This is a genomic window from Microcoleus sp. bin48.metabat.b7b8b9.023 (assembly GCF_013299185.1).
Lineage (GTDB): Bacteria > Cyanobacteriota > Cyanobacteriia > Cyanobacteriales > Microcoleaceae > Microcoleus.
In genome coordinates this window covers 230,687-288,357 of record NZ_JAAFKG010000001.1, presented here as the reverse complement: position 1 = coordinate 288,357, position 57,671 = coordinate 230,687, and the positions used below count along the sequence as shown (strand labels likewise).

Below are 57,671 nucleotides of genomic sequence, written 5' to 3'. Positions count from 1 at the left end.
CACTCCTGTCCCCCCCGACCTAAGGGGGGTTAGGGGGGATCGGCTCGATCTCAACCCTAAACCCGCCCCAACCCGGTGCTGACGGCACCCGATCCAAGTTTTTTGTGTACGAACGTACACAATTCATTCCTAGAATAAAAACTATTCAGGTCTGGTGGCTGGCGAAAACTGCAATTTTGACACCAATTGGTGACAAAACTGCGAAGTACCAAGCCACCATAACTTACATAAAAACCCGGTGTTGCAGCGATGGCATCTGGCGGCGGACTTGTTCTAGCCGATCGGGATTAATCTCTGCCACCGCCACACCCGGTTCCTCTCCGGCATCCGCCAAAACCGCACCCCAAGGGTCTACAATCATGGCGTGACCGTGTGTTTGACGGCGACCGTAGTGGTGTCCAGTCTGTGCCGGGGCGATCGCATAACAAGTATTCTCGATCGCCCTAGCTTGCAACAAAACCTTCCAATGATCCTTGCCAGTGTAAGCAGTAAACGCCGCCGGCACGAACAAAACATCAGCACCCTTCTGCGACAAATGCCTGTACACTTCCGGGAACCGCACGTCATAGCACACCGAAAGTCCCAGCGTCCCCAACTCCGGCGACACATAAACCGGCGGCAAATCTTCACCAGCTTTCACCGTGTTTGATTCCCTGTAAGTAATCCCGTCTGGCACATTCACATCAAACAAATGTACTTTTTTGTACCTTGCCACTTCGCTACCGTTTGGGTCTACTAGCAAGCAAGTATTGTATACCTTCCCCCCATCCGTCGGCACGGGAAATCCGCCTCCCAGAATCGTCACCTGGAACCGCTGGGCCATGGTTTTGAGGAATTTTTCGCTTTGGAGTCCGATCGCCTCTGCTTGAGCAATCTTCTCCTCCTCTTCTCCCATAAACGAGAAATTTTCTGGTAAGGAAACTAACTCCGCACCCCGACGCACTGCCAGGTCGATTAATTCCTCTGCCTGCACCAAATTTTTTTGCAGGTCAGGCAAGCTAGTCATTTGAATTGCTGCGGCGAGATAAGACTTCATCGATTCACAATATTAGTCATTAGTCAGTTGTCAGTTGTCAGTTGTTAGTTGTTAGTTGTTCTTGGTTCTTGGTTCTTGGTTCTTGGTTCTTGGTTCTTAGTAGCTATGCCCCATGCCCCATGCCCCATGCCCTATTCCCTATTCCCCATGCCCTATTCCCCATGCCCCATGCCCTATTCCCCATGCCCACTTCATGTTACTGAGAAAGTCTATAGAGTTTGAGAGTTCTGATGTTTGAGCTTTAAATTAACCTTTAACTCATCACTCAAAACTCAAAACTCTCAACTTTTTTGCCCTAATTTTTGAGACCTAATTCCGGTCAAATCTTAAGGCATCGGATGGAAAAGCAAGTCAGGGAAAAAGCGGTTAAATTCAATCAAACCCGCAGCTTGAATAGAGAACCAAAGCGCTGCCAATACTGGTGCGGTCGAAAGAAACTTGACAAAATATTGCATGAATTCTGCTCCTGAAAATTCGAGACAGTTGGTAATTGCCGATCGCTCGGTAAGGAGCTAATTGCTAACTTGCAGTTAATTGATTAACTGTTAGCTATTAGCCTTGGCTCCATTTCCCTATTTTAGCGGGGGGAAACAGTAATTTCGTCGTCCTTGGCAAACATTTCACCAGTGGTGATTTCTTTGAGTGCTGCCAGAGGCCACAAAAAGCCACTCAGCATACAGGAGATTGCCACAGGAACGTCGATAATAATCTCTTTTTCCTCTGGAGTTGCAGATTTTTTGGCAATTTGCAGATAAGCGCGGCCTACCCAACCAATCCAACCAGCAATATACAAGAACAGCACGCTAGGAATCAAAAAGTCGCCAGCCTTGTCCAAGCTGCCGTCTACGATTAAGTGCGGGTATCCTTCCGGGCCGCACATAGCTTGAGAATACATCTCGAATCTTGCCTTGGCAGATGCCGGGTCGCCATTGGTAGAACGTGCATTTTTAGCCAGTTCCTTGAATTCGGGAGAGTCCTTGCACGGCACTAAATTGTAAGCCGAAGCAACTGGAACAAAACTGATCCACAGACTAACCACTAAAATTGCAGCAAACAATCGTCGCATGAAATTGTTTCCTTTTGTTACAAAACAATAAGTTTTTGTACAAGCATTTCAACTTGCCGATCCGAATCCAGATTACCGCACTTGCTGACAGTCTAAAGTCTCCATCATAGAGGCGGCAAAGCCCAAAAGAATCAGGGATTCCGGTTTCATAGGTCAGTGCGAGAGCTTAGCAATACCGCTAGGATATTCCGCAGCTTGCATTATAGTTCGATCGCCTCCGGCCCACTCCAACGGCTGGCAAATATCCGCAAGCAATAACCTGAGAACAGATCGAGCCGGGGGACTTGCGCCGAATTCGTTAAGCTAGCAATAGCTAACCTATCAAATAAAATTACCAGTTAATGGCAACCATTTTCGCAATTGAAACAAGTTGTGACGAAACAGCAGCAGCAATTGTTAAGAATCGTCAAGTTTGCAGCAATGTTGTAGCATCACAAATTAAAATCCACGAGCAGTACGGTGGGGTAGTCCCGGAAGTAGCTTCGCGGAGTCACCTAGAAATGCTAAATCAGGTAATTGCCCAGTGTCTGAGTGAAGCCAACTTGAGTTGGTCAGAAATTGACGGCATTGCAGCGACTTGTGCCCCCGGTTTAGTAGGTGCATTGTTAGTCGGGCTGACAGCGGCGAAAAGCTTGGCAATAGTCCACCAAAAACCTTTTTTAGGCGTCCACCACCTCGAAGGGCATATCTACGCTTCTTACCTAATCGAACCCGACTTGCAGCCGCCGTTTTTGTGCTTGTTAGTTTCGGGCGGACACACCAGTTTAATTTATGTTAAAGATTGCGGCGTTTACGAAACAGTCGGACAAACGCGCGACGATGCCGCGGGTGAAGCTTTTGATAAAGTCGCCAGACTGTTGCAGCTAGGATATCCCGGCGGGCCGCTGATGGACAAATTGGCCGCCCTGGGAAATCCCCAAGCATACCCCCTCCCAGAAGGCAGAATTTCGCTCCCCGGTGGCGGCTACCATCCCTACGACAGCAGTTTTAGCGGGTTGAAAACAGCAGTTTTGCAATTAGTGCAGAAACTCAAAAAACTAGATATTAATGCCGGCGGCGAAGGCGTCTTGACTGCCTCTACAATTAATGATATTGCGGCCAGTTTTCAGGAAACAGTAGCGAAGGGTTTAACCAAAAGGGCGATCGACTGTGCGCTAAATTTCGGACTCACTACTATAGTAGTCGGTGGCGGAGTCGCAGCCAACAGCGGACTCCGAAAACATTTACAAGCAGCCGCAGTTAAGCACAACTTGCGAGTATTGTTTCCCCCATTAAAATATTGCACGGACAACGCAGCAATGATCGGCTGTGCGGCGGCAGAACACTTTCAGCGAGGACACACCTCACCCCTGACATTGGGAGCCAATTCGCGGATGGCTGTTAGGGATATCATGGAACTGTATAGCAGTTGACAGTTGACAGTTGACAGTTGACAGTTAATAATTGCAGAATTAATGCAAAAAATTGTTTTACGCGCGAATTATGGCAGTAAGGTGCACATTGCTCACCCTACATATATGACACAAAAAATGGTTTGACGCGTGAATTATGACGGCTATGCAGCACAGTAAAAAATTGGTATAACAGTCAACAGTCAACAGTCAACAGTCAACCAAACGATGAAAATCCGCGACGCAGTAGAAAGCGATTTATCCGCAATTGTCCAAATATACAATGCAGCAATACCGGGGAGAATGGCCACAGCAGATTTAAAACCAGTCTCAGTCGAAAGCCGCCTCGCATGGTACAGAGAACACTCGCCCTATTCTTTGCCGATTTGGGTAATGGAATCAGAAAAAAAAATCGTCGGCTGGCTGAGTTTTCAGCTTTTCTACGGACGCGCCGCCTATCAGCATACCGCAGAAATTAGCATCTACGTCGCGCCCGATCGCCAAAGCTGCGGAATTGGACAAAAATTATTGCAATCGGCAATTACGCAAAGTCCTAAATTGAGACTTAAAACCCTGATGGCAATAATTTTTGCTCACAATCAGCCGAGTTTAGCGTTGTTCCAGAAATTTGGGTTTCAGCAGTGGGGATATATGCCCCAAGTCGCCGAACTTGATGGCGTTGAAAGAGATGTGATAATTCTGGGTTTGCGTTGTTTGTAGGGACACCGCAATGCTTTTTATCGTGTTAACTTAAGATTAAACGTAATCATAGACTGCTGTTTACCGCCGAGACCAGATCCCCCCTAGCCCCCCTTCAAAAGGGGGGGACAAGATTCTTATCAAAGTCTCCCAACAATCAGGGGGACTTCAAACACTTCGGGTTCGCCCCGATTATCCCCGGGACTTTGAATGCTCTTTCTTGTCCCCCTTTTTTAAGGTGGACTTTGAACACTCTTGTCCCCCCCTTTTGAAGGGGGGTTAGGGGGGATCTGGACTCGGCTAGAAGCGAGATTTTCCAAAGCAAAACCTGCCCTAGCGATGTGATGTTTGCTCAATCTGCTAAAATTGTAATTTCATCCAAAGATGCGATCGCCACATCAGCCTTTTCCAAATGACTAACCTGGGCATTCCCCCAACAAATCCCGATGCAGCCCGCCGCACCAGCATCTTTCCCCATCTGAATATCGCCCGCCGAATCTCCCACCATTAAAGTTGCTGCGGGATCTACTCCCAGTCTCTCACAAGCTAACAAAAATAGTTTCGGATCGGGTTTATTCAGATGTACAGAATCTACACCCATTTCTAACTGAATATATTCGCTTAATTGGTGAGCTTTCACAAGTTTTTCTACCGCTTTTGTTGTCGCAGCCGAAAGAATTCCTAGTTTCAAACCAGCTTCAGACAGAGATTTTAATACTTCCAAACTGCCAACAAACAAAGGAGAAGGTGGACTACTTTTTAACATTTGGTCAGCTTCATCAAAAGCGCGTTGAGCAATAGTTAAAGATTCTATCCATCCTCTGCCAGTTTCCGCGATATATCCTGCCGCCACAATTTCGTTTTCCCGGCGACTACCGACTGCTAGCAAGCCCGTGGGGTCGATTTTACCAACTTCGATGCCGAAAGCCATTTGTAATGGCTCTCCAACGCCTGGGATTTGAGCATCTACGAGGCGCGATCGCTTCATCCCTAAATGTCTCAAAAATTCTTGAGAATCCTCTAGAGTGCCGTCTTTGTCAAAGATTACGGCTTGAATATTAGAGAAGCTAATGCCCCGACATTTAATAGTTACCAAGAATCAAAACTCCTTAATTTTTATATTGCCTTCTATCTTCTCATCTTTTCATGTTTTTGGCAATTGGTATCAGAATTATTTATCTCTCTTTTCTCTTCCTCTGCGCTCTCTGCGCTCTCTGTGGTTAAATCATTCCGAAACAATCGCCAACAATGACAATTAAAAATCAAACATTATTCTTGATAACTAAATCCGCAATGATTAATGCGAGTTGAACAGGCTTCACAGGCTTAGCAATATGCTTGTTGAAACCTGCATCGATCGCCTTTTGCCGTTCTCCATCGCTAGCATAAGCAGTAAGCGCAATGGCTGGAATATTTCCACCAGCTTCGGCATCAAGAGATCGCACTTGTTGCATCAAGGAATACCCATCTTCCTCTGGCATTCCAATATCGGAAATTAGCACGTCATAAAGGTTTTTCGTCAAAGCCGCGATCGCCTCTTTTACAGATCCCACCGTTAGCACCTGGGCACCGCAGTCTTCCAGCACAAATTGCAATAACTCACGGGTATCGACATCATCATCTACGCTTAATATTTGCAAGCCCTCAAGGTTTGGTACGGCCTCTTTTGATCTGTTTGGAGGTATGCTTAATACAGTCGGCTCTACATGACTGGGCGGTGTTAATTGTTGGGCAATTGCCACTAGCGGCAACTTCACAGTTATTGTAGTTCCTTGTCCCTCACCCGGACTTTCAGCAAGCACCGTACCGTCGTGAAGTTCGACTAATTGACGGACGATCGACAAACCTAATCCTAGCCCTTGATTAGCCTTGGTGGTGCTGGAATCACCTTGATGGAAACGATCGAAAATATAGGGCAAAAAGTCTGCCCGAATCCCTTTTCCAGTGTCGGTGACTCGAATTTGAGCGTGACAGTCGATCGACTCTAGGGCAATTTCCACTCGTCCGCCCGATGGAGTAAACTTAATGGCGTTAGATAGAATATTCCACAATACTTGTTGTAACCTGTCAGCATCGCCTAAAACCGTCGCAGAAGTCAACTGTGCAACCATTTGGATGTTTTTGGCATCGGCTGATAATTGCACCCCGTCGATCGCACTTTGCGCCACCACAACCAGATCGATCGGACTAATATCGAGATGAATCTTACCACTCGTAATCCGGGAAATATCCAGAATATCTTCAATTAACTGATTTTGGGCGATCGCACACCGCTCGATTACCTCTAGGGCCCGAGTAACGGCTGGTTCCTTCAGCTTGCCAGAGCGCAGCAATTTTGCCCATCCCAGGATCGGAGTCAGGGGGTTGCGGAGCTCGTGGGAGAGATTCGCCAGAAATTCATCTTTGGCACGGTTGCTGATTTCTGCGTCTTGACGGGCTGACTTCTCCTGCATCAATAACTGCGATCGCTCTGTCTCAAACTGCTTGCGATTTGTGATATCCTCGATCGACAACAAAATCATTAAAGCTTGGTCTTCTCGTTGCAGTTTACAAGCATTCAGCAGCATAGTTTTCTGCCCAATCTGCTCAAATACGTGATTTAACTCAAAGTTTAGAAGCTGAACATCACTCACCAGAATATCTTCCAATATCGATCGCAGTTTCGGGATATTCCATTGCCCATTTCCTAATTCAAACAGCGAAAATTGCGCTGTTTCTGGGGCTGAAACCTGAAATGTTTCATAGAACGATCGATTGGCTGTGTTCACTTGTAGATCGGCATCCAGCACGACTAAAGGTGTTTGCACAGTTTCGACGATCGTTTCAGCATAATTTCGGGCTAACTCTAAGGTTTTGGCAGTGCGTTTCATAGCATCAATATCGATCCAAACCATTACCACACCGTCAATCACGTTTTCCGTCGTGCGATAAGGACGAATGCGGAGGTTGTACCAATATCCCGCTAGAGTTTTGATTTCTTGTTCTTTCGTCTGGAGAGTATCAATCACCTCCAAAATCATCGTTTCTAAATCTGGAACATCAAGAGTGGAGCGAATATCGCTAAAAGGTCGTCCAATATCTGTAGGAATCAGATTAAAAAGTTGCTTTGCCATTGGCGTAAAGCGTCTAATCTTTAAATCGTTTGCCAGCATCAAAATCGGGATATTGATACTAGCCAGTAAATTTATTAAGTCGTTATTTATTTGGTGTTGTTCAATATTTCGACTGCGAAGTTCCTCATTAGTGGTAATCAGTTCCTCGTTGGTAGCTTGAATCTCTTCTTTGGCAGTTTCTAATTCCTCGTTGGTGCTTTGCAACTCCTCGTTGCTTGATAGGATTTCTTCGTTGGCAACTTTGATATCTTGGTTGAGACTTTCCTGTTCATGAATTACCGCTTGGAGATGCGCTTGAGCCGAATTTTTTTCTTCATTAGCGGTGGCAAGTGCCTGTCTCAACCGCACAATCTCACGCTCTAAATCACCAGGATCCAAGGTCTCAGCATTGACGGTACTGAGATCGATCGCAGTGGGTAAAGCTTCTTCAAATAGAATCAAAAAGTAGCGTGATTCTACAGTCGCAGGCTGGAAGGGAATCACCTCAAGATTGACTAGACTCGATCGCTCGCCCGCGACCAGTATTACCCCTTCTTTTCTCACAATTACATTCTGCATTTGTGCCTGATAAATTGCCGTGCGTAGCTCGATTATCAAGCCTTCCCTTGCCATTGTCAGCAAATTTAAGGTGGGAATCCCTGGTGTCAGTCTCAAGTAAAGATTAGTGTCTCCCCGCACTTGCAGAATGTTCATCTGCTCGTTGACGACCACACCTGCTGGGGCATAGCGATTCAAAATCAGTTGGTCTGTGTATCGCTGTAAGTCAAAGGAATCTGAAGCGTTTTCATTCATTTGCTCAGATTCATCTACTTTAGCGACGGGGTAAGAACTCGTCGAAAACGAAAATATTGGACTATTTTCAGTCAATCTTTTAGCATAAATTTTGCACTTTGCGTGTACTGAATCAAACAAGGATGAGAATTTTCCGATACTCTCAGAATTGCCTAACAGCAGAAAGCCAGTCGGGTTAAGACTGTAATGAAAAATGGGAATTAGTCGTTTTTGCAACGGCTCTGCCAAGTAAATCAGCACATTTCGACAGCTAATTAGATCTAGATTGGAAAAAGGCGGGTCGCTCCCTAAGTTTTGTCTGGCAAATATACACAGTTCGCGGACTATTTTGTTGATTTTATAGCCTCCTCCTTCGAGCGTGAAGAAGCGAGCCCGGCGCTCTGGTGAAACGTCGATCATCTGGTTTTCCAAGTAGAAGCCAGACCTCGCTTTGCCGATCGCTGCTTCGCTAATATCTGTGGCAAAAATCTGGATCGCTGGGAGAGAAACTCGATCGCCCAAAAACTCTAACAAACAAATGGCGATCGAGTAAACTTCTTCTCCTGTGGAACATCCCGCCACCCAAATCCGGATCGGAATTTTGGCCGATTTATGTTCGGTAATTGTCGGAAAAACTAGCTCTTTTAACTGTTGAAAGGCTTCTGGATCTCGGAAAAAACTGGTGACGTGGATCAGGATTTCTTGATACAGGGCTTGGACTTCAGCCGGATTGTCTCGCAGGTATTGAGCGTAATCTGCCAATCTATCCAGCTTATATAACAGCATCCGTCGCTGAATGCGTCGATCGATTGTGGCGACTTTGTAGTGGGTGAAATCAACGCCTGTAGTCGATCGTAGCATTCCCAAAATAGTTGCCCGCACATCCCTCTCTGGGGGTAATTCTTCAACCGGGATGGTCGATATCGGGCAAGAAAGCAAGGGATTGTCACTGAGATTTGCCAATTCCTCAGCAATTTGTTGAGGGGGCAGAACGAAGTCTACATCACCTGTGGCAACTGCGGTATTCGGCATACTATCGAATTTTGCCGAGGCTTCACATTGAGCAAAGGTCACTCCTCCGGCTGCTTTGATTGCTTTGAGCCCCAGGGAACCGTCTCCGTCTCCCCCCGATAATACTACGGCGATCGCCTTGTGTCCGCGATCGGCTGCCAAGGACACGAAAAACGCATCTCCCGGCATATATTTTCCATAAATTTTCTCGCGGGGTGTGAGTTTCAGCACCCCGGAGGCGAGTGTCATCTTGGTGTTGGGCGGAATTATATATACCTGATTCGGCTCTACAGTCGTCCCGTCTTGCACCTGACTGACAGGCATTTGCGTGGTTCTGGTGAGAATTTCGCTCAACAGACTTTTGTGATTGGGGTCTAAGTGCTGAATCAGCACAAATGCCATGCCCGTATCGGTGGGTAAGTGGCTAAGTAACTCCGTGAATGCTTCTAGCCCTCCGGCAGAGGCGGCAATCCCAACGATGGGAAAGGGGGCATCTACTGTGTTTTGCTCTTCGGGATCGAGCGAGGATGGTGCGATCGATTCCGGTATATTTGCTTCAGAGTTGTTCATCGAAATCTCCGCGAAAACCCCGTATTTGTTAACGGAAAGGATCTCAACCGATTTTCTGTTCATTCTCAGCGTAGCTGAGAATGACAGAAGATCGACTCATAAATATTATATTGATAATAAAAAATAAGCTTAAAAAAAGAGGGTAATCCCTCTTTAACCAATAACACTAATTTCGATATTATTCGACTGTCACCGGAGGTATTTCTTCAGATACCTCTGATGTAGCTTCCGTGACAGGTTCGGGTATAGCTTCCGCGACAGGTTCGGGTGTAGCTTCCGTAACTGGTTCGGGTGTAGCTTCCGCTTCCGTAACTGGTTCGGGTGTAGCTTCCGTAACTGGTTCGGTTGTTTCTTCCGGCAAATCTTCTTCCATTGCTGACGGTACATCTTCGAGTATTTCATCGGAGAGTTCGTCAGAATCAGTTGCATCTACAGGAACTTCAATCCCAGCTTTAGCTTGCTTTTGAGCGAGCATTTTTTCGCGGAACTTAGCAGCCATTTCCTCAGCTTTCTCGTACACCAATTCGCGATTTTTAACCATCGCGCCAGGCTCCGGTTCCAACTGCTTGGTGGAGAGAGAAATCCGGCCTCTCTCAGCATCCAAGTCAATGATCATCACTTTCACTTCGTCGTTGACATTGAAGACGCTATGAGGCGTATCGATGTGATCGTGCGAAATTTCCGAGATGTGCAGCAAGCCGCTGACGCCGCCGATGTCGATAAAAGCACCGTAGGGCTTGATGCCGCGCACTGTACCGATGACCACTTCCCCGACTTCGAGGCGGTTCATCTTGCGCTCGACTAAGGCGCGACGGTGGCTCAACACTAGGCGGTTGCGGTCTTCGTCTACCTCTAAGAATTTTAATGGCAATTCTTCGGCGACTAATTCTTCCTTCGGTTTGCGGGTGCTGATGTGAGAACCGGGAATAAAGCCTCGCAATCCTTCAATTCTTACGAGTGCGCCGCCTCGGTTGGTGGCAAATACTTGCGATCGAACTGTAGCGTCTTCTGCTTGCAGTTGTCGCACTCTTTCCCAGGCGCGCATATACTCAATGCGTCGAATGGACAGGGTTAATTGTCCGTCTTCATTTTCATCGGTGAGGATGAAAAATTCTCTGGTTTCGTTTGATTGCAATACTTCTTCAGGGCTTTCCACTCGATTGATGGACATTTCCTGAATGGGAATGTACGCTGCTGTTTTAGCACCGATATCAATCAGAGCGCCCCTCGGTTCTATACTAAAAACTGTACCCGCTACTACATCGCCGGGGCTAAAGTGATAGTCATATTTATCAAGTAAGGCCGCAAAATCTTCGTGAGTAAAGCCGATGTCTTTGACTGTGGTTTTGGTATTGACCATGCGAATAGTTTCCTAGGATTTCTCTCCTTCATGTTTTTCGTTTGCAGGCAGATACTAGAGATTTTGCTAAAAAAGTGGTTAACTTCTTGCAAAATCTTTTACGAAAGTCAGTTTTTGCCAACTTTTGCCCGGTGCAACCGTACACCGGCGCTTGCCATTGCTCTTAATTCCAACTCTGTGTTAAAGCGTTTGATTTTTAACATTCAGAGTCCAGTGGACTATTTTGACACTCTCAGGTATAAATAAACTGAGATTCTTCATTCAACGAGCCGACTTGCTGGCGACAGGATTACTCCAGTCTAAGTAGAGGTCGGTTTCTCCAGAAGCGTAAATTTCGGTATGCCCTACCGTATTTAAGTTGGTCACCGATCTTTAGTTAGGTTTTGTTCAAATGCGAGCTTTCCTAAACTGCAACACCGTTAGGTGTGACTACGCACTCAACTAATCCAGTTAAGTTTTTACGTTGTCTAGTTATACTCTATTTTAGACCGATGACGATCATATCACACCCAGCACTCTTACTGAGAAAAAAGAACACTCGCTCGAATGAGAGTCTCTTGAGTCGCTATTCCTCCCGGCCTTCCTCGCGACACGGTTTTCAATCTCCCAGAATATTTCTATAAATTAATTTAAGCGAGCTTAGCTGGGAGTAGCATAGGATGCGGGGCTTTCTCGATCGCACGCATCCGAATCCGGCACACCACCGTCAAAATCTGGGTTAGTTCCTGGTTCTTGAGTTTCGCTGAGGGGATTCTGAAGGTGATTTAGGGTATCTACAAAATCTCGGATGCCTCGAAATTGCCGATATACCGAGGCAAAACGGACGTAAGCGACTTCGCTGAGCGGCCGCAGATGTAACAATACTAATTCTCCAATGTCAGAACTGGTGACTTCGCGGAGCGATCGACCTTGGAGTTGAGCTTCGATTTCTTCTGCCAGGGTTTCGAGTTGTCCCGAAGACAAACCTGTTTTTTCGCAGGCCCGAACCAGTCCCCTGACTAATTTTGACCGATCGAAAGATTCGCGCTTCCCGTCCCGCTTAATCACCGTAATCGGCACAAATTCTATGCGTTCGTAAGTTGTGAAGCGGTGCTGACAGCTCAAACATTCGCGCCGCCGACGGATGCTTTGACCAGATTCGGCTGAACGCGATTCGAGAACGCGGCTATTTGTGTGTTGGCAGGAGGAACAGCGCATGATTGCTGATTTTAACAGGTGTTGCCAGCAAATTGCCATTCATCTAACCGCCCGGGGGTCTGATGAATAGCTGGACTAGAAAAATTACTGAGGATACAGTGCTGAGGATGTGTCTCAACTTGAGCTAAAACCTAGTTCTAGACTGCTGTTTGATGACTAGACCCGATCCCCCCTAGCCCCCCTTAGGTCGGGGGGAACCGGAAACTCTCTCAAAGTCCCCCAACTATCAGGGAGGGGACAGGAGTCTTATCAAAGTCCCCCTTCTTAAGGGGGATTTAGGGGGATCTAGACTCTGCTATAAACAAGAGATACAAAGGTTTTGAGGCCATTGTTGACACCCCTTGGCTGCCAGCGTAAGCTAATTATTTGCCAATCCGGGGTGGTTCCCGAAAGGCGATCGCAAAAAATAGTACACCTAAGGCTAAAGCCAGAATCAAAATGTAAGCAACGCTTTCCATGTTAAATTTTCCCTATCTTCCCTTGCCGTATTATTTTATCAGAAAATTGGGTTTAAAACTCCGTCCCGATCGCACGACTTTTTTACATTGTTAAGTAAAATAACAAATCCATCTTCACAAATGAATATGGTAGGATAACTTGATCGCACAAGATGTAAAAACCTACCGCCGGACTGAGGGAAAGTCTACGCCCAAAACATTTTTGAGGAGATATGACTGCGCAGCTAGGCTGCAAATGTAATCAGCCTGGGAACCCACGCTTGCGCGGGATATTTTGACAGAAATGTCTTAAGAATCCCCGTACCTTAAGGTCGGGGAGTGTCAATAACTAAAAAAACCCGGTTTCTTGAAGAAACCGGGTTTTTGTGCACCGGGAAGTTTCCCGGTGTACTCTTCGGCGGCAGAAAACTAGATAGATTCTTCTCTTCTTGTGCTCTTGTCGCCCAGTTTTTGGAACAAGCCCCACTCGACTTGTTCTTCCAGGTCAGCCTCAACTCCAGCAAACACGTCGCGGAAAATAGTCCGAGAACCGTGCCAGATATGGCCGAAGAAGAACAGCAAAGCAAAGCAAACGTGTCCGAAAGTAAACCAACCGCGAGTTGAAGTACGGAAAACACCGTCAGAATTCAAGGTTTCGCGATCGAATTCAAATACTTCACCCTGTTGGGCGGCGCGAGCAAACTTCTTAACATCTAGAGGATTCTTAAAAGTTTGACCGTTCAGTTCGCCACCGTAGAAGCTGACAGTAACTCCGCTTTGTTCAAAACTGTATTTTGATTCAGCACGGCGGAAGGGGATGTCAGCGCGAACGACCCCATCTTTGTCCGTCAAAATTACTGGGAAAGTTTCAAAGAAGTTCGGGAGGCGTCGTACCGACAATACCCGACCTTCGTTGTCAGTAAATACTGCATGGCCCAACCAAGTTTTAGCAATACCGTCGCCGTTGACCATCGCGCCAGCACGGAACAAACCACCTTTAGCAGGAGAGTTGCCTACGTAGTCGTAGAAAGCCAATTTTTCGGGAATTTGCTCGTAAGCTTGTTGGAAGCTTTGACCGACGGCCAAGCTAGCTTGAGCTCTGCGATCGATCTCTTGTTGGAAATAGTTGCCGTCCCACTGATAGCGAGTCGGGCCGAAAAGCTCGATCGGAGTAGCAGCAGAACCGTACCACATCGTACCCGCAACCACGAAAGCTGCAAAGAACACAGCAGCGATGCTGCTAGAAAGTACAGTTTCGATGTTACCCATCCGCAGGGCTTTGTAAAGACGTTCCGGCGGCCGCACAGTTAAGTGGAACAAACCGGCAATTACGCCGACTACGCCCGCTGCAATGTGGTGAGCTACGATGCCACCCGGATTGAACGGATCGAAGCCTTCAGGGCCCCAAGCAGGCGCCACTGGTTGGACGTGACCTGTCAAGCCGTAGGGGTCGGAAACCCACATTCCCGGGCCAAAAAGTCCCGAAAGGTGAAATGCCCCGAAGCCGAAGCAGAGCAAGCCGGAGAGGAACAAGTGAATGCCAAACATTTTTGGCAAGTCGAGGGCTGGTTCGCCGGTGCGAGGATCTCTGAAGAGTTCCAAATCCCAGAATACCCAGTGCCATACTGCTGCTAAGAACAGCAAACCGGAGAGGATGATGTGAGCGACGGCGACGCCTTCAAAAGACCAGAAGCCAGGATCGACGTTACTTTCGCCGGTGATGCTCCAACCGCCCCAAGAGCCGGTGACTCCTAAGCGAGTCATGAAGGGTAGCACGAACATCCCTTGACGCCACATCGGGTTCAGAACTGGATCTGTGGGATCGAAGACTGCTAGTTCGTAAAGGGCCATCGAGCCGGCCCAGCCTGCCACGAGGGCAGTGTGCATTAAGTGTACAGAAATCAATCGACCTGGGTCATTTAAGACGACTGTGTGTACGCGATACCAGGGTAGTCCCATTGACTGCGGTTCTCCAAGGTGTAAGTGATGATGTCTATTTTGACGGAAAAATCAGATTCTCAATGCCGTGCAGTTACCTGCGGGCTGTAAATTCTGCCTTTTACCGAATCCTTTCTACCTTCACAGGTGGAGGCATAAAAATGAAAGTTATTTAAAGAAGTGTATCGAGTGTTAGAACCGATTGCAATATGTTCGGCCTTACATTAATTGCGGGTTCTCGATTTCGCAGCGAGTGGCGATCGTCCCGAGGCGTTCGAGGACTTGCTCGGCATCGATCAGTCTGGTGAGGGTGACGCTGCCGATATTTTTTGCCGGATCTGCGGGATCGGGAGGGGCACAGGGTTTGACTTCTACCATGAGCACGGCGTCTTCTACGCGGTAGAGCCACATTTTTTCGTTGCGATCCAACAGGGAGAGCTTGAGCTGTTGGATGTCTGGCTGGCGCCTCCAGCCGGCTGCTGTCCACTCGCCGCCAACTCCCCAGACGCGCCCCACTTTCCAGCCGTCGGATAAGAAGAAATATTTCACTGGTTGTGTACGGTTGAGATTTTGTTGTTTAGCGTAGCGCAAAACTGCAACAGTACGGAATTCTGGAACCGCGAAGACGCGAAGGACACGAAGGAAGAGTTCAGAAGAAGTAGGCAATCTTCTAAGTAGATAGACCTAAAAAAACAGAATACCCAGAGTTCGCGTTAAAACAGGGATTTAAGCAATTTGCACTCAAATATTCTGCCAAAATGGCAACACAATCACCTGCTTTTGAGCTATAGATAGCGATCGCATCTAGATGACTATGTAAAATTTTGTAAAATTTTTTGCGACATTGATGAGGATGTTCTAGTCTATGTACAAGCATCTACAAGTTCCTAATTTTAATAAAATCTCTGACTCACCTGCGGTTATTATCGATCGCTAAGATTTATGTATTTAAATGAAGTCGATCTGTGAGAGATAGTGCGTAGCCAGAGTAGAGATTGATGTGCGATCGAGGTTATTGAGTTTTGCTGGAAAACATAAGTTTATGGCAAGCTTGAATATCCGTAGCTTTGCTGTGACAGTTGGGCATTTTGATATGCTTTAACTGCGTCATCCATGTTTTCATTGGCTCACAATCATGAAGGGAAAAAGTTATGAAATCTAATTTGTTTGGCAAATTATCGGCGGGAGTAGCTGGAGTAGCGGGGGTAACGTTGGTGGCGATCGGAGTTGGTTCGACTCCCGTTCAGGCAGCTACAATTGCAGTTAGTTTTGAGAGTAAGACTTCATCATCTGGTTTATTTCCCGCTCCCGGTACTTTTGTTGGTCAGTTTTTGTGGCAGGATGAAGAGTGGGGGACTGGTACAGCCAAGGATATTTCTATGTGGTCTTTCCTTGTTGGAGTAGGTAACAACAAGTTTGTTAGTGCCATCACCGACTCCGTGACTGATAGCTTCAACAAAAATTCTACCTTAACTGTGAAGCTTAAATCAAATGAAGTAGAAAAGGCATTATTTCCAGATCTTCCTAATCCTGGTATATCCGTGCTAAGTTTTACCTTTGACAATCTTAAGTACGATAGGTATCACCCGGTGTTTAACGGTCAGACAGCTAAGGGTTATGTCTCCACAAAAAAACCAGACAATTCTGAGGAGAAGTTGAATTTCGATTATACTTATTCTCAAGTGGTTCCCGAACCTTCTACCTACGTTGGCACAATACTAGCTTTTGGTGTATTGGGCGCAGTAAAAGTTCTCAAGCGCAAGCAAAAAAAACAAGAGACTTTCATCCCCTAAATTGCCATTAACTCAATTCGATCGCACAAAAGTTTCAGCCATAGTTGACACATTGGGCAAACTAAACGCAACCAATACTTGACATCGCCAAAAGTGAAACATTTTACCCGGCATTAAAGCGTAACACTTGAATGCTGGGTAAATTTTATCCAAAAAATTATGAGTTATTGTAGGGTGCGTCTTGTAGGGTGCCGGCGGAGTAATGTCACTGTACGGTGTGACTATCAGAATGTGACGATCGCAGGCTCAGAATTTGCCCCCGAAGCACACCTTACAAACTTAGCCGGTGCTTTGTTCGCACCTCACCGACTGACTTACAAAGAAACCGGGTGTCGAGTTTCTCGATCGCAAGTTACCTGTTGTAAAGGAATCTTCACAACGAATTCTGTCCCTTTACCGGGAGCAGAAATACAACTAATTTGACCGCCGTGTTGTTCGACAACAATTTGGTGACTGATAGATAAACCCAATCCCGTGCCACTCCCTACAGGTTTTGTGGTAAAAAACGGGTCAAACATCTTTTTTAGCACTGCTTCACTCATGCCAATACCGTTGTCAGCAATCCGAATCACTGCGAATTGAGTGGGAGAATTTTCGGGAGTAATTGTCGCTGACAACTGATTGTAAGCTCTTGCTGCTTTGCCTTTGCCAACTCCCGAACCTTCTGCTGTTTCCAGCTCAGTATGAATCTCTATTTTGGGGTAAGGCTGAGTTTCTAGTGCATCAATGGCATTATTGAGCAAACTGGCAAACACCTGATTCAACTGACTGCTGTAACAGGGAACTTCCGGCAGGTTGCCGTAGTTTTTTATTACCTCAATCTCTTGAGAAATAATGCTGACTCCACTTTTTTTGCTAATACCTTTACCTCCCGCTCGGTGCTGGACGAATAGTAAAGTGTGATCGAGATTTTGATTGATATCTACTTCTTTGATGCCGGATTCGTCGAGCTTTGTGAAAAACTTTAACGAGTCAACAATTTGTTTGATGCGCGATGCTCCAGACTCGATTGACTGCATTAGCCGCGACCAATCTTTTTGCAAAAAATCTAAATCTATACTCTCAGCGAGTTGTTGTATTTCGACTCCTGGTTCTGGATATTTGTTTTTGTAAAGTTCCAGGAGGTTGTTTAAATCTTGGAAATAGTGGCGGGCTGGATTGATATTGCCCAAAATAAAACTATTGGGATTGTTGATTTCGTGGGCAACTCCTGCTACCATTCTCCCGAGACTTAACATTTTTTCCGTTTGAATCAGTTGGGATTGAGTGCGTCTGAGATTGTCTAATGTTAATTTTAATTGAGTAGCTTTTTCTCGTTCCCGCAGTTCGCTTTTTCGCAGTTCCAGTTCGGCTTGTTTGACAGCGGTGATGTCGCGGCTGACAGATAAGACAGATGCAATTGTCCGATCGCGCTTAAATTCAGGAACCATACAAACTTGATAAAATTTAGTGCCTGATTTTGTGAGAAAATTAAACTCAAAGCACTGTTCGGTGCCGTTAGCGAACACGGCGCACAAAGTTGCTTCCGAGAGCATCACCACTTCCTCGGACATTCCTAACTCTCGATGGGTTTTACCCGTGAATGCTGCGGCGGGGATTCCTGTAGCTAATTCGACTGCTGGATTGACGTAAAGGTGGCGCAGTTGCTTGTCAAATCGGGAAATCATATCCGGGGAATTTTCCGCTAGGGCTCTGAATTCTTGTTCGCGGCGGTATGAGGTTTCTTGTGCAAGCTTTTGCTCGGTAATGTCGTAAGTCATCATCAGAATGCAGTTGGTGTCGCCAATGCTAATGATTTCTGCGGATATGAGGACACACTTGATATTGTCGAACTTGGTACGAAACTGGAATTCTTGTTTGTAAATACTGCCGGATATGTGCAAGATTTCTAAGAAACGATCGCGATCGCCCAAATTCTCCCATAAATTGATTTGGCGATCGGTTTTTCCCAAGATTTCCTCGGGAAAATAGCCGGTGAGGTTGCAAAAGCTCTGGTTGACTTCCGTTAAGTATCCCTTTTCCAGTGTGGCGATTGTCATGGCGGCGGGGCTGCTGCGAAAAGCTTTGGCAAATTTTTCTTCGGAAAAGCGCAGGGCTAACTCGGCTAATTGGCGCGATCGCACTTCCGATCGCAACAGCATATTTTGTTGTTCTAATTGTTTGGTGAGGTTGCGGAGTTGTAGGTGAACGTTGATGCGGGCGATCGCCTCTTCGTGCTCCAGCGGTTTAGTGATGTAGTCTACTGCACCCAAAGTCAACCCTTTCACTTTATCCGCAGCCTCGGAAAGAGCCGTCATAAAAATTACGGGAATGTCCTTAACTTCATCTATTGATTTCAGGCGGCGGCAGGTTTCAAATCCGTCTATTCCCGGCATCATCACATCTAGCAAAATGATATCTGGCAAGATTTTTGTGACTCTATCCAGCGCTTTTTCTCCCGTTGTAGCTACAAAAATCTCAAATCCGTATTCCACTAGGAAATATGATAATATGTTAATATTAGCGGGTTGGTCGTCTACGATTAATACTTTGCTTTTTGGCTGAGTCTGCATATTTTTATGTTTGAAAATCAACAAAATGGATCACATAAAGTAGGTTGATTGGGAGTGTCTTAACCCAACATACAAGAATATGAGAAGGCATTGAATAGAGAAACAGAGTTGCTTGCCACAAACTCAACCTGAAAGCCGAGATATTGCATCGCTGTTACTCGGCTGCTTGAGTTTGGTTGAAGTTGGTGCAACAGATCGGATGTAGGAGATGGATCCCTGATAGAAATCTATTCTACTATTTATTCTTCAAATTTGCTCGCTTATATCAACTTTAGAGTGTGAAAAACTGGGTTTCTGGTGCCGTGACGTACAACTGCCATCAATACCAGCGATCGCGATTGTCGCGCATCCCAAGGCTTACGTTTAACTGGGAATGACTTACTTACGTATTTTCCCTCTCACATACTTACTATTTATACTGCACTATTGATAATGCCAGTTTGCTCGCTGCGAACTATTTTTAGGATTGAGGCTACAACTCGTTGTTAAATCCGATTATGAGGATTGAACTCCTACTAGGAAGCAATTTTAGTCGCCCGGATTTAAGTAAGGCTCAATTAGTTTAATTATCGCGTCATCGTCATAGCGATCGACTAACTGCCAAATTTTCCGAGCAAATAGGGCATAGGTGGGATTTAACTCTTGCAGGCGCTGCGCTTCGTACTTAACCTGCTCGAAATTACCGATTTGAGCGGCTTCGTACAAATAAAGTAACTCTTCGCGGGGAGGCATTTCTACGTCTTCTGAGCCGATCGCCAATTCAGAGAAAGTACGCGCGATGGAGTTATCCCGTAGGGAATCGCCCGAAGCCTCAAAAATCCAAATCAGTCCCAGATAATTCTGTATTTTTGCCAAAAAATCATCGATTATAAAAAATTTACTGATAAAATCAGTGTAGCCTATTTCCTCTTGCTTTTCCAACTCCAACTCGAACAGCCCGCTAGTAGCAATCAAGATAGGCGTCTCCCGAAATATTGGCAAACAACGCAATTGAGCGCAGAGTTCAAAACCGCTGATTCCGGGCATCAACAAGTCAGCAATAATTAAATCCGGTTCCTGGGAAATCGCTATTGCTAAACCTCTTTCACCAGAATCAGCCTCAATTAACTCAAAACCCAGCGGTGCTAAAATATCCACCATCAAAGAGCGATTTTCTGGGCTATCGTCAACAACTAATATTCTACGCCGTTGACCTTGATAACCTGTAATTACGGGTTGCTGTGGTGGTGGCGAAACTGGTACGAGCAAATCTGCAAGTGACAATTCAATCTCAAACCAAAACGTACTCCCAACACCCCAACAACTTTCGACTTTGAGTTCCCCTCCCATCAGCGAAACTAAGGTTTTGGCAATGTTTAATCCCAAACCCGTACCTTCTGTTTTTTGCCCGATTTCGCTCACTTGTTCAAAAGGTAGAAATATTCGTTCTATTGCATCGCTAGTAATTCCGATGCCTGTATCTTTAACTTGAAAGTGGATTTTGGTAATTGGGAAGGCGGGACTTGCATTAAATAGAAAATCTGATTCCTGGCCCGCGCTCAATATTCCTGCAACAGGTTCACTGTTCTCAATTACCTCTACTTTAAAAAGTATGCTACCTTCATCAGTAAATTTAATCGCGTTACTTAATAAATTCAGGAGAATTTGACGCAACCGCTTTTCATCGACAGATACAAAATGCGGAATTTTACCTGCTATTTGGGTGACAAAGACCAGGTTCTTTTCTTCGGCTTTGAACCGAAAAATTTCTAATATGTCATTGAGAAAATCCGACAAACAAACATCGTTAACAGTTAACTCCATCTTTTCAGCTTCAATTTTAGCCAAATCTAAAATATCATTAATTAAAGTCAGCAACTGAGAACCGCACTGCTGGATCGTGCGAATTTGCTCTTTGTCGCGGGGAGAAAAATCTGGCTGTCGGGAAAGTATTTGAGCGTAGCCGAGAATGGCATTGAGGGGAGTCCGCAATTCGTGGCTCATATTGGCAAGAAAGGCACTTTTAGCTCGGTTGGCGACTTCGGCGGCTTCTTTTGCTGCTTGGAGTTCCGCAGTGCGATCGCTCACCTTTTGTTCTAAAGTGCGATTGTAGTCTGCTTGCAACTTTTCGGCTTTTTTGCGATCGGTGATGTCTTGAGAAGCGCCGATCGCGCCGATAATGTTGCCAGCTTCATCAAACAGCGGCGTACTGAAAAATTCTAAGGGAATAGTGCGATCGGGCAAACGAATTTCTATGTCTTCCACTCTCACGGTTTCTCCTTTGAGCGATCGGGCGAGCGGATTTTTGCTTATTGAATATAATTCATCTGTTCCTGCATCGTAAAGTCTAAAAACTTCTGCTATTTGCTCAATAGTAGACTCCGGTATAGTTTGGATATTTACTAATTGCCGCGCTATCTGATTTATGTAAATCAGTTGCCCGGTATAGTCGTGAACTGACACTCCCACCGGCATAGCTTCGAGGATTTGTTTCATGCGGCTTTCACTGTCGGTTAAGGCAGCATTTAAAGATTGGAGCGATTTGAAAGCATATTGCAGTTTGTCTGCCATATAATTGAACGAATTTGCCAATTGCCCGACTTCATCAGCGCGATCGATTTCGACATTTGTATTCCCTTCATTGTTAGCTAGAGCTTTGGCGGCAGTATTTAAGCGTAAAAGTGGCTCTGTTATCCATTTAGCTGTGAAAATGCCGACAACAATTGCTCCGATTAGGGCAGTCGCACATAGTATAATTGTGGTGAAATTGTTGGCGTCAATTTCTGCCATAAAATCAGATTCTGGGATAACGATCGCAATCAACCAATCTAAACCAAAATTATCCCGGTAAGGTACTACTTTGAGTAATTGGGATTGGCCGTCAATTTCAAATTCAAGGTGTTGAACATCATTAATTTGGGAAAAATCGCCAAAGTGATTCGTTAAAAATAGACCCGTGGCGCGGATTGTAGCATTTGGGCTTGCCGTTAATTTTAATCGATTAAACTGCTGGTTCCTCAAAATATAGGGATTGTCGGGCCCGGAATTGGCTACTAACAACCCGCTGCGTTCGACAATAAAAATTTTTGCCGATTTGCTAGTTTTTATGCTGTCGAGAAAAATGGCAATCTTTCTAATGTTGAGGTTTACCGAAAAGACTCCCAGCAGTTCCTTTGTCGCCTCATCATAAATCGGTCGATTGCCGTTAATTACTAAATCTGTATTGTTACCGACTTGAAAAATATTACTCCAGGTGGATTTCCCGGCAGCTTTAGCAGCTTGGTACCAAGGTCTTTTTGTGGCATCAGGTTGTCGAAAAGTTTTGTATAGTTTGGTTCTATTACCTAGCAAGTCTGGAACATACATATTGATGATGCCCCGATCGAACTCATCCGATCGCATAATCAGATCTTGTCCGATAGTGCGATCGCTTCCCACGAAGTCTCCCCGTTTGCTACCAAAAATAATGGTTGTAGGCGAATCGAACTGTTTGAGTTGAAACGAAAGGTAGCGTTCGAGTTGCCGCAAATCTTGTAAATTGATTGTTTTTTGGCGCACCGCATCGGCGTTAATGCGGTTGATCGAATGAGGCGCAGACAGATATGTATCGAGGTAGTGTATGACGCGATCGCCCATTTGTGCTGCTAGCCGATCTGCTAGGTTGTTAACCGCCTTTTGCCCGTTGGTATAGGAAAGATACCCCACCAGCCCCGCAGTCCCGACAATTTGCAGCACAAACGGTACAATCAGCACTGTTCGTAGCGGGATTTTTTTGAGATGGGCAGTTAGGCGATAGACTGTTTTAATCGACATGATAAAACCGTGCTTATCAAAGTGGGGAAAGCGAAGATACTTGTAGGGAAACGGTATTGCCGTGTTCGACTCTTGGAACTCCGACTTTTAATAATTATATAACTCTGGACAGTTTTGTAAACTTTATCTGTGTCTGTTTTTCACATCCTTTTGTCTCTGGCACTATTTTAACCCAACCGTATTGCACTATAAATTAATACCGTTCAGTTAAGGGTTGTCCGAAGATAGGAACGAAGCAATCTTCGTATCTATCTTTGCGGCTGCTTGTTCGGGGGAAATCCCATTAGCAGTCATGTCTCGCCAAATACTCGATGCCAGTAATTTACATCCCTTTAATGTACAGTTGTTTGCGGTAAGGATCGGGACGCGCAATTAAATATTGCCAATTCTCGATTTCTGGTGTACTTTGCAGCGATTGAACGATCGCACTTAGTAACGCAAGGATCTCGCTGACTGAGAGTTGGCTGGCTTTTTCTTTAAGTTATTGCAGAAATATAAAAAAGCACTCCAACAATGGTTGGTATGTGAATTATAGTACATTGGAAGGCGTGGGCGATCGAGTCCAGAGAAATCCGACAGCGACAACTTCCGTAAAGGAGGACAAAAATAAGCTAGGAAATTTAAGTGCGATCGAGTAATGGTAATATTTTTTACCCTAGTCGCCACCGACGGCTAAATTCTGTATTTCTTCTTGTCAATATAATCATCAATATTATTCAGCATATGAGTTAGATATTTAACCAATTTATCTTTGTCATCAACTAACTTGCTCCAAAGTATTTGACTCGAAGCATCACAAAACGAAACATTTCCATGTGCCAAATCGCATCGGATCTTAACGACAAAATTCAGAATGTCATCTATTTCTCTACTCGCAACTCCTAAATTTCCAAAGAAGCCATACATATCTATGAGCTCTTTGATAGTTTTAGCATCCAAATTTCCCGATATGGGAATATTAGATGGATCTAACGAAACCATCTCATCATCCAAAACCGATTTAATTAATTCCTGAAGATTGTCAGCGATCGAATCTTTTTTGATATATGAATCTCTGAAACTTTTACTTCGATCGTTCAGCAACCACAATTTCTTTATTTTGGGGCTTAAATCTTTATAAGTTAATTGCTCGATGAAGATAACATCATGAATGGCAGTTATACCATTTCTAATAGAGGATTCGACAAGATTGTATAATAGCAAATAACAATGAGACTTCAAGATTTTTTGAATTTCGCTATCAACAATATATTCACCTGATGGGAAGATGATTGATTTAGCAGACAATGCACCAACTTGTTCGATTTTATCTACTAATTCAAAATATTTCTGAATTTCTGCCACTCGCCTGTTAAAGTCTCTGATAAACTCTTTCATTGGCTGTGACTTTAAAGTTGGTTTTTAACATCATATGTCTTCAGTTTTATTCAAAAATCTGTCGGTACGCAATTCAATATCTTCTCAAGAGTTGATGCGATAAAACACTTCATTTATTACTCTCTCATCAGCTTTGTCTGAGAGAACGATCGTTCGGAGTGAAGTATTTTTAAACTTTCTTTGGCGTGAGGGTGCGAGATCCTTAAAATAGGAACCATTTAGAGAATTTAATGTTTGAAGACTACTCAACTGGAACTGATTTGTGAGGAAAGCTGCCAGAGTCATCACCCTCTGAGCTCCATCAACAATCGCTATTTTTCCAGTTTCTTCAATTTCTGCGACAATCATGGCAGCAATAGGCACACCAAGAATAATGGATTCAATGAATCGAGATTGATGATTAATATCCCATCTCAAGTTTCTGTGAAATTCAGGGATATAAATTTCACTGAGCCCTCCATCATCTTGTTGCAGGTATTTATCGACTAGGAATTCGATGGTGTATTCTGTGGTATGGTAGTCAATTTTTTGCCTTATTTCGTCAATCTGCTCTTCGGCGATATTGATGAGGTCTTGCCTAACTGCTTGAGACATAAGCACCTGCGTTTATATAACGATGTACAAAGATACTTCAACTTTTGTTGGTATCTATATTATAGTACATTGGAAGGCACGGGCGATCGCGACTATTTGACTGCGGAGAGCTTGAGCGGTAGAGAGAATTTCTTGACGGCGAATCGGGTTGAAACTGCGATCGATCGCCCTTTTACTGATTAGATCGACTGGTTTGCTGAGGATTGCTTCGAGTTCTTCCTGCATTTGGGGGCGATCGAGTACACCAGTTAGCTGTGGGAGCAAAGCAACTAGGATATCAATGTCGCTTTTAAAACTTTACATGAATTTCTGGTTAATAACTCCATTGATTGAGAACCACAAACTGATTTTTCAGGTCATACTCTGCCGTCTCTAAATTATCAATTGCCTTCACTATCGCCTGATAACTCATATTCTTAGAAGCCTCAGAATCTTGGTAAACTGCCAAAATTCCTGAATGTTCTGGGTTCGCTTGATGCAATTGCTGAAAGTCATCACAATTGCGTGTAAGCAGCACTCTCTCATTTTCTCTGGCAGCGTCTAGCACAACTGAATCTGGATGATTCATTAAATCCAATGTATTGACTGTGGCTACATCGTGACCGGCCGCCTGAAGTAGATTGACCAAATATTTTGCTTGAGAATCTTCGTCAAGCAGCATTCTTAGGCTCAACTTGGACTCCTTTTACTTCCAATCGATAGCGTTCCTCGTCTGCTTCTAATTTTAAAAGTTGTTGATTATTCTGACAGTAATCAATCACCTCATAGATAGCAGATAGCGGTAAATCCCAATTTTCGGCAGCTTGTTCCGGTGACATCCTATTGGCAGTCATGTCTCGCCAAATAGTCGATGCCAGTAATTTACGCCCCTTAATGTACAGTTGTTTGCGCCAAGGATGAGGACGTGCAATTAAATATTGCCAATTCTCGATTCCCGGTGTAGTTTGGAGCGATTGAACGATCGCACTTAGCAGGTCAAGGCGATCGCTAACTGAGAGTTGGCAGGCTTTTTCTTTAAGCTCTTGCAGGGACATAAAAAAATACTCCAACAAAGGTTGGTATCTGAATTATAGTACATTAGAAGGCGATCGCCCTCAAATCACTGATTTGCTGCGCGGCAAACTATCTGAGTTTTCGATCGATCGCCTATTCCGGTTTTTAAACGCGCTTGGTAGTGATGTGGAGATTCGGGCGATCGCAAAACCGGAATCTGATGCTATGGCTAAAACAAGGGCGATCGCTATCTAAGCGCAATCCAGCCCAGACAGATGGATTATGGATGACGAAGCGAAATCTAAGCTTCACATTGGGGGAGAGGGGGATTCTATGACCTTGATCCTACGTGGATTGAAGCACAAGTTTATACTTATAGCTAATAAATTGTACTGCCGATAACTTCGCCAATGCTATACTGTAACTAAATTTACTTAAAACACAAGATACAGTCTATGTCTTCAGAACAGTTGTTAGCAGCTATTGACAAAAGCTTAGAATTGCAGTATGAAACTCTGGGTAAGGCAAAGAAGCGCTTAGCAATGACGGATGAAATCTTTGCTAAAATTGCTATCGAACAACGTATCCGAGAAGAACTTCTACCGCAAATTTGCAAAGATCAGTCCGAATACTGGAAACTTTTATCACAATGTGCAAACTCGTATCCAGTTCAAGAATCAGATGCAGAATATGCAATTCATCAGGTTATTCGAGATGTTGAACTTGTTAAGTCTGACGATTATGCAGATAAGTTGATGCGACTATTACAGGAAATTAAAGATAAACTCAACCAGCCAGGAACTTCAGCCGCAGCTAAGGCAAAGTTAGCGCTGCCACTCATTCCAGGAATCTTGAGTTATGAGATAGAACTTGACACTGAAAATAGTTTAAGGCAAATATTTCAGCCACTTAAGCAACTCTTCCGAGGTGAAGCCGAAAAAAAGTAATTGTGGACAGTACAAGAACTTATCTTAATCATCAACTATTTGGATTATTAGTTGTGTTGATAGCTTCAGCTTCTTTGTTTTTGTACTACGGTTTATTGAGACAAGAAGCAACTAATCAGAATGAACCATCTCCAGCCAACACATCACTTCCCCAATTTAGCCCTTCAACTGGAGAAGGTTGGGGACGACAGGTAGTTTCTGGTTCTAATCAGCATGAGGTTGATCAAGAGCTTATTTCTATATGGGAAAATTCTAAATCTGTAAAGATAACTACTTCTGATGCGAATATCCTCATGTCAAACAGTTCACTATGCCTTATTAAGTCCAGAGGTACTGCTGAGATTAATGCAACGGATTGGAGAATTTCCAGTAAAAGAAATGCTCTAGAAAAAGTTGCACAGTTGATCTTGTCTTTCCAGCAAGATAGTATCAAATCAAAAGTAGCATTTATCAACGGCAAGATTATTACTTTGCGATTTAATGAAGGAGATAAATCTGTCGAAATTTCCTTTGAAGCTCATCTATCTTGCTCGTAAAACCTACTTTGCTTGAATAGATGCGAAAAAGTCATCAAGAATTCTTCGAGTTGCACTGACTGTTGTAAAGTCATTTGTTTCTGCTTGACCGAGCCAAATGATTTCACCTTTCTTTACATCGACTACTTTGGCTGAAATCCCTACACTAGCTATCACTCTCGCATCGCTGATATAGGTTTTTTTAAGTTCTGTTTCTAATTCAGACAGAGACAAAATATTTGCAACAGTACGCAAACGCTTGACACGATCTTCTCGCGATATCCAAAACGCTATAGACTTATCAACATAATTTTCCCGATAGTTGTTGTATTCCTTCTCATATTCACTACGATCCTCAGATTTCACCCTAATTGGTAATTGAATAGTCTGGAGCTCAACTTGATATAGAGTGACAGCGCCAAAAACCATATAGTCAGCGGCTTTAAGTTTGCCTAGTCGGCTAGCAACTTCTAAATCACTTAGATCTGTCCTCTGATCTCCGATCAGACTTTGCTCGCGTAAAACTTGATCAATGTTAGTGCGTTCAACAACTTGATAACCCTTTTCTTGGAATAATGAACTAAACATATCACTCACTAGCGCTCCACCCTGCGTTATGTTTGGGGACTGAAAGCTAAAAACGGCAATTTTGTCGCCTTTTTTAAAGAGAGGATTGCGCCTAAGCTTCACTGTATTAGCCTGAATAGGCTTAATAACAATTTCTTGAGCAGTACCATATTCAGTTCTGGGAAGATAGGGCCCTCGCGGCCCTGCAATTTTGAGGAAGCTAGGCACTGCAATCGCAGCAAGAATTCCAATGACAATTATGACAACGAGGAACTCGATTAAAGTAAATCCCTTAATATTGTAGCTAGATTTTCTCATGTCTTTAACTGTATTCTCGTTGGAATAGACATCTGTAAGCATATTATACCGCAGACAATTTTTGTGCGTCAAGCCTACTCCCGATCGCCATCCACCCAAAATTAATTCATCAAATCAGGTTTACTATATTTCCTATTCTTAATATTTATCAATACTTATATAGTGTGAAAGTACGAAAAATCGAGTTCGCCCTTGTCTTGAAAAAGTTTCATCGGAACGACAGACCATATCCATGCAACCGGACAGGATCGAACTAAGCTAAACTAAGCTAGGTAAATAATTTGATATACTCATGACTATTTTTACTCTCCGATCGATCAAAAAAGACTTCGGCATCAAGGAACTCTTGACAGATGCCAGCTTCAGCCTCGATGAAGGCGATAAAGTCGGACTCATCGGCACCAACGGTTCCGGGAAATCAACCCTGCTGAAGATGATTGCGGGCTTGGAGTCGATCGACTCTGGCGATCGCTGGGTGAATCCCGGCGCTACAATTGTCTATCTGCCGCAACAGCCGGATTTAGACGAAAGTCACACGGTTTTAGAGCAAGTATTTGCTGACAGCGGCGAACAAATGGCTTTGGTGCGGGAATATGAAGAAATTTCCGATCAGTTGTCCCACGGTAAAGGCGATACCGATAAGTTGATGGCGCGTCTGTCTAGCGTGTCTGAACGCATTGATGAGGTGGATGCGTGGGATTTGGAAACTAAGGCTAAGTTGATTTTGACAAAGCTGGGGATTGAGGATTTTGATGCCAAAATTGGCGATTTGTCGGGCGGCTACCGCAAGCGAATTGCCTTAGCAACGGCGCTTTTATCTGAACCTGACGTGTTGTTGATGGATGAACCGACAAACCACTTGGATGCGCTGTCTGTGGAGTGGTTGCAGAACTATTTGAATGGTTATCGCGGTGCTTTGTTGCTGATTACGCACGATCGCTATTTTCTCGATCGCGTTACCAATCGCATCCTGGAGATCGATCGCGCCGACCTGTACAATTATGCTGGCAATTACGCTTATTATTTGGAGAAAAAAGCCCTAGCTGAAGAATCTGCCGCCAGCACTCAGCGCAAATTTTCGGGAGTTTTGCGGCGCGAGTTGGAATGGCTCAAGAAGGGGCCGAAAGCTAGAAGTACGAAGCAAAAAGCCCGGATCGATCGCATTAAAGATATGCGCGCAGAGGAGTTCAAAACAGCCAATGGCAAAGTCGAGATTGCTACAGCGGGCCGCCGAATTGGCAAGAAAGTCATTGAGTTGTTGAATATTCGTAAAGCCTATGGCGATCGCACTTTAATCAAAGATTTTACCTACAATTTCACTCCCGAAGACCGGATTGGCATTATTGGCTGCAACGGCGCCGGTAAATCGACGCTGATGGATATCATTACCGGACGCATTCAGCCGGATTCTGGTACTGTGGAAATTGGCACAACCATTCATATCGGTTATTTTGACCAGCATTCAGAAGATTTGACACCGAATGAAGACCAGCGGGTGATTGAATATCTCAAAAGTGTAGCGGAATTGGTGCAAACGGCGGATGGGGAAATCATTACCGCTTCTCAAATGCTGGAAAAGTTTCTGTTTCCGCCCAACCAACAGTATGCACCCATTAACAAGCTTTCAGGCGGCGAAAAGCGCAGGTTATTTCTGCTGAAAGTGCTGATGAGTGCGCCCAACCTGCTGATTCTCGACGAACCCACAAACGATTTGGACGTACAGACTCTGGCGGTTTTGGAGGATTATCTCGAAGACTTTAACGGCTGCGTAATCGTAGTATCGCACGATCGCTATTTTCTCGATCGGACGATCGACATGGTGTTCGCCTTGGAACCGGGCGGCAATTTGCGCTTGTATCCCGGCAATTACTCAGTGTATTTGGACTACAAGAAAGCCGAAGAAGCCAAGGAACTCAAAGGACAAAAAGACAAAGAAAAACTTACACGCACCGCTGAATCTAACAATTCACCAGCCAAAGTTTCTACTTCAAAATCAACCAAAGTTTCCTTCAATGATAAGCGGGAATACGAGCAGTTAGAGACGAAAATTCCGAAGCTGGAAGCTGAGAAACAAGAGATTGAGAAGATTTTGTCCAACAATGCTCCGAGCGGGTTTGCGGAGGTGAAGAAGTTATCGGATCGTTTGGCTCAATTGACGCAGGAAATTGATAGCGCGACTGAAAGGTGGTTGGAATTGGCAGAAAGAATGAGTTAGGGTGAAGTTAAACAGTTGACAGTTGACAGTTGACAGTTGACAGCGAAGTGATAAGAACCGAGATTTAAACTCCGTTCTTATCACAATCCGCCTGAAGGCAGGGGCTTCAAACCCCTGCTATTCGGTGAAGGTATGGGAGCATTTGGTAAGGAACGTACTAATGGGGAAGGTGAAGGTGTCGGAGTATTTTGTTGAGTTCGCACTAAAGATGCAGCAGTTTCTTCCGGTTTTCCCGAGGAGGGAAACACTAAAATACTCTTAATTTGCGGGTTGTTAATCAGTTCTTTTAAGCGATTAAATTGCTTGTCAGAAATTGCAACTCCCGCATAACTTTTAGCATAATCTAGCTCTTGGTTGAAATTAGCATCGTTGTAAATTTGAATGAAAACTCGATCGGCACCCCAATTTTCCCAATCCGCCGCAAAATAACGTTTTCCCCAATAAGGATTGTGATGGCAAATGTCGAAACTAACGCGGGGATTAGCTTGCTTCATGTCAGCTTTCATTTGCCGCACAAAATTAGTCAAGCCAGAAGTGCGATCGACTTTTCCGGGTAAGTCAGCATGATAACCTAAGTAATCATCCCACTGAACTGCATCGATAGTTGGATACTTTTTGACAAACTCTACTGAGATACTTTTGAATAAATTAGCAACCTCTGGAATCTCCACATCTAGTACATAATGATCGATACCGGCGTAGGTTTTATCGACTCCAGGAACAATCCATCGCTTAGCAATTGCCAAGTCAAAAATCGGGCTATTTTTATCGATTTTAATCCCTTTCTCAAAATAGGCGTGAACTTGCATTCCCTGCTTATGCGCCTCATCAATCAACCAATCCAACCATCGCTCTTGAAATTGGTTCGGACAACTTTTGTATCCGAATGTTTGCTGCATAACCTCGCTGTTGTACATCGTACAACCATTCCCCCATACTCCATGAATAATGGTATTAATTCCTTGGCTGCGATAATAGCGAACTCGTTGGCGAATCGTTTGTTCGCTAGCATTATTAGTCGCTTGATAGCGACTTAAATAAATTCCCCTTATTTCCTTGTTCTCCCAAGGGGTTTGAGGTGATGGCGATTGCTTGGGGGTTGCTGAGGCTACAGGTAATGGTGAAATTTGTGGATTGGTTGTTGGTGTCGCTTGTCCGAGAGGAGTATTGCCAAGAGGTGCGCGCTGGACAGGTGCTAGAGGCAAATTATCAGCAGTTGGTTGTTGATTGTTAGAAGTGCTTGTGTTTAGATGAGCGTTTTGTTGCTCGTTTTGTTGATTGTTGGCCAAAAATTTGCTAATACCTAGAATATCTAGATGTTTAAATCCCCAGTAAGCGGCACCTAACAATATTAGGATTAATGAGATTGGAATGCTCGTACATCCACATCCACTGTTTTCTTTTTTAGATGACATTGTATATAAAAATGAAGAGTACTGAGGTGATACATCAAGCTACTACACTTTGCGAGTTCTCAATTCCGCATATAACGATTCTCACCGATATATCGACGATATCGGTAGTCCTAGGGTGCGACGAAGAGCGACAATATTACAAATACACACCTGACAAACTCTCGGTCGTTTCATTCAGTTGACAGTTGAAAGATGAAAGATGACAGTTGAGGGCGAACTCTACCTATAGCCGTTCTCAAAAAAGTGAGGTATGCCCAGCGCAAGCCAATACCCAGCGCAAGCCAATGCCCAGCGCAAGCCAATGCTCTGTTTGCCCTGTTTGCCCTGTTTGCCCTGTTTGCCCATAAGTACCTCATATGAGAGATCGAAAGGCTATAGAAGGAAGAGGATTGGAGTAATGAATCGTCTGATTTTAATTTTTCCCTACAAGGACAGTGAATCACCGGAGGCAGAACTTGAGTCGAAAATTTTGAGAGCACCGACAAAAAGAGTGCGGGGCCTGGTATCGGTTGATTGCGGGTAAAAAGGCGCAAAAACAAGTAAAACAAAAGTCGATCGGGTAAAGCAAATGGCCCAGGACTAAAAATATGGTGATGGGTGAGCTACAATTAACCTGTTCTAAGCCAAGAATTGGTCAACATCACAAGTATCCTGTAGAAATCTGAAGTTGAGAATCTCAGAGTTGTCGAGGAGCGGGAGCCAACAAAAAACTATGCCTCAAAAAGTAATCGCCAAACAGATGTCCTTGGAATCAGCGTCCGATCCGATCGCCGTGGTGGCGACCGTCGAAACAGTGCCATCCGAAACAGTGGCAGTAGAGTCCTACGCCGATCGGTTGATGGACGAACTGTTTGAAGGAGTCGATCGAGCATTCGACGGCAGCGAGGGACTGCCAGCCGAGCAGGTGCCACCAGCAGAATTCGTGGCGCTAAAATCCATCTCGGTACCTCAAATAGTTTTGTCGCAGTTGGCGCCAGAACCTCCGCGAGGCGGGGAACAACAGGTAGCAGCGATCGCCCGCCAAGTCGCCCTAGAAACAACCAAAAAACAGTCCAAACAATCATTTGACCGAATCCTGCTAGGAGCAGCCTGTGGGTCGCTGCTCCTAGTCATGGGATTGTGGCTGGCAAGCAGGTCGGGACTGGTGCGCTTGCCCGCAGCCCCGACCCCGCAGACGCCGGCAGCAAGTGGCAAAATCGCACCAGACACCCAGTTTGTCGAATACGTGCAGCGATCGCTAGTAGCGATCGAACAAAAAAAAGCTCCTCAGGCTAACTCGCAACTTGCCGCAGTTCCGGGAGCCGCAACCCCAGGGACACTCCCGAGCATTTCAATTTCCGGCGCGCCACCGGCAACCGCAGGTCTTTCGACAGCAGTCAACCGCATCGCGAATGCCTTAGAACAAGCCGCCGCCGCGCCGGGAGCACCTGCACCCCAAGTCGTAGTCATCCCTCCCCCCGCTCAGGTGACTGTGGCTCCGGCGGCTCCGACTCAGGTGAATGTGGCGGTTCCGGCAGCTTCTCAAACCGCAGCAGGTTCGCCTTCACCGTCAGCCTCTGCCTCGGGTCGCGCGATCGCCGCCGCTGGCAATCGCGCTCCCCTCGCGGCTTCTGCTTCCCCCTCGGAGTCTGTGCAGCCAAAGATTTTGGCTCGCGAAACTGATTCAGCACCAGCACCAGCACCAGCAACCGCAGCAGGGCAATCCGCGCCAGCGCCCCAGCAATCGGCAGCGGCTGTTACCGGCGCGCCGACTTCCGCCCAGACGCTAGTGGGAATTTTGGAATTGGGCGATCGATCGGCTGCTTTGTTTGAAGTAGACGGTGTAGCCCGCAGAATTTATGTCGGCGAAAGCATCGGCGCTAGCGGTTGGACTCTGGCAGAAATCAAAAATCAAGAAGCAGTTATCCGCAAGGGTGGAGATGTGCGATCGGTTTTTGTCGGACAAAAGTTCTAATCAGTCAGTTGACAGTTGACAGTTGTCCGTTGGTAGGGGCGGCGCCCCCGTGCCCGCCCTCTTAAATTTTCAGTTGTCAGTTGACAGTTGACAGTTGTCAGTTGTCAGTTGTCAGTTGTCAGTTGTCAGTTGCGCTGCCCTGAGCGAAGTCGAAGGGTCAGTTGTTAGTAGCTAATAAATCGATCGCTGGGGAATCTCAACTGCTAAAAACGAATAACAAATAACAAATAACAAATAACCAATAACACAGAATTCATAAAAAATGAGCATATTTGATGATGTCAGCCGCTTTCTAGAAACCCGATTAGAAGAATTTTTGCGTAGCAACCCCCACCTGGAATTGCAGGCAATAGAAGAACAACTCAAGGAACAAGAAGAAGACACCCTGCGACTGATTCTAGAGATTCAGAAACAAGAGAAAACACTGCAAGCAGAAATTCTGTCCGCCGCCCAAGAAATTCAGCGCTGGAACGATCGCGCCAACAAAGCCAAAGCAGCTCAAAGGCTGGATCTAGCTCAAGCCGCCCAAGAGCGACAAGCAGCTTTGCTGCGTCAGGGAAATCAGCGCTGGGGACAAATGCAAGGCTGCAAAGAACGGATAGAAAAAGCCAAAGAATTGTACCGCCAAATTCAATTGCGCCGAAAAGAAGTCCGCGCCAAAGCCGCAGAAGTGAAAACTAAAACTACGACTAAAGCAGATAAAACTGAGCAAAATTGGGATACGAAGGGTTGGAATCAGAGTTCTAATTTTAACAGTTTTAAGGCGGCAGACCATCTCGAACAAAAGTTTCAAAACTGGGAAGCTGAGGAAGAACTCGATCGCATGAAACGCAATATGGGAAAGTAAGCTGCCAAGGGAGAGATTGTCTGCTATGTTCGAGGGATTCGGGGAGAGGATTTGAGGAGTTTCGATCAAAATTGAAATATACAATTTAAATGTGCAACAGCCGATCGAGGCTATCCATCCTTAACAATAATTTTTGTTAATTCTGTAGCCATATAGTCGTAAAGATGTAACCAATCTTAAATCTCCAATCCTATGACTTTGATTTTTGGCAAATCCAGTGCGTGCCTAATAAGATAGAGAAATATCCGCCTTCATGGCATCATAGAAACTTGTCCCTCACATCATTGAAATCGATGACTGCTCAAAAATCCCCCGTTTCCCCCATCACCTGGCTCGACAACCGGGTGCTGCTAATTGACCAAAACCAACTGCCGAAAGAATATAGCACAGTCGAAATTAGTAGCTCTCAAGATATGGCTGAGGCGATTAAAACGATGATCGTGCGAGGTGCTCCGGCGATTGGGGTAGCAGCAGCTTACGGGATGTATTTGGGTGCGAGGGAAATCGAAACGGGCGATCGCACGGAATTTCTGGCTAAACTAGAACAAGTTGGTGAATTATTGCGATCGACTCGTCCCACAGCAGTTAATTTGTTTTGGGCAATATCCCGAATGCTCAAAACAGCAAATCAAACTAGCGGTTCCGTCGAACAAGTACAAAAAACTTTGTTAGAAATGGCTAAAACCATTCAAGCAGAAGACGTACAAACTTGTAAAGATATCGGCGACAAAGGTTTAGAAGTTCTGCCGGCTACACCAGAAAAATTGAACTTACTAACTCACTGCAATGCCGGCGCATTAGCTACAGCGGGCTACGGTACAGCCTTAGGCGTATTTCGTTCGGCTTGGCGAGAAGGCAGACTTGGCAGAGTTTTTGCTGACGAAACTCGCCCCCGCCTCCAAGGCGCCAAACTCACCACCTGGGAATGCGTGCAAGAAGGAATTCCCGTCACCTTAATCGCCGACAATATGGCCGCCCACTGCATGAAACTCGGCATGATTCACGCAGTAGTTGTTGGTGCAGACAGAATCGCTGCTAACGGCGACGCCGCCAATAAAATTGGCACTTACAGCTTAGCAATTGTTGCCAAAGCTCACAACGTCCCCTTCTTTGTCGCCGCCCCTCTGTCAACAATTGATTTTGAACTTTCCGACGGTAGCCAAATCCCCATTGAAGAACGCGATTCAGTTGAAATGTATCAAGTTGGAACTACGCGAATTTGTCCTGAAGGAGTAGAATTTTACAATCCAGCTTTTGATGTAACTCCGGCTGCATTAATCTCGGGAATCATCACCGAACACGGTACCGTTGCTCCTGGAGATTTGAAACAGTTTCAAGCAAAACAATTAGTTTAATTGTATGTTACTCAACCGCTCAGTTAATCAGTCATTTTTGCGAACAATACCGCCTTGGCTAAGTAGGTCGATCGATGAATTTGACGTGAAATATGTAGGCAAAGCCGCACATATAGCGGTTATCAGAAAGATAAGGTATGTAGTTGGGCTTAAGCCCTCTTAATTGAGTGGTTATATAAGCTGTCAGTCATACCTCATCTTTTTGAGAAAGGCTATATGTAAAGACACGGCCGTGCGGTGTCCTACCGCCATTCAATTTTTAAGTAAGGAATGGTAAAAACATGATTTATAGCTCTCGTAACCAGCAGATAAAAATTGCGATCGCAACTCTAATTCTACCAGTTTTGTTTCCTACAGTGGCTCATGCTCAGTTGTCGCCAACCCTTAAAACTCAAGAATCAGCAGCCAAACAATATGTGGTAGAAATGAATAAAGCTCAGCAAGACTACTATCGCAACAATACGGGTTTTACAAGTTCTGTTTCTAATCTAGCTCTCGGCATTAAAGCTGACACAGCTAATTACAAATATTCAATTGATACAGCAAACAAAGCTGTATTTAATTATGCAGTGTCGAATCAATCTAATCTCAAAAGTTTTGTGGGTGGAGTCTTTTTGGCAGGAAATAAGACCCAAACAATCTTATGTCTAAATGTTGCTTCTGGCAAGATTAAACCAGCTAAGCCAACAATGGATACTAAAGGGGTTGTAGCCTGCGGTGCTAATACAGCAAAAGTTGCTCAATAAACCATCTCTAATTGATGTGTAATTTGTCCGATAATTGGATTGTAGGTGCAGATTTAGCCAAGCAATTGCTGGAAAGAGGAGCTACCTTGCTCGATGCTCGCCAACCTATTTTAAAGTGGTTTTGCCGTCTCCCGCCAGCTATTCCCGTAACTTGGCAGGAATTTTCGCGATCGCACTTTCCGCACAAAGGCAAAATTCTCGAAGATGACACAATCTTAACAGAAAAACTGCAAGCACTGGGAATTTGTCAAGACCAACCTGTAATCGCGATCGCCGATTCCGTGAAAGGATGGGGCGAAGACGGGCGGATTGTTTGGATGCTGCGAACTTTGGGACACGAAAAAGCTGTTTTTGTAGGTGGAGGATATCGAGCTTTAGTCAAAGCTGGAATTTCTCATGTAACAGGTGCAAATAATCCACCTCAGCCCGGAGATTTTATCGTATCTCGCCGCTCGACTTGGGAAATCAATCGGGATGATTTAAAAGCTATTTTAGGCAATGATAATTTAGCAGTTATTGACGCCCGAGAGCCGCGAGAATATGCAGGTAAAACACCTTACGGAGAAACTCGCGGGGGCCACATTCCCGGGGCAATTCACCTTTATTACAAACAGTTGATGGACAAGCAGGGACAACTCCTCTCTCGCGGGGAAATTGTCGAAATCTTGCAGCAGAAAGAAGTTTCGCTGTCAACTGAGATTGTCACTTATTGTAGTGGCGGAATTAGGTCTGCGTGGTTGACTTCTGTCTTGACAAATTTCGGATTTAATGCTAAGAATTATCCAGGTTCAATGTGGGAATGGTCGGCTTCGCCTGCTGATAGCTATCCCTTGGAAAAAAAGTCGTAGAATGATCGGGTACGTTGTTGGGCTTTAGCCCTCTGAGTTTAGTCGTAGGGTGCGTCAGCTTATATATTTTTAATTAAAGATGAAATAACCATAGCTGACGCACCCTACAGTTTCTAGTGGTAGGGTGCGTCAGCTTATAGCTTGTCAATTAACGATAAATAAAAGTAGCTGACGCACCCTACTAAGGAATGAGAATTAAATAACTTACAATTTTTATTGTTCTTGTGGGATGGGCGTCCCGCCCGTCTTTTCTGGACGGGCGGGACGCCCATCCCACAAATATGTGTAAATTATTTAATTCGCGAGCCTAAGCTTTGACACTCACCTGCTAATTTATCAGGAATTCAACCTCGATCGACAAACGGGTTTCAACTTGAAGCATCTCAACCGACTTGTTCGATATACTGAGCGAGATCGTCGCGCAGGCGGCTCAATTCGGCTTCGGTGGTGACGCGCAGGCGATCGTCCCTAACCGTAATCAGCACTTTCGCAGCAAAAGGAGTCGCCCAGATATTCGGGTTGCAGAAAACCTCCAAAAATACATCCCCTGCATACCGATATTCCATCGGTTTTTGGGGAGAAGCTTTGCCACCAGCGGTTTTGGCTGCTACGGCTTTCAAGCTGTCCATCAAAGTGGCGATCGCACTTTGCAAATCCCGCGCAGCTTCGGGGGAAAAGCTAAACGAGACAGAACCCTCAACTAAATTCAGTGTCAGCGGAGAAAGAGACATGGGCAATGAAATTTAATATACAATCGTTAATGCTAAAAAATATAGTAACCCAAAAGAAGTACGTTCCAGCTTAATTGGACTGCGAGAATGTTATTAATTAAAACTTCTCTCAACAAGCTTGGCTAAATTAATGAATATAAATCTAGTTGCAAGCTAGATTCTGTAATACTTTTAACCTTTGGTCACTTGATACGCTTTAAACTAGAAGCCAGAAAACTCGATCGCTGATAGAGGAGATTCTATGGTTGCCGATAACCGTTCCGAAGTCCGCAAGGTTTTAATCATTACCTTATTGTTAAACTTGCTAGTGATGGCAATTAAAGCAGGCGTGGGATGGCTGACTGGTTCCCTGAGTTTGCTGGCAGATGCCTTGCACAGCGTCACGGACAGTGCTAATAATATTTTAGGATTGGTAACTAATCATTATGCCAATCCGCAACCCGATCGCGATCATCCCTACGGACACCAGAAATTTGACGCTCTCGGAGCTCTGGGAATTGCTGTTTTTCTGGGAATTGCCTGTTTTGAAATTCTCAGCGGTGCTGTCGAAAGGCTGCTACACGGCGGTAAAGCTGTCAAAATATCCCCAAATGAACTGTGGATTTTGCTGCTGGTACTGGGGATTAATATTTTTGTCACTTTTTACGAGCGCAGAGTTGGCAAACGTCTCGGTAGCGCGATTTTGGTGGCTGACGCCCAGCACACGATGAGCGATGTTTGGGTGACAATTATGGTCATCGGCGGGTTGATCGGTGTTTGGCAAGGTCAGATTTTAAACATACCTCAATTGCAATCCCTGGACGTGTTTTTGTCTTTTCCTGTCGCTCTTTTGGTATTTAGCAGCGGTTGGAAAGTTTTAACGGAAAATTTGCCTTGGTTGGTGGATGAAATGGCGATCGCACCGGAAGTCATCCAAGCAATTGCCATGGATGTGCCCGGAGTTGTTAACTGTCACTCGATCGCCTCTCGCGGGCTGATCGGGCGTCAAGTGTTTATTGATATGCACATGATTGTCAATGCTGTCGATGTAGAAACTGCTCACCGGATTACAGAAGAAGTTGAAGCCCGTTTGGAAGAACGTTTCAGCCCTGTACGCATCTTAATTCACGTTGAGCCGCCGGCTTACCATTCCGACCAAATTAGCTACGAGGCGCAAGAGAGAGAAGAAGGAATCAGCAAAAGGTAAGGATGAAGCAAGAAAGATTTCGGCTGTATTTCCAGCAAAAAGCAGGTTGAGGGATCAAGGAGGAAGGCGAGGAAAGGCGATCGCAATTCCTCCAATTTTTCAAATCCTATCAATCTGGTGAGAGCACTCGCACTTCATTTAGTTGTGGTTTTCCACAGGAAAAAGGGGGTTTTCCACAGAAATATGCAAGTTTTCCACAATAGCTTTAATTATTATCGGGCAAAAGACTATAGGTATAAGTTGCCAGTATTTTGGATTTCTACAGCCATTTTCTCTTGCAAGTCCCAAGGTACCAGAATTTCGACTTGTAAACCCAAAGCTCTCAACCACCTCAGCGGGTAGTAATCTGCTATACAAATACTAGACAAGTCTAGACATTTGTTTCTTACTTCATCGGGAGCATGGGAGCGGTTATCCCTCAGTCAGCTTTCACCGTGAAAGCCAACCGCGACAAATTTATCGCTGCATTCAAATCCCTGTCCATCGAATGACCACAACTTTCGCAATTGTAAACCCTTTCTTTTAGTGGCATATCTTGGATATGCCCACAATTTGAACAGGTCTTGCTTGATGGAAACCAGCGGTCGGCAACCATCACTTCACAACCAAACTTTTTAGCTTTATACTCTAACTGGCATTTGAATTCATGGAATCCACAGTCGGCTATTACCTGAGCTAGTTTGTGATTCTTTAGCATTCCCCCAACATTCAAGTCCTCTACTACTATTGTTGCGTGGTTTTTGCATAAGTAAGTAGTGATTTGATGCAAGGTGTTTTTTCGGAGATTTGCTATTTTTGCGTGATGCTTTGCTAGCCTTTGTTTCGCCTTAAATCTATTGCTAGAGCCTTTTACCTTCCTGGTAAGAATTCTTGACAATCTCTTGAGTTTTGCGAGATGCGCTTTGTAGTGTTTTGGGTTCGGGAATACTACGCCATTTGAAAGCATCGCCAACTCTTTTACTCCCAAATCAACTCCTACAACGTCATGACTTTTGATCGTTGGTTCATGTTCTTGCACGCATCGCAAAAGCGATAAACCAACTGTCGGCAGTGCGTGATATAGTAATTGACTTGCAAGTCGTATGGGGCAGTCCTTCGTGGGTTTTTACCCAACCGATTGTCGGTAGCTTGATGGATGTCCCGCCCACGGGGATAGGTTTACCACCTGCATCAATCGTGAACGAGTCGTGATGTCCCTTCTTTTTGAATCTAGGATATCCGGCTTTTTTTGAGAAAAACCGAGAGAAGGAGTCTCCAAGATTGTCAAAAGCATATTGAGTTATCTTTTGGCAAATTCCCGCTTCTTTGATCCACGTAAACTCGGGCTTCACATGATTGTTGAAGAATTTTTTGAGCAGGTATTTGTTTGGCTTTAGTCCATCTTGATAAAGATTGCTCCAAGTAGCCAATCCCCAGTTATAAGTAAACCGAGCTATGCCAGCGTGTTTGCTCATAACTGTTGCTTGACTCTTGTTTAGCTTTAACTTTGTTTTGATGGATAAAAGCATTGTTCGACCTCAACACTGTATTTCTTTGCTTAAGTCTGACATATCTTGTACGGGCTTGTCAGTCGTCTTCCATATGAGTAGAAGCGATACCCCGACAGAGTGCGTTTGGCCGGTAGCTTCCCTGCAACATCCCAATCCTGGAGTGTTTTTACTGACAATCCAAGCTTTTTAGCGAATTCATAGCGAATTCATGTGGCTTGAACAAAATGGTACATCTGAGACTTGTCTACAAATGTACCACTCTGTCTATTTATTCGCCACCTAGGTACTAGCTCTCAGTCAGTGTTGGCTGCCTTCTGATGTAGTAGCTATCGATCGCACCATTCGCGATCGCTCGGGAATTGAGAATCCACTGCACTGGTATTAAATATTACCTTGAGGGAGAGATGGCGATGATGAATGGGTAGCAATTTATAGGGCATTTTTTGGCCCTTACTAGCCATAGGGGCGATCGACAACCAGAAAAAATTCAGTAATCCAGAACTATAAATGATCCTATAGCCAGCAGTCAAAAATCCTGTAATGTTTGTAGTGGCAATCCCGCTGCGATCGGTATTTCAGATCCTGCGACACCCCCCTAAATACTTGCACAAATCATTGACGCTCGCGATACACCAATACGCTTGGGTTAAGACCGTCATGCAGTCAAAACGATGTTAAAAATAGACCATGGGATTCTTTTCCTAGCCTTTACCGAAGCGATCGCAGAAGAGCGTTTGTCTCTTCCGACAACACCTAAGCGAAGCGTATTGCGTTATACACTACCAATCGCAGATACTGAAAAATTTGGATAATTTTTTATAGTAGAACTTGACAGGACAAACCATATGCGGCATTTTGGGGTTGAATCAGATGTGTGTGGGAGATTTCCCCGTTAAAGATTTAAAGGTAAATCTTCAGTCAGGAACCTCAGCCTAAAGGCGTGAGGCTTGAAGGAGAAATCTAACAAGCCGTTCTGACGGGCCTAAGTCTTAACTGACTACGTTAAAAGAGTCACGACACCAAGAGAATGCGTTGCTAGTTCCTTGCTCTGTCGCTAGTAGTTAAACAGTTCTAAGGTCACTGGGACAGTGCTGCTAGCCTAAAAAGCCCTTTTAACATTGACCGACAAGCTAACTTTACTCGAAAGAGATTGGAGACAACCATATCTCCATGGAGGGGCAACCATACCCCTCCACCCCGAAAGGGGAATGTAAAGCCGATGCTCAAAGCACGAGATTTCTACCCCTTTTTCTGATGAATAAACTAAGGAGAGTATAGAGTGGCAAAGGCACTTGTTACGCTAGCAATAGGCAAGAACTATGAACTCATGTTCGAGAAACATTGTAGGTCTCTATGGCAGCACTATGCTGAAAAATATCAATTTGAAGTTGTTGTTTTGACACAACCGTTAGATAATTCGTCCAAGGCTCAGTCTAGAAATCCATCATGGCAAAAGTGCTTAATTTTGTCAGAACCCAGTCTTCAAAAATACGATCGAGTTGTTTGGGTCGATGCTGATATATTGATTAACCCAAACAGTCCCGATATTACCGAGGGAGTTCCACTAGAGAAGATTGGGGCAGTAGATGATTATGCAACTCCTAGTAGAGCAGATCACGAGATTTGCCTGAAAAGACTTTATGATTTTTGGTCTAAGAATGGTATCGAATACATAGACAACCTTTCTCCTACAGCTTTTTACAAAAGTTTTGGGATAGATGCAGAATTTCAATCCGTTGTACAAGCCGGAGTTATGGTGCTTTCTCCTCGTTATCATAGAGAATTGCTGGAGTATGTTTATCACTCCTATGAAGACAAAGGTTCGGGAGAATGGAACTATGAAATGCGCCCATTGAGCTATGAGATATTGATGCGCCATATTGAGTGCTGGATTTCTCCAAAATTTAATATGCCTTGGCCGTTAATCCAGCAATTTCTGTACCCCTTTCTAAGTTCGAGAGACAACGTAGTACAAAAGGGATTACAAAAAATTGGTTTAAATCCTAAGGCTTCACTAATTTCTAAATGTGTAACAACAGCATTTTTCAATAACTATTTCCTTCATTTTGCTGGAGGAACTACTGGTGACATGAAATATGTTGATACAAAAGTCACTTCAATATTTGACCTTTGATCGAGCTTTCAGAAGTTATATATAGCCTTTCTCAAAAAGATGAGGTACTCATGGGGATAGGGCATAGGGCATAGGGCATAGGGCATAGGGTATAGGGCATAGGGCATAGGGCATAGGGCATAGGGCATAGGGCATAGGGCATACCTCACTACGCTTGAGAACCGCTGTATGTAGCCTTTCGAGGGAAAGATGAGGTATAGCATTTATCAGAAAGATGAGGTGTGACTGACAGCTTATATAACCGCTTAAACAAAGAGTGCCCAAGCCCAAAAACGTCCGCGAACCTATCTGATAGATGCTATATATCTGGTAAGGGGTAATCGATAGTTCCTATAAGGTTTGTGAGGTTTCTCTTCGGTAAAGATGCTCGCCCGCAGTGTGTAATCTCAATCCGATCGTAGCAGAATTTGGCATACCTCATCTTTATGAGAACCGCTATGCGTTTAACTGGTAGGGTGCCCAAGAACTTGATTCTTTCCTGTTTTTATGTTCGCTTCGCACCCTACCTATAACGGTTCTCAAAAAAGTGAGGTATGCCGATGCCCGATGCCCGATGCCCTATGCCCTCTTTCCCCTCTTTGCCCAATGCCCTATCCCCATGAGTACCTCATCTTTTTGAGAAAGGCTATATGTGTGTATTAACTATTTCCTGCTGGTATGCGTACAGTGAAAATAGACCCTTTGCCCTCCTCGCTTTCGACCAAAATCTCGCCGCCCATCATCTGACAGTAGTGGCGGCTAATTGTCAGCCCCAATCCAGTGCCACCGTACTGGCGCGCCGCCGAAGAATCAGCTTGCGCGAAGGCTTCAAACAATTTTTGCTGTTGTTGGGGAGACATTCCAATGCCGGTATCTTTAACTCGAAAGCAAATCCAATCCGATGCTTGAACATTCGCAACTGGACAAGCAATTAAACTCGATTTCGCCTCGCCCGCAACCATTAAATTTTCAACACCCGACAGATGCGCTACATTCGATTCTCCGGTTCCCTCAACACGGCTGACGCTGACTTTCACTATCCCATTTTTGGTGAACTTAGCAGCATTGTTCAGCAGGTGCAGCAGAACTTTTCGCACTTTTGCTAAATCTGCGTGCATGGTGCCAACAGTTTGACTGTCACACTCTATTTCTAAAACATTGCCATTCTGTTGTAAAGACAATTTTACCGCCATTGATATGTGATCGAGCAGGGATTCGATGTCAAACTCTTCGATGTCGAGGTTCATTCCCCCCGTTTGAATTTTTGACAAATCGAGGATGTCGTTAACCAAAGATAGCAGGTGCGTGCCTGCATTCTGAATCTTGTCTAAGTCGGTAACAAAATCTTTGTACCCGGAATCTCTGGCATCTTCTAAAAGTAGTTGACTGTAGCCGATAATCGCATTTAAAGGCGTCCGCAACTCGTGACTCATATTGGCTAAAAAGTGGCTTTTAGCAGTGGTAGCCACTAAAGCATCTTCCTTAGCTTGTGCCAATTCTTTTGTATGTTCGGAAACTCGCTCGATCAGGTGATTGAGAGATACAGCTAACGAGCTTATTTCGTCTTGTCCGCTGACGGGGGCTCGCAAATCAAAATTCGACTCGGCGGCGACTTGTTGAGCCACCTGAGTGACGCTGACGACTGGTTTGGCGATCGCCCTACTGGTGCGGCAGGCCACTATTCCAGCCAGCCCTACCGACAGCAGCATACTAATCATAATTATGCCCTTTTCGATTCCTTGGGCAGCCTGCATCACTGCACCGCCTTGGCGCTCTTGCTGCTGGGCAATATCGAGGATTTTGCTCAATTCCTGAAGGTGTCCCTCAAGCTGTTTTGCACCTTCTCCGCTTTCTGTGGCCAACAATTTTCGGATCGACTCTATCTTCCGAGGCGACAGTTGCGATTGCTGGACTTGCAGCAAAGTTGAGTTGAGAGTATCGGCGTAGGATTCTAAATTTTCCGTGCAATCTTGGAGTAAAGTTTTGAGAGCTTCCGGCTTGGCTGCGAGCCAAGCTGGTTGGCTTTCGGCAAATTTTTCGATACGCAACCGCAGGTTTTTGGCCTTAACAATACTGTTGATAAACTGCTGTTTTTGCAGTTCCAACTTAGGGGAATTGTCTACAAAAGAATCTAGCTGTGCTCCCTGCAATTGTGCCGCCAGTGCTGCATCTTTAAAGTTACCGATCAATTGTGCTTGTATGTGAGCATCATTGAGTTGCCTCAATCCTTTTTCTTGGTGGTATTCAGCGATTGTAAGTCCGCTCAGCGAGCCAACAAATCCGATTCCTATTGCTAGCAAATACCCGCCACTGATTTTTTTGTCTATGGGCAGACAGCCAAGCTTAAAAGACAAGTTTTTGGTAAGTTTCAAGGAGGGTTGTTTTGCCAGATTGTGGAGCGATGATTGTTTGGGTTCGGTTTCTACAGAAGCAAATTGTGCGGAAATAAAGGGCCACATCCGTTTACCTAAATTGCTATTTTCGGGGTTATTTGTTTGCGGTAATACAGCTTTTTCCTGCTGGCTCAATGGTTGCAAATCTGGATTTGCCTCGCCCTTGCGTTGCCAAGCACCAACCGATAAACCTACTTCGTTGCGTGTTTTTTTGAGCAAATTTGTTTTTGACATATGCAACCGCTGTATTCTGTGAAAATTTACCACGCTCGTAAGTTCTCCAAAGGGAAAAGCTTGTGTGTTTTCCTGTAGACATCTGCGAAAAAGTATCTGAAACTCTTGTCGAGTCAGGGCAGAAGCTTAAATTCGGTTGATGTCTAATAGATAATTAGGCTGTTGATGGCTGTTGCCAAATTACTTTTTCGACTGGTAAAAGTCTCCAGCAGGCAAAAAAAGAAAGATTTATCCCGGCAGTGAATTATTGCCACATGAATTTTTACAGGCAGAAAATTCTGTCTGATGCGTTTTGCCTGTGAGTAGCCCAAAGCTGATATTGTCTCTTGACAATGCACCCGATTCCTCAGCTTTGGGGTGTTGCTACCAGCAATGCGACGATTGCTTGACAGTTTTTGTTGCGTATCCGACTAATACATAGCACAGAATGTCACAAATGCGGCAGCCGATCGCGCTTCTGCACCCTGGCGATCGACTTTTGGCATCGCAGCCCCGCAAGTCGTGTAAATCGAGTATAACTTTAGAGCTTACGAAAAGAAACCGGGTTTCTACGGGTTAACTGTTGCAATTGCGAGCTCTCTCTGTGGCGACGGTCAATTCGATCGCTCCTATTAATACCAGTTCAAAAAAATAATGCAACTCTAAGCAAGCTTCAAACTCTTAGAAAATAAGTTATTCGCAAATCTAAAATCGTTCGACGCGATCGCAGCGGTGGAAATCTAAAATCTAAAATCGGATAACTTCCCATTTCTACCCAAAGCTTCATCGGCCAATTGCACAATCCAGCGATTCGGCCTGGCTTGGGCTCTGGCGGCAAGCACCACGGCCCAAGCTTCTTGTTCTTTGCCCCGGCCCAACAGGGCAGCACACACAGTCAAAGCTGCTGCTGTTGAACGGCTGATGCCACTTTGACAGCAGACGAGCAATTTGCCGGGGTGCGCCGATATTTGGCGGGCGAAGTCAATAATTTGGAGTACGTCATCAATTGTAGCCAAGACGCGATCGGGGTCGTCAACGGGGGTTTCGAGGTCGTTAAATTCTAACCGCAATCGGTTAGGGACTTTGTGAAAAGTTTTGGGATCTGGTACGCCCGGAGTGCCGATCGAGATTAAGTATTGGAGATTCCGGCCCGCAGGGCGATCGATAATATATTCAGTGGCTTCTGCTTCCGAAGCAATCTGGATTTGCGACAGTTTTTCACCCGAGACATCCGTAGCAGATTCCTGCTCAAAATAAACTGTTTTTACCTCAGCGCCGACATCCGGCAAATATTGGGCGGCGAGGGCGCGAACGTCAGCAAATTGGCGTTTTAAAGCTGCTTCCAGAGCCAAAAGAGCAGCACGAGAGCCAATTTGACCGAGGGATTTAACAGCCTTTTGGCGCACTCCAGAGGTTTCGTCTTCCAGCAGTCGCACCAAACCTGCTACAGCCTCGTCTGTCCCAATCTGCCCCAAAGCATCAGCAACTCTCCACCGCACATAGGATTCGCTGTCGCCTAGGGCGATCGCCAGTCCCGCAGCCACCATTTTTTGCAAGTTAGCATCTCCGGCTATATTGATGTTCCCGAGTGCAACAGCCGCCCTGCCGCGCACGAAAATGTCTCGATCCGAGAGCGATCGCATTACCGCCACCGCAGCCACCTCGCTGCTGATTTCCCCCAAGGCAGAAACTGCACTGCCGCGCACATCTGAGTCCTCGTGGTTGAGGGCTTGCAGCAGCCCAGCCACAGCCGTTTCCGTCCCGATTTGTCCCAAGGCCTCGGCGGCCCTCAAAGAAACGGCATAGGAGTCGGGTTCGTGAAGCAATTCTACTAAGCGGGGTACTGCGTCGCGATCGCCAATTTTCCCCAAAGCCGCGGCCGCCCTAGCACGGACGAGGTGATTGTCGTCTCTGAGGGCATTCAGCAGCCCCGGAACTACCTCAGCCACCCCGATTTTCCCGCAGTTTACGGCGGCCCGCCAGCGCACCTCTGAGTCTTGATGTTTCAGGGCTTTAATCGTGGTGGGGACGGCTATTTTGGGGTTAATTTTACCCAAGGCCCAAACCGCCCAGGCGCGCACTCCGGCGGCTTTGTGGTTGAGGGCTTCGATCAGTGCTGCGGCTGCTGGTTTCGAGTCAATTTCTCCTAGGGCCCAAGCGGCCCAAGCTTGCGCTTGGGAATCGGCAGATTCGAGCACCCGCGCTAATTCAATTACTGCCGCCCTAGAGCCAATTTTGCCGATCGCCCGAATGCAATGAAGGCTCACGGCACGGTCTTTGTGGTTCAATGTTTTGACAAGCATTGGAATTGCCATATCGGAACTTGTTAGTGCCAGCAGTTGAATTTTGAGCGGCAGCGAAGTTTTAATTTTTACGATTAATCTTACTGTTTTTAGTTGAAACTCCGGCTTGACCATTCCTGCTAGCTTCGAGCCGAGTTTTAAATTTACTTTTAGGGCTAATTTTATTGCGCGCAAAGCCTGGCTTTGCTGTTCTACTTGCGGCAATATTGTCGCCAAGGTGTGCATCCCTTGTTTTTGTTTCAAATATTTTTGGTTGAATTCAGCATCGCTGAGCTCTGGTAGCTGTTGGATGAGGGTTGCTACTGAGTTCATTCATTTATCCTCATATTTTGGCGATCGTTTGAGATTGCTCTTTATTTAACTCGGTTTCTTTAATAAAATACGGCTGCACCCACAAAACTCAACTTATCAAAAAACTTGTACCACTTATAAAATATCTCCGATTAGACTATTTTTACCAGAAAGAATTGGGTGAAAGCCCCAAGTCTTGGATGGAAAAATTAAAATCAGACTATTCATTACTCCCCTACTCGGACTTAAGGGTAGAGGTCACTCTTAAACTGTTAAGAGGGCGGGCACGGGGGCACCGCCCCTACAAACTGTCAACTGTCAACTGTTGAAAACTCCGCAATGATTGACTATCTGTTTTTTGGGCGATCGGCTTAACAATTAGTAACGCTTGCTGCTTGGCATTGATGCACTGTTTGCTAGACTTGGTCTGCGCTATATAATTTTATACCAAGTTGGCTTCAAATATCGACTCCGTTGAACGCAACAAACCGGAAACAGCCCGATTCCGGGAGAGTCTCAACCGTAGGGCCCATTTTTCAAAGCCTCAGCCAAAGCATTATCGTTATCCCGCAAACCTTCGTAAAAAAACAGCACTTCTCCTGGAACGCCGCGAGAACGGTTGCAAGCAATTACTTGCAACAACAGCTCCGGATTCATGCTATAATTGCTCCCTCGATTCGCCAACAGGATACCGGGAGACACACAGGACACTTGCTCGCAGGTAAGTTGTCGATCGATCAGTCGATCGAGCAATTGTTTGTAACCGTTAAAATCGCGGCGATAAAACTGCGGGTGAAGCATATCAACCAACTTTTTGTCAACCCAAGCTTGAGAATCTTGCAAATATTCTACGAATCCCCAGTCATAGGGACTCGGCGACATTGACAGCAACAAATCGGGATTAATCGCTTTCAATTCTCGATGCAATCGAGCCACAAACTCAGTAATTATATCAGCGCGCCAGTGCAGCCAATGTTGCTCTCTACAATTATGTGGCGCTTCTCTCCCGCACTCTTGGCGGTAGCGTTTAACCGTTTTTTCATCGTAGCCGCCTTCACAGGGTAGCGCAATGCGATCGTCTCCTTGAACGCCATTGACTGGATAATTTCTGGCAACTTCCAGCATCAACCCCAGCAAAAAATCTTGCACTTCCGGGTCAAGAGAATTCATCCATTCAAACTTATTTTTCTTAAGTAAATTACCATTACAATCGCGCGCCGCCCATTCCGGTTTCTTCGCCAGCAAATGACCGCCGTTGAGATTATAAGAACTCACAAATCCGTATTCAAACCAAGGAATAACTTTTAAACAAACTCTATTAGCCTCAACAATTAATTCTGCTAAGGGGTCGCGGCCTTGATAGCGCGCGTCAATTTCAACCCCAAATTGTTCGCGCATAATTTGAGAAGGATAAGCCGTATAACCCCGGTTCCAAACTACAGGAAATACTGTATTAAATCCCGTGTCGGCGAGGAAGTCCATTGCCTCAGCAATTCGATGTTTTGAAGTGAGAACTTTGCAGTCTGTACTGGGTATCCAGACGCCGCGAATGCCTGTATTTTCAGCGGTATAAATTGGCAGCGAGGCTCGATTTTCCGATCCAACTGCCACCGCAAACCGCTGTTTTAGTGAAAATGTAAACCTGAGAATTTCTGATTGAAAATATTTTAAAAATGACATTGTATTAACATAAAAAATACCCAAAGTAGTGGTAATATTAGGTTCGGTTAAATAGATATAATTCCTGTAGGGGCGGGTTCACCAATAATAATTGCCTAAAACCGACAATCTCATAAACCCGCCCGGCCGGTTCTTATCTCTATTCAGCAAAAAGTCTTGCCAAAGATGCAAGCTCAGCTTCTGTTCCTGCATCGATATTAGGCAGAGGTCGCTGCATGATAGAATAGAGCGATCGCCTTTGTCCTTTAGCCGACTGTAAACCTTCTTCCTTAAGAGTTTCCTCAATTTTGATTATCATTGGTTTGCGATCGCTCTTAGCAATGTCAGGACTCCGCATAATGGTAGTTCTAATTGCAGGAATCAAGGTAGCTTTTACCTCTTCATATTTGCCGTTACTAACACCATCTTGAGCTAAATCCACTAATTCTTTAATTTTAGTTAGCGATTCCCAATCTTGTTGAGTTTGTTTTTCGATACGAAACAACATATAGCTGTAACCAGTCAAGGGTTTACCATCGCGTATAAACATTCTTGTATTTCCAGGGGAACCCACTTGCAAACAGTCATCAACTACGCAGAGGTTATCGCTATTAAACTGGTGTTCCTCTGCCAGAATAACCGCAAAATAACCTGCTTTCAGTACATTACTGCCACCGCCTGTAGCATCAGTAAATGCTTGCTGGTAGACTAATTCTAGTTGCCGATCGCCAATATCTAACAATTCTTCAATACCTTGATAAACTGGTTCTGCTAGCTTCACCACTGAGGAAAGTTCGGGTACGGGCAGTAATTCGGAAAAACGTCCCATTACTTTGATCAATTTGGCAACTGGATCGTCTGATACCATGCTGAACAAACATGCTTGTAACTCTACCAACCCTTGATTGAAGGGAAACAGAGGGGTAATCGGATAATTGGACTGAATAACTGTACCCACATCCCCAGTACCTAAACTTCTTAAATGACCGGGTTTAGCGAGGTAGGGAATCGTGACAACTTCATTACCGTGACGAAAGCGTACAGCAGCATGAACGACTGGATATCTTGTTTTAAACCACTCTACATCTTTTTTTAAATTTACATCTGCTAACCAGATGCGACAGTAAGCTTCCCCAGCTTTAATCGGAGTCGGATCGTAAGTCACATCAACTCGATATTCTGGTAGAAAGACTATTTTGTATTTCATAGCTTCGTGACTAAATTTATCTCCTACTTTTTGAAATAATCCCACAGTTTTATTCTCCTGATTTAGTTAAGTTAAAGATGATTTGCAATTTGATTCCAGATTGCTGATATAGGTTTGCCTTCCATTGTACCTTTTGTAGGGCGATCGATACCGGGATTGCCTCGGTGGATAGCTACGAACTGCCAAGCATCGTTAAATATTGGTGCGCCGGAAGAACCTGCATCTGTATTCAGATGATGATCGATGTATTCTTGCCCTACTTGGACAATCTCACCTAAACCAGATATCTCTACAGGTTTACCCTGGGGATGGTGAATTAAGCGAATTTTTTGTCCGCTATCTAAGATAGCATTAACTGGGCGAATTGGTTGTAGCGAAGGAGTCGATCGCAAGCAAATTAAGGCAAAATCAAGATGAGGATGGTGTTCAACAAAATTTAGGTCTAATTCATAGGTATCTTCTGTGCCGTAGCTGTCGGATTTATAGCCAAATCTTACCCAAGCTTTTTCGACTCTAGTTTTGGTAAAGATATGATAGCAGGTTAGTAATAAATTTTGAGCTACTAGCACTCCCGTACCGATACCTGTGCCTTGGGGAGATTCAATTCTGCCAACAGCATTTCGCGCAATTAAAGCTTTAAAATTTTCCTCACCTTGGGTGATGAGGCGGTTGAATAGTTTTAAATCTTGGTCAGATAACCCATAAGATTTAGCTAAATCAACCAGGTGTGCGAGTAAATTGGTCTGGGGATGATAATCGTTGTAGATAGAAATCTTATAAGATCTGAATGCAGCAACTAAAGCTTGAGTAAAATCAAAGGGATTTTCGTCAAGTCTCAAGTTGCTAATAAATGCTGAGTCAATGTTGGTATTTGCCAAAAGATTGTGGCGCTTATTTGCTTCATTGACTCTAGTAAAGACTGGAATCAGTGCTTTAATTAAAGGCGTGACATCCCTTGGTTCTAAAAATATTTCTGGGTTCATTTGGTTTGGTTCTGGTAATGGAATGCTAACAACAGGCGACTGCACCAAAATTGACTCTATTTGTAAATTTTCGGTTTTCTGTTCTGCAATAGATTGTTTGTTGACTTCAGGTTTAGCTAGTAACGGTTGACAGGAAAAATTTTGATTTTGGGTGTCTGCTATTGCGCCTTGGAGTGCTACAATAACGTATTCCTGTAACCGAGTAGCGCGAGATACTGCTGTTGGTTCTGCTGCTAATAAATCTTCTACGGTTGTGTAGTGTTGTAATAAATTGCTAATTTCATCGGCATCTAAGCGGGTACGGGGTAAATTTTCTAATAAAGTGCGGGAAAGATAGCGTTTTTGGCGGTGAGATATGAGAGTATTAATACCTTCATGCACAATGCGTCCATCTCGTTCAAAGGCATGGTGAATTTCAGAGGCTAACTGTTCTACAGATCGATTTAAAGAACTATAGGTTATATGAATTTGACTGCTAAAACTGGCAATTACTTCTGCTGTTGCAGCTTGACTGCGTAAAGGCAAAATCGGGCGATTTCGATCTGAGATTGCAACCGCACCTAATTCAAACATGATATTTGGGTTTAGTTCGCTAATTTCTACGACAAAACCATGCGCCCGTTGGATGTGTTCGCGGATATTTTCAAGCCGATCGGGTTTATAGGTGTAATCCGAGGTCGATCGTACTTCAAAGTAATAGGGAGGACACTCAAAAACTCGTCGCACGGCTTGTTCTAAAGTACGATATTTGTTGCCGGAGCCAGTTGTCATCAAAATTACAATATGCTCACCTTGTCCAGTTATGGTGTTATGTGACAATAGTTTGGTGTCAATATTAATACCAAAATTTGAATCAACAGCCTCGTATGCTTTTTTTAGAACAGCACATTGATAATCATCTTCTCTGTCTAAGGGTTCAAATAGAATTAATTGAGCCTTCTGTAAGGCCTGTAATTCTATTTGGGTAATTTGGGGTCTAGGCAATCGACCTGGATAATTTTCATAATCTATAATCTCAAGACCCGATCCCCAAACATAAGCAACCAAAAATCTTTCATGTAAGGTTTGGTTGCGAATTTCTTTAACTATCCAGGTAATGATGTTTTTCTGATTATCTGTGAGATTATAACTTGACATTTTGATTCATATTTATAACTTGCGTTCGATCGCCTCAACTCGCGCTAATCGATCGGAAATCTCTTTTTGTCTCCGGCTGCATTGCAGCTTTTCATCAATCCAGCTACCGACTTTTAAAGCAGCACGATAACCGCGACGGGCCCGTGCTAAGGCATAGCGGGTAGCAGTGGGATTAGCTATGCAATTCGGTGGCGGAAATTCTAACTCGAATTCATCGTCAACAGCAGGCATCCCGGCAGCTTGACGGGCGCAGGCAAGATGGTAATCGCCCCACAACAAGCGGATATGATAGCGGTCATGCCCCTTTTCTGCATGGCGTTGAACTAAAAGACGAATTAATTCATCCCGCGCCCTGCGGTTATCGCCCGTACATAGGAACGCCTGCACCAAAGCACCTGATGCACTGTCATCTACCAGCATCGCCCGTCGCGCCCAATCTACTGCCTCAGTAAACCGCCCTTCTAGCCGTGCTAAATCGGATTGCCTACAGCACGACATTCCCTCTCTGGATTTGGGTATGTCGTCATGTTTGTCTATCTCCCACTCCCGCAAATACATCTGGGCTTGTTCGGCATCTCCCAGGAGGAGGCTGATTTGAACTAAGCTGTTTAAATGAGCATCAGCAGTGTAGCAAGGATACTCATTTTGCCAAATTGCCCAACTTTCCTGGGCGGCTGCTAGGGCTTCGGGATAGATTCCCCGACTTTGGTACAACTGTGCTTGCAACAAAAGTAGTTGATGTCGCCAGTCCAGATTACCCGAATCTCGCAGAAAATTTTCTGTTTGCTGGTAAGCTTTTTCAATTGCCCCCAAGTTAACGGGTAAACTTTTCGCTATATTAATATATAGTATCAGTGTGATGTAAATATCAGCAGGATTGCCCCCTGTAGTCCCCTCCTTCAATGTAGGTGTAAGTACAGCCAAGCCTTGGCGTAGCTTACCTGCTGAACATAGAGAAGCGCCACGCCAGAAGCGATATAACACTATGTGGCGAGTATCGTTAATTGACTCGGCAATCTCCAAAGCCTTACCAAAAATCTCCGCCGCCCGCATTTCTTGTTGGTCTTTGTAAGCTTCCCACCCAGCATCATAAAGAGAATCCATCTGCTCTCGGGCAGCTTGAGTGAGGGGATTTTCTGCATCAAACATAGTCGCTTATCCCCTCAGTTCCCCTTGAATGGCTGAAATCACGTAGTCCTGCAAACCCGTTTTGCGGACAACTTCGGCAGGTTCTGCTGCTAGCAAATCTTCAACTGTTTTATATTCCTTCATCAAGCCAGCAATTTCATTTGACTCCAAGCGAGTTCGACGCAATCCCTCCAATAATGTCCGCGACAGAAACCGCTTTTGCTGCTGTTCTAACAAAGCTTTAATCCCATCGTGAACAATCCGCCCATCCCGTTCAAAAGCTTTGCGAATCGCCGCTTCTAGGATTTCTACGGGGTCTTTAATCGAGCCATAAGGCACAAACAGCTTTTCCTTCAAATCGGCTGGCACATCCTGACGGGCATCCTGACTGCGAAGCGAAAAAATCGGACGGCTATCATCGGGTAACATTACCGCCCCCAATTCAAACATCACATTGGGATTCAAATCGCTAATTTCGGCAATAAAACCGTGAGCGCGGAGTAGATGTTCCCGGACATTTTCCAGCAATCCCGATTTATAAGTATAGTCCTGCGCTGACTTGATTTCAAAGCAATAAGGCGGACGCTCAAATACCCGCCGTACTGCTTCTTCCAGGGGTTTATATTCATCGCTCAACGGCGCAATAGTAAAAATCAAAATATGATCCGGTCGTTTTTCCGTTGTCTCTACTTGTTTCTTCTGAAGTTCAATTTTCTGACGGCGTTCTGCTTCCAACTCTTTCTCTAGCTCTAATGCTTCAGCTTGATGCTCGATTAACCTGTTAAACAAGCGAACAAATTGACCGTGCATTACTTCAGCATTGTATTGATTGAGCAAATTATGAGAATAAAGAATAGCGCTGTTATAAACCCCAAGCATTATTTCTTGGACTAAATCGCTGCGACGCTCGATATCGGCTAATTTTTGAATCAGGGGATTGTTAGCATTCAGAGAAAGATAAATCGGACGGCGCTGATTTTGCTTGAGTGCTTCTTCCGCTACATCTTCCATCCCTTCCATAAACCAAGGCTGAGTCACCAGATTGCGAAGCTTTTCTTCTGCCTCCGTTTCCGGGGAAACGATAATTACTGATGGCAACTCTTTAGGTTCAAAGCGACGCATCTGTACCAACACATTAGTTAATCCCGATAGTCGCAAACCCCGTTCTAAATCCAGCTCTAACTGCCGAAACTTTTCTGCTTCTGTTGTTTCTAATCGCTGGAATAATTCTGCATCATCTGTAGCATCCAACCGTTCGAGATGTACGGTTCGATGGTGGAGCTTGCCATACTTAATTAACAGTTCTTCTTCAAATCTCCCCCCACCATTAATCACCACCCAGCCGCGAGCATCCGCCAATTTATAAAATTGTGCTGCCGCTCCCATATAAGCAAAATAGTAAATTGGTGCTTTATCTTCTCTAGCGCGATTTTTCGTCAAGTAGTCTTGCAACGACATCAAGCCGTTATTAGCTTTAGCATTCGTCTGAAACAATAACAATTCCGCCACTTGCTCGAAAAAGTCATCATAAAAAAGTGCCATCCCTTTGAGATGGTAATGATGCCAAACATTAATTTGTTTAAATTTATTCGGCTCTTTTTGCGCTAAATACGATAACCGTTCGACAATTAATTCCCCTAATCGTTTTTGCAGAAATTGAAAAGCAGGATTATTGCGCTGAATATTATCTCTGGCGGCAGTTGGTTGCAAATCCGGGCTATCAATTATCCCCCGCACAAACTTTGCCCAAGGCGGTAATATAGTATTGTCACCCGATCGCACAAACATCCGCCGTACAAATATATCAACAATCCCAGTAGAATTGAAATCAGCTACTCGGTTGTCAGAAATATAAAGTACGCCTCTAGCTTGAAACGGTTCATTGATTTCGATCGGAATTAAATCTAACGCAGTATCGGGATAGCGCCGATTGATAAACATTTTATAAGTGGCTTCTTTCTCAGCTTGAGAAGGCCAATGCTCTCGATACCAAGGTGGAAAGACGGAATTAACTGCCCCTTGTCCGTTCAAATTAATCGGAAACTGCACGAAATCGCAGTATTTAACAATCGCCTCCCGCAACCGCTTTTCATCCAGCATAAAAGTATATTCTGGATTGATGGAGACAATAATCTCAGAACCAATTTCCTTGCGATTATCGGCATAGAGAATACAATCCGTAGAACCCGTATTGTGCCATGCAAACGCCTGCTTTTCATTCAGCTTCCGCGTCCGCACCACAACTTTTTCTGCCACCACAAACGCCGACAGCATCCCAATCCCAAACTGCCCGATCAGATTATAAGCGGCGGCCCTGCCTTCCTCTTTGAGTTTTTGCCGCGCCGTCCCCGTCCCAGTAGAACCAATCACCGACAGGAAATCTTTAATATCCTGCTTGTCCATCCCAATCCCATTATCTCGGAAAATAATCTGGCGGTTGCTGCTGTTTAACTCAATATCAATCCGTCCAGAAAAATCTGGCTCTACTTCTTGCCGCCTGACGATACTGTCGTGGGCATTTTGGATCAGTTCGCGGACAAATACATCGGGTTCTGGGTAAAGACTTTTAGCAAGTAACTGAATGAGACCTTCAAAATTGGTCTCCATCTTGAATTGTTCTAGGGGTTCAACCACAATGCTTCACCTAGCTAATGTTGTCGCATCAAACACGATCTTTGAGTAATTTTAGCAGTAATTTTAAAATTTTAAATGTATGCCAAAGCAACTAGGGTATACAACATATCCCAGGTTTATGAAGTGTAGTAGGGACACGGCAATGCCGTGTCCCTACGGGGATATATCGATCCGGGGTGGGCTTCTAGCCCGCCCCTGAAATTTTAGTAGCCCGCCCCTGAAATTTTAGTAGCTTGCCCCTGAAATTGTACTATCGGGCTACTCCAGACAACTGCTGGCTCAAAGCTGCTTTCAAAAGCTCGGCCTTATCAGTTTGCTCCCAAGGTAACTCTAGATCCGTGCGTCCGAAGTGACCGTAAGCCGCTACATCTTGATAGAAACGACCGCCTCTTTCCGCAGGTAAATTCTGCAAGTTAAAGGTCTCAATGATGCCCGCAGGACGCAGTTCAAAATGCTGCTTCACAACTTCCAAAAGGCGATCGTCATCAACTGTTCCAGTACCAAAAGTTTCGATCATCATGCTAACCGGCCGCGCAACGCCGATCGCATAACTCAACTGCACTTCGCACTTTTCTGCCAAACCGGCCGCCACGATATTTTTAGCAACATAGCGACAAGCATAGGCCGCGCTGCGATCGACCTTCGTGGGGTCTTTCCCTGAAAAAGCACCGCCACCGTGACGGGAATAGCCGCCGTAGGTATCCACAATAATTTTGCGGCCAGTCAAACCCGAATCTCCTTGAGGCCCGCCGACGACAAATTTGCCAGTGGGGTTGACAAGGAAGC

The 57,671-nt window shown here is 44.9% G+C and carries 47 protein-coding genes (1 of these 47 cut by a window edge); 14 read left to right on the top strand and 33 right to left on the bottom strand.

The annotated features are described in order from the left end of the window. Window positions 1-223 precede the first annotated feature (223 nt). The 3 genes from QZW82_RS01260 to QZW82_RS01250 form a co-directional block, all read right to left on the bottom strand. Entirely contained in the window at window positions 224-1,036 is an 813-nt protein-coding gene (locus tag QZW82_RS01260) for a carbon-nitrogen hydrolase family protein (protein WP_293143247.1), read from the bottom strand. A 326-nt stretch (window positions 1,037-1,362) separates the two neighbouring features. After that, complete coding sequence (gene psaJ, locus QZW82_RS01255) at window positions 1,363-1,491, bottom strand: photosystem I reaction center subunit IX (protein WP_293143244.1); 129 nt, start codon at window positions 1,489-1,491, stop codon at window positions 1,363-1,365. 122 nt (window positions 1,492-1,613) lie between these two features. Continuing rightward, on the bottom strand, window positions 1,614-2,102 hold the full coding sequence (locus QZW82_RS01250) for a Photosystem I reaction center subunit III (RefSeq protein ID WP_293143241.1): 489 nt from the start codon (window positions 2,100-2,102) through the stop codon (window positions 1,614-1,616). A 341-nt stretch (window positions 2,103-2,443) separates the two neighbouring features. Between QZW82_RS01250 and tsaD the strand changes: the two genes are divergently transcribed. Together tsaD and QZW82_RS01240 are read left to right on the top strand one after the other, a co-directional pair. Beyond that, complete coding sequence (tsaD, locus tag QZW82_RS01245; RefSeq protein WP_293143238.1) at window positions 2,444-3,514, top strand: tRNA (adenosine(37)-N6)-threonylcarbamoyltransferase complex transferase subunit TsaD; 1,071 nt, start codon at window positions 2,444-2,446, stop codon at window positions 3,512-3,514. 207 nt (window positions 3,515-3,721) lie between these two features. Next, a complete protein-coding gene (locus QZW82_RS01240) occupies window positions 3,722-4,213 on the top strand; it encodes a GNAT family N-acetyltransferase (RefSeq protein WP_293143235.1) in 492 nt (163 codons plus the stop codon). A 331-nt stretch (window positions 4,214-4,544) separates the two neighbouring features. Here QZW82_RS01240 and QZW82_RS01235 read toward each other — a convergent pair whose 3' ends face one another. From QZW82_RS01235 to QZW82_RS01205, 7 genes are all read right to left on the bottom strand, one after another. Then, the gene (locus tag QZW82_RS01235; protein ID WP_293143232.1) at window positions 4,545-5,288 is read right to left on the bottom strand and encodes an HAD family hydrolase; all 744 of its coding nucleotides are present in this window, start codon (window positions 5,286-5,288) and stop codon (window positions 4,545-4,547) included. 166 nt (window positions 5,289-5,454) lie between these two features. Continuing rightward, window positions 5,455-9,657, bottom strand: coding sequence for a chemotaxis protein CheB (locus QZW82_RS01230; RefSeq protein ID WP_293143229.1), 4,203 nt, complete (start codon window positions 9,655-9,657; stop codon window positions 5,455-5,457). A gap of 178 nt (window positions 9,658-9,835) precedes the next feature. Further along, complete coding sequence (locus QZW82_RS01225) at window positions 9,836-11,017, bottom strand: S1 RNA-binding domain-containing protein (RefSeq protein ID WP_293143226.1); 1,182 nt, start codon at window positions 11,015-11,017, stop codon at window positions 9,836-9,838. Window positions 11,018-11,656: 639 nt separating this feature from the next. Further along, on the bottom strand, window positions 11,657-12,214 hold the full coding sequence (gene nrdR, locus QZW82_RS01220) for a transcriptional regulator NrdR (RefSeq protein WP_293143316.1): 558 nt from the start codon (window positions 12,212-12,214) through the stop codon (window positions 11,657-11,659). Between the two features lie 362 nt (window positions 12,215-12,576). Continuing rightward, window positions 12,577-12,672 carry a photosystem II reaction center protein T gene (locus QZW82_RS01215; RefSeq protein ID WP_083622085.1) on the bottom strand — a complete coding sequence of 32 codons (96 nt, stop codon included), beginning with the start codon at window positions 12,670-12,672 and terminating at the stop codon, window positions 12,577-12,579. Window positions 12,673-13,080: 408 nt separating this feature from the next. Further along, the gene (gene psbB / locus QZW82_RS01210; protein ID WP_293143210.1) at window positions 13,081-14,610 is read right to left on the bottom strand and encodes a photosystem II chlorophyll-binding protein CP47; all 1,530 of its coding nucleotides are present in this window, start codon (window positions 14,608-14,610) and stop codon (window positions 13,081-13,083) included. Window positions 14,611-14,808: 198 nt separating this feature from the next. Further along, on the bottom strand, window positions 14,809-15,138 hold the full coding sequence (locus tag QZW82_RS01205) for a hypothetical protein (protein ID WP_293143313.1): 330 nt from the start codon (window positions 15,136-15,138) through the stop codon (window positions 14,809-14,811). A 602-nt stretch (window positions 15,139-15,740) separates the two neighbouring features. On the opposite strand from QZW82_RS01205, the gene QZW82_RS01200 reads away from it, so the two are divergent. Next, window positions 15,741-16,382: a PEP-CTERM sorting domain-containing protein gene (locus tag QZW82_RS01200; RefSeq protein WP_293143207.1), complete on the top strand. Its 642-nt coding sequence runs from the start codon at window positions 15,741-15,743 to the stop codon at window positions 16,380-16,382. Window positions 16,383-16,696: 314 nt separating this feature from the next. Here QZW82_RS01200 and QZW82_RS01195 read toward each other — a convergent pair whose 3' ends face one another. The 7 genes from QZW82_RS01195 to QZW82_RS01165 all read right to left on the bottom strand — a co-directional run bounded on the left by QZW82_RS01195 (window position 16,697) and on the right by QZW82_RS01165 (window position 25,731). After that, on the bottom strand, window positions 16,697-18,934 hold the full coding sequence (locus QZW82_RS01195; RefSeq protein WP_293143204.1) for a PAS domain S-box protein: 2,238 nt from the start codon (window positions 18,932-18,934) through the stop codon (window positions 16,697-16,699). 528 nt (window positions 18,935-19,462) lie between these two features. Then, complete coding sequence (locus QZW82_RS01190; RefSeq protein WP_293143201.1) at window positions 19,463-22,726, bottom strand: ATP-binding protein; 3,264 nt, start codon at window positions 22,724-22,726, stop codon at window positions 19,463-19,465. A gap of 672 nt (window positions 22,727-23,398) precedes the next feature. Continuing rightward, a complete protein-coding gene (locus QZW82_RS01185; protein ID WP_293143198.1) occupies window positions 23,399-24,103 on the bottom strand; it encodes an MAE_28990/MAE_18760 family HEPN-like nuclease in 705 nt (234 codons plus the stop codon). A gap of 84 nt (window positions 24,104-24,187) precedes the next feature. Then, a complete protein-coding gene (locus QZW82_RS01180; protein ID WP_293143195.1) occupies window positions 24,188-24,697 on the bottom strand; it encodes a DUF262 domain-containing protein in 510 nt (169 codons plus the stop codon). Between the two features lie 54 nt (window positions 24,698-24,751). After that, window positions 24,752-24,961: a hypothetical protein gene (locus QZW82_RS01175; protein WP_293143192.1), complete on the bottom strand. Its 210-nt coding sequence runs from the start codon at window positions 24,959-24,961 to the stop codon at window positions 24,752-24,754. A gap of 49 nt (window positions 24,962-25,010) precedes the next feature. Next, on the bottom strand, window positions 25,011-25,358 hold the full coding sequence (locus tag QZW82_RS01170; RefSeq protein ID WP_293143189.1) for a DUF5615 family PIN-like protein: 348 nt from the start codon (window positions 25,356-25,358) through the stop codon (window positions 25,011-25,013). Next, on the bottom strand, window positions 25,348-25,731 hold the full coding sequence (locus tag QZW82_RS01165) for a hypothetical protein (protein WP_293143186.1): 384 nt from the start codon (window positions 25,729-25,731) through the stop codon (window positions 25,348-25,350). The genes QZW82_RS01170 and QZW82_RS01165 overlap by 11 nt, the downstream gene beginning before the upstream one ends. Here QZW82_RS01165 and QZW82_RS32150 point away from each other — a divergent pair. From QZW82_RS32150 to QZW82_RS01150, 3 genes are all read left to right on the top strand, one after another. After that, a complete protein-coding gene (locus QZW82_RS32150; RefSeq protein WP_366664961.1) occupies window positions 25,658-25,945 on the top strand; it encodes an XRE family transcriptional regulator in 288 nt (95 codons plus the stop codon). The two genes, QZW82_RS01165 and QZW82_RS32150, sit on opposite strands and share 74 nt — an antisense overlap. A gap of 200 nt (window positions 25,946-26,145) precedes the next feature. After that, window positions 26,146-26,637, top strand: a complete 492-nt coding sequence (locus QZW82_RS01155; RefSeq protein ID WP_293143183.1) for a hypothetical protein — start codon at window positions 26,146-26,148, stop codon at window positions 26,635-26,637. 2 nt (window positions 26,638-26,639) lie between these two features. Further along, on the top strand, window positions 26,640-27,173 hold the full coding sequence (locus QZW82_RS01150) for a hypothetical protein (RefSeq protein ID WP_293143180.1): 534 nt from the start codon (window positions 26,640-26,642) through the stop codon (window positions 27,171-27,173). Between the two features lie 3 nt (window positions 27,174-27,176). On the opposite strand, the gene QZW82_RS01145 is transcribed toward QZW82_RS01150, so the two are convergent. Beyond that, window positions 27,177-28,079, bottom strand: a complete 903-nt coding sequence (locus QZW82_RS01145; RefSeq protein WP_293143177.1) for a CsgG/HfaB family protein — start codon at window positions 28,077-28,079, stop codon at window positions 27,177-27,179. Between the two features lie 250 nt (window positions 28,080-28,329). Here QZW82_RS01145 and QZW82_RS01140 point away from each other — a divergent pair, with 250 nt between their 5' ends. Continuing rightward, entirely contained in the window at window positions 28,330-30,252 is a 1,923-nt protein-coding gene (locus tag QZW82_RS01140) for an ABC-F family ATP-binding cassette domain-containing protein (protein ID WP_293143174.1), read from the top strand. Window positions 30,253-30,332: 80 nt separating this feature from the next. On the opposite strand, the gene QZW82_RS01135 is transcribed toward QZW82_RS01140, so the two are convergent. Next, window positions 30,333-31,667 (bottom strand): family 10 glycosylhydrolase, encoded by a 1,335-nt coding sequence (locus QZW82_RS01135; RefSeq protein ID WP_293143171.1) that lies wholly within the window; start codon window positions 31,665-31,667, stop codon window positions 30,333-30,335. A 712-nt stretch (window positions 31,668-32,379) separates the two neighbouring features. Between QZW82_RS01135 and QZW82_RS01130 the strand changes: the two genes are divergently transcribed. The 5 genes from QZW82_RS01130 (at window position 32,380) to QZW82_RS01110 (ending at window position 37,417) form a co-directional block, all read left to right on the top strand. After that, complete coding sequence (locus QZW82_RS01130) at window positions 32,380-33,621, top strand: hypothetical protein (RefSeq protein WP_293143168.1); 1,242 nt, start codon at window positions 32,380-32,382, stop codon at window positions 33,619-33,621. A gap of 262 nt (window positions 33,622-33,883) precedes the next feature. Continuing rightward, a complete protein-coding gene (locus tag QZW82_RS01125; protein ID WP_293143165.1) occupies window positions 33,884-34,468 on the top strand; it encodes a TIGR04376 family protein in 585 nt (194 codons plus the stop codon). Between the two features lie 293 nt (window positions 34,469-34,761). Continuing rightward, the gene (mtnA, locus tag QZW82_RS01120) at window positions 34,762-35,823 is read left to right on the top strand and encodes an S-methyl-5-thioribose-1-phosphate isomerase (protein WP_293143162.1); all 1,062 of its coding nucleotides are present in this window, start codon (window positions 34,762-34,764) and stop codon (window positions 35,821-35,823) included. 281 nt (window positions 35,824-36,104) lie between these two features. Beyond that, on the top strand, window positions 36,105-36,569 hold the full coding sequence (locus QZW82_RS01115; protein ID WP_293143159.1) for a type IV pilin-like G/H family protein: 465 nt from the start codon (window positions 36,105-36,107) through the stop codon (window positions 36,567-36,569). A 14-nt stretch (window positions 36,570-36,583) separates the two neighbouring features. Next, a complete protein-coding gene (locus QZW82_RS01110) occupies window positions 36,584-37,417 on the top strand; it encodes a rhodanese-like domain-containing protein (protein WP_293143156.1) in 834 nt (277 codons plus the stop codon). A gap of 383 nt (window positions 37,418-37,800) precedes the next feature. On the opposite strand, the gene QZW82_RS01105 is transcribed toward QZW82_RS01110, so the two are convergent. Then, window positions 37,801-38,148, bottom strand: coding sequence for a hypothetical protein (locus QZW82_RS01105; protein WP_293143153.1), 348 nt, complete (start codon window positions 38,146-38,148; stop codon window positions 37,801-37,803). A 241-nt stretch (window positions 38,149-38,389) separates the two neighbouring features. On the opposite strand from QZW82_RS01105, the gene QZW82_RS01100 reads away from it, so the two are divergent. Then, complete coding sequence (locus QZW82_RS01100) at window positions 38,390-39,334, top strand: cation diffusion facilitator family transporter (RefSeq protein WP_293143150.1); 945 nt, start codon at window positions 38,390-38,392, stop codon at window positions 39,332-39,334. A gap of 227 nt (window positions 39,335-39,561) precedes the next feature. Here QZW82_RS01100 and QZW82_RS01095 read toward each other — a convergent pair whose 3' ends face one another. The 5 genes from QZW82_RS01095 to QZW82_RS01080 all read right to left on the bottom strand — a co-directional run bounded on the left by QZW82_RS01095 (window position 39,562) and on the right by QZW82_RS01080 (window position 41,285). Beyond that, entirely contained in the window at window positions 39,562-39,702 is a 141-nt protein-coding gene (locus tag QZW82_RS01095) for a hypothetical protein (protein ID WP_293143147.1), read from the bottom strand. Between the two features lie 50 nt (window positions 39,703-39,752). Next, complete coding sequence (locus tag QZW82_RS01090; protein ID WP_293143144.1) at window positions 39,753-40,352, bottom strand: RNA-guided endonuclease TnpB family protein; 600 nt, start codon at window positions 40,350-40,352, stop codon at window positions 39,753-39,755. Next, on the bottom strand, window positions 40,339-40,788 hold the full coding sequence (locus tag QZW82_RS01085) for a helix-turn-helix domain-containing protein (protein WP_293143141.1): 450 nt from the start codon (window positions 40,786-40,788) through the stop codon (window positions 40,339-40,341). The genes QZW82_RS01090 and QZW82_RS01085 overlap by 14 nt, the downstream gene beginning before the upstream one ends. An 83-nt stretch (window positions 40,789-40,871) precedes the next feature. Further along, entirely contained in the window at window positions 40,872-41,030 is a 159-nt protein-coding gene (locus tag QZW82_RS32145; RefSeq protein ID WP_363318844.1) for a MerR family DNA-binding transcriptional regulator, read from the bottom strand. Window positions 41,031-41,150: 120 nt separating this feature from the next. Then, a complete protein-coding gene (locus tag QZW82_RS01080; RefSeq protein ID WP_293143138.1) occupies window positions 41,151-41,285 on the bottom strand; it encodes a hypothetical protein in 135 nt (44 codons plus the stop codon). Between the two features lie 818 nt (window positions 41,286-42,103). Here QZW82_RS01080 and QZW82_RS01075 point away from each other — a divergent pair. Continuing rightward, window positions 42,104-42,958, top strand: a complete 855-nt coding sequence (locus tag QZW82_RS01075; protein ID WP_293143135.1) for a hypothetical protein — start codon at window positions 42,104-42,106, stop codon at window positions 42,956-42,958. A gap of 638 nt (window positions 42,959-43,596) precedes the next feature. Here QZW82_RS01075 and QZW82_RS01070 read toward each other — a convergent pair. From QZW82_RS01070 to metK, 8 genes are all read right to left on the bottom strand, one after another. Further along, window positions 43,597-45,564 (bottom strand): HAMP domain-containing sensor histidine kinase, encoded by a 1,968-nt coding sequence (locus QZW82_RS01070; protein ID WP_293143132.1) that lies wholly within the window; start codon window positions 45,562-45,564, stop codon window positions 43,597-43,599. Window positions 45,565-46,283: 719 nt separating this feature from the next. Further along, entirely contained in the window at window positions 46,284-48,158 is a 1,875-nt protein-coding gene (locus tag QZW82_RS01065) for a HEAT repeat domain-containing protein (protein WP_293143129.1), read from the bottom strand. A 495-nt stretch (window positions 48,159-48,653) separates the two neighbouring features. Continuing rightward, window positions 48,654-49,817 carry a family 10 glycosylhydrolase gene (locus tag QZW82_RS01060; protein ID WP_293143126.1) on the bottom strand — a complete coding sequence of 388 codons (1,164 nt, stop codon included), beginning with the start codon at window positions 49,815-49,817 and terminating at the stop codon, window positions 48,654-48,656. 139 nt (window positions 49,818-49,956) lie between these two features. Then, complete coding sequence (locus tag QZW82_RS01055) at window positions 49,957-51,048, bottom strand: hypothetical protein (RefSeq protein WP_293143123.1); 1,092 nt, start codon at window positions 51,046-51,048, stop codon at window positions 49,957-49,959. Between the two features lie 26 nt (window positions 51,049-51,074). After that, a complete protein-coding gene (locus tag QZW82_RS01050) occupies window positions 51,075-53,123 on the bottom strand; it encodes a trypsin-like peptidase domain-containing protein (protein WP_293143120.1) in 2,049 nt (682 codons plus the stop codon). A gap of 12 nt (window positions 53,124-53,135) precedes the next feature. Continuing rightward, window positions 53,136-54,272 carry a hypothetical protein gene (locus QZW82_RS01045; RefSeq protein WP_293143117.1) on the bottom strand — a complete coding sequence of 379 codons (1,137 nt, stop codon included), beginning with the start codon at window positions 54,270-54,272 and terminating at the stop codon, window positions 53,136-53,138. 6 nt (window positions 54,273-54,278) lie between these two features. Further along, window positions 54,279-56,858, bottom strand: coding sequence for an ATP-binding protein (locus tag QZW82_RS01040; protein ID WP_293143114.1), 2,580 nt, complete (start codon window positions 56,856-56,858; stop codon window positions 54,279-54,281). A gap of 277 nt (window positions 56,859-57,135) precedes the next feature. After that, a protein-coding gene (gene metK, locus QZW82_RS01035; protein WP_293143111.1) for a methionine adenosyltransferase crosses the window boundary here: on the bottom strand, window positions 57,136-57,671 show its end. 727 nt of this gene lie beyond the right edge of the window; 536 of the gene's 1,263 nt are visible here — the last part of the coding sequence; its start codon lies beyond the right edge, outside the window; the stop codon is at window positions 57,136-57,138.

Coding starts and splice junctions, on each gene's coding strand:
- QZW82_RS01215 (WP_083622085.1), bottom strand. CDS start 12,672: ATGGAAAGCGTTGCTTACATTTTGATTCTGGCTTTAGCCTTAGGTGTA.
- QZW82_RS01125 (WP_293143165.1), top strand. CDS start 33,884: ATGAGCATATTTGATGATGTCAGCCGCTTTCTAGAAACCCGATTAGAA.
- QZW82_RS01065 (WP_293143129.1), bottom strand. CDS start 48,158: ATGAACTCAGTAGCAACCCTCATCCAACAGCTACCAGAGCTCAGCGAT.
- QZW82_RS01140 (WP_293143174.1), top strand. CDS start 28,330: ATGACTATTTTTACTCTCCGATCGATCAAAAAAGACTTCGGCATCAAG.
- mtnA (WP_293143162.1), top strand. CDS start 34,762: ATGACTGCTCAAAAATCCCCCGTTTCCCCCATCACCTGGCTCGACAAC.
- QZW82_RS01050 (WP_293143120.1), bottom strand. CDS start 53,123: ATGTCAAGTTATAATCTCACAGATAATCAGAAAAACATCATTACCTGG.
- QZW82_RS01165 (WP_293143186.1), bottom strand. CDS start 25,731: ATGTCCCTGCAAGAGCTTAAAGAAAAAGCCTGCCAACTCTCAGTTAGC.
- QZW82_RS01185 (WP_293143198.1), bottom strand. CDS start 24,103: ATGAAAGAGTTTATCAGAGACTTTAACAGGCGAGTGGCAGAAATTCAG.
- QZW82_RS01080 (WP_293143138.1), bottom strand. CDS start 41,285: ATGGCTAGTAAGGGCCAAAAAATGCCCTATAAATTGCTACCCATTCAT.
- tsaD (WP_293143238.1), top strand. CDS start 2,444: ATGGCAACCATTTTCGCAATTGAAACAAGTTGTGACGAAACAGCAGCA.
- nrdR (WP_293143316.1), bottom strand. CDS start 12,214: ATGCGCTGTTCCTCCTGCCAACACACAAATAGCCGCGTTCTCGAATCG.
- QZW82_RS01105 (WP_293143153.1), bottom strand. CDS start 38,148: ATGTCTCTTTCTCCGCTGACACTGAATTTAGTTGAGGGTTCTGTCTCG.
- QZW82_RS01060 (WP_293143126.1), bottom strand. CDS start 49,817: ATGTCATTTTTAAAATATTTTCAATCAGAAATTCTCAGGTTTACATTT.
- QZW82_RS01135 (WP_293143171.1), bottom strand. CDS start 31,667: ATGTCATCTAAAAAAGAAAACAGTGGATGTGGATGTACGAGCATTCCA.
- QZW82_RS01070 (WP_293143132.1), bottom strand. CDS start 45,564: ATGTCAAAAACAAATTTGCTCAAAAAAACACGCAACGAAGTAGGTTTA.
- QZW82_RS01155 (WP_293143183.1), top strand. CDS start 26,146: ATGTCTTCAGAACAGTTGTTAGCAGCTATTGACAAAAGCTTAGAATTG.
- QZW82_RS01230 (WP_293143229.1), bottom strand. CDS start 9,657: ATGAACAACTCTGAAGCAAATATACCGGAATCGATCGCACCATCCTCG.
- QZW82_RS01100 (WP_293143150.1), top strand. CDS start 38,390: ATGGTTGCCGATAACCGTTCCGAAGTCCGCAAGGTTTTAATCATTACC.
- QZW82_RS01200 (WP_293143207.1), top strand. CDS start 15,741: ATGAAATCTAATTTGTTTGGCAAATTATCGGCGGGAGTAGCTGGAGTA.
- QZW82_RS01190 (WP_293143201.1), bottom strand. CDS start 22,726: ATGTCGATTAAAACAGTCTATCGCCTAACTGCCCATCTCAAAAAAATC.
- psbB (WP_293143210.1), bottom strand. CDS start 14,610: ATGGGACTACCCTGGTATCGCGTACACACAGTCGTCTTAAATGACCCA.
- QZW82_RS01085 (WP_293143141.1), bottom strand. CDS start 40,788: ATGAGCAAACACGCTGGCATAGCTCGGTTTACTTATAACTGGGGATTG.
- QZW82_RS01145 (WP_293143177.1), bottom strand. CDS start 28,079: ATGCTTACAGATGTCTATTCCAACGAGAATACAGTTAAAGACATGAGA.
- psaJ (WP_293143244.1), bottom strand. CDS start 1,491: ATGCAATATTTTGTCAAGTTTCTTTCGACCGCACCAGTATTGGCAGCG.
- QZW82_RS01240 (WP_293143235.1), top strand. CDS start 3,722: ATGAAAATCCGCGACGCAGTAGAAAGCGATTTATCCGCAATTGTCCAA.
- QZW82_RS01170 (WP_293143189.1), bottom strand. CDS start 25,358: ATGCTGCTTGACGAAGATTCTCAAGCAAAATATTTGGTCAATCTACTT.
- QZW82_RS01130 (WP_293143168.1), top strand. CDS start 32,380: ATGCCTCAAAAAGTAATCGCCAAACAGATGTCCTTGGAATCAGCGTCC.
- QZW82_RS01040 (WP_293143114.1), bottom strand. CDS start 56,858: ATGGAGACCAATTTTGAAGGTCTCATTCAGTTACTTGCTAAAAGTCTT.
- QZW82_RS01045 (WP_293143117.1), bottom strand. CDS start 54,272: ATGTTTGATGCAGAAAATCCCCTCACTCAAGCTGCCCGAGAGCAGATG.
- QZW82_RS01225 (WP_293143226.1), bottom strand. CDS start 11,017: ATGGTCAATACCAAAACCACAGTCAAAGACATCGGCTTTACTCACGAA.
- QZW82_RS01110 (WP_293143156.1), top strand. CDS start 36,584: ATGTGTAATTTGTCCGATAATTGGATTGTAGGTGCAGATTTAGCCAAG.
- QZW82_RS01195 (WP_293143204.1), bottom strand. CDS start 18,934: ATGCAGACTCAGCCAAAAAGCAAAGTATTAATCGTAGACGACCAACCC.
- QZW82_RS01260 (WP_293143247.1), bottom strand. CDS start 1,036: ATGAAGTCTTATCTCGCCGCAGCAATTCAAATGACTAGCTTGCCTGAC.
- QZW82_RS01180 (WP_293143195.1), bottom strand. CDS start 24,697: ATGTCTCAAGCAGTTAGGCAAGACCTCATCAATATCGCCGAAGAGCAG.
- QZW82_RS01250 (WP_293143241.1), bottom strand. CDS start 2,102: ATGCGACGATTGTTTGCTGCAATTTTAGTGGTTAGTCTGTGGATCAGT.
- QZW82_RS01115 (WP_293143159.1), top strand. CDS start 36,105: ATGATTTATAGCTCTCGTAACCAGCAGATAAAAATTGCGATCGCAACT.